43 protein-coding genes, 1 tRNA gene and 2 pseudogenes are annotated in these 57,671 nt (G+C 60.1%); 13 read left to right on the forward strand and 33 right to left on the reverse strand.

Going from position 1 to position 57,671, the window contains the following annotated elements; translation table 11 throughout:
• Positions 1-188: 188 nt before the first annotated feature.
• The 12 genes from FS767_RS12340 to FS767_RS12395 all read right to left on the reverse strand — a co-directional run bounded on the left by FS767_RS12340 (position 189) and on the right by FS767_RS12395 (position 10,084).
• Complete coding sequence (locus FS767_RS12340; protein ID WP_058637691.1) at positions 189-971, reverse strand: TatD family hydrolase; 783 nt, start codon at positions 969-971, stop codon at positions 189-191.
• A 27-nt stretch (positions 972-998) separates the two neighbouring features.
• Positions 999-1,985: a DNA polymerase III subunit delta' gene (locus tag FS767_RS12345; protein WP_144965888.1), complete on the reverse strand. Its 987-nt coding sequence runs from the start codon at positions 1,983-1,985 to the stop codon at positions 999-1,001.
• Entirely contained in the window at positions 1,978-2,610 is a 633-nt protein-coding gene (tmk, locus tag FS767_RS12350; protein ID WP_058637692.1) for a dTMP kinase, read from the reverse strand. Before tmk ends, FS767_RS12345 begins: the two co-directional genes overlap by 8 nt.
• 9 nt (positions 2,611-2,619) lie before the next feature.
• Positions 2,620-3,813: an endolytic transglycosylase MltG gene (gene mltG, locus FS767_RS12355; protein WP_256674269.1), complete on the reverse strand. Its 1,194-nt coding sequence runs from the start codon at positions 3,811-3,813 to the stop codon at positions 2,620-2,622.
• 4 nt (positions 3,814-3,817) lie between these two features.
• Positions 3,818-4,633, reverse strand: coding sequence for an aminodeoxychorismate lyase (gene pabC / locus FS767_RS12360; protein WP_144965890.1), 816 nt, complete (start codon positions 4,631-4,633; stop codon positions 3,818-3,820).
• Positions 4,633-5,877 carry a beta-ketoacyl-ACP synthase II gene (gene fabF / locus FS767_RS12365; RefSeq protein ID WP_023533084.1) on the reverse strand — a complete coding sequence of 415 codons (1,245 nt, stop codon included), beginning with the start codon at positions 5,875-5,877 and terminating at the stop codon, positions 4,633-4,635. Before fabF ends, pabC begins: the two co-directional genes overlap by 1 nt.
• Positions 5,878-6,064: 187 nt before the next feature.
• Positions 6,065-6,301 carry an acyl carrier protein gene (acpP, locus tag FS767_RS12370; protein ID WP_027914361.1) on the reverse strand — a complete coding sequence of 79 codons (237 nt, stop codon included), beginning with the start codon at positions 6,299-6,301 and terminating at the stop codon, positions 6,065-6,067.
• A gap of 203 nt (positions 6,302-6,504) precedes the next feature.
• Positions 6,505-7,245 carry a 3-oxoacyl-ACP reductase FabG gene (gene fabG, locus FS767_RS12375; RefSeq protein ID WP_058605744.1) on the reverse strand — a complete coding sequence of 247 codons (741 nt, stop codon included), beginning with the start codon at positions 7,243-7,245 and terminating at the stop codon, positions 6,505-6,507.
• A gap of 15 nt (positions 7,246-7,260) precedes the next feature.
• Positions 7,261-8,199, reverse strand: a complete 939-nt coding sequence (gene fabD / locus FS767_RS12380) for an ACP S-malonyltransferase (protein WP_144965892.1) — start codon at positions 8,197-8,199, stop codon at positions 7,261-7,263.
• Positions 8,200-8,346: 147 nt separating this feature from the next.
• Positions 8,347-9,357, reverse strand: coding sequence for a phosphate acyltransferase PlsX (gene plsX, locus FS767_RS12385; protein WP_144965894.1), 1,011 nt, complete (start codon positions 9,355-9,357; stop codon positions 8,347-8,349).
• 3 nt (positions 9,358-9,360) lie between these two features.
• A complete protein-coding gene (rpmF, locus tag FS767_RS12390; RefSeq protein WP_008096416.1) occupies positions 9,361-9,543 on the reverse strand; it encodes a 50S ribosomal protein L32 in 183 nt (60 codons plus the stop codon).
• 13 nt (positions 9,544-9,556) lie between these two features.
• Positions 9,557-10,084 (reverse strand): YceD family protein, encoded by a 528-nt coding sequence (locus FS767_RS12395; RefSeq protein ID WP_033728387.1) that lies wholly within the window; start codon positions 10,082-10,084, stop codon positions 9,557-9,559.
• Between the two features lie 95 nt (positions 10,085-10,179).
• Here FS767_RS12395 and FS767_RS12400 point away from each other — a divergent pair, with 95 nt between their 5' ends.
• Complete coding sequence (locus FS767_RS12400) at positions 10,180-10,758, forward strand: nucleoside triphosphate pyrophosphatase (RefSeq protein WP_144965896.1); 579 nt, start codon at positions 10,180-10,182, stop codon at positions 10,756-10,758.
• A gap of 43 nt (positions 10,759-10,801) precedes the next feature.
• Here FS767_RS12400 and FS767_RS12405 read toward each other — a convergent pair whose 3' ends face one another.
• From FS767_RS12405 to rluC, 3 genes are read right to left on the reverse strand one after another with little or no spacing between them, the layout of a single operon-like run.
• Positions 10,802-11,791 carry a S49 family peptidase gene (locus FS767_RS12405; protein WP_144965898.1) on the reverse strand — a complete coding sequence of 330 codons (990 nt, stop codon included), beginning with the start codon at positions 11,789-11,791 and terminating at the stop codon, positions 10,802-10,804.
• A 6-nt stretch (positions 11,792-11,797) separates the two neighbouring features.
• A complete protein-coding gene (locus FS767_RS12410) occupies positions 11,798-12,472 on the reverse strand; it encodes an HAD family hydrolase (protein ID WP_144965900.1) in 675 nt (224 codons plus the stop codon).
• The gene (rluC, locus tag FS767_RS12415; RefSeq protein WP_058605749.1) at positions 12,462-13,418 is read right to left on the reverse strand and encodes a 23S rRNA pseudouridine(955/2504/2580) synthase RluC; all 957 of its coding nucleotides are present in this window, start codon (positions 13,416-13,418) and stop codon (positions 12,462-12,464) included. The genes FS767_RS12410 and rluC overlap by 11 nt, the downstream gene beginning before the upstream one ends.
• Before the next feature lie 794 nt (positions 13,419-14,212).
• Between rluC and rne the strand changes: the two genes are divergently transcribed.
• Positions 14,213-17,530 carry a ribonuclease E gene (gene rne / locus FS767_RS12425; RefSeq protein WP_144965902.1) on the forward strand — a complete coding sequence of 1,106 codons (3,318 nt, stop codon included), beginning with the start codon at positions 14,213-14,215 and terminating at the stop codon, positions 17,528-17,530.
• Positions 17,531-17,643: 113 nt separating this feature from the next.
• Here the strand turns inward: rne and murB are convergent, their stop codons facing one another.
• The 8 genes from murB to FS767_RS12465 form a co-directional block, all read right to left on the reverse strand.
• A complete protein-coding gene (gene murB, locus FS767_RS12430) occupies positions 17,644-18,663 on the reverse strand; it encodes a UDP-N-acetylmuramate dehydrogenase (RefSeq protein WP_144965904.1) in 1,020 nt (339 codons plus the stop codon).
• Complete coding sequence (locus FS767_RS12435) at positions 18,660-19,124, reverse strand: low molecular weight protein-tyrosine-phosphatase (protein ID WP_144965906.1); 465 nt, start codon at positions 19,122-19,124, stop codon at positions 18,660-18,662. Before FS767_RS12435 ends, murB begins: the two co-directional genes overlap by 4 nt.
• A complete protein-coding gene (gene kdsB, locus FS767_RS12440) occupies positions 19,124-19,885 on the reverse strand; it encodes a 3-deoxy-manno-octulosonate cytidylyltransferase (protein ID WP_058637706.1) in 762 nt (253 codons plus the stop codon). Before kdsB ends, FS767_RS12435 begins: the two co-directional genes overlap by 1 nt.
• Positions 19,882-20,067 carry a Trm112 family protein gene (locus FS767_RS12445; protein ID WP_003247142.1) on the reverse strand — a complete coding sequence of 62 codons (186 nt, stop codon included), beginning with the start codon at positions 20,065-20,067 and terminating at the stop codon, positions 19,882-19,884. Before FS767_RS12445 ends, kdsB begins: the two co-directional genes overlap by 4 nt.
• A 43-nt stretch (positions 20,068-20,110) precedes the next feature.
• Positions 20,111-21,112 (reverse strand): tetraacyldisaccharide 4'-kinase, encoded by a 1,002-nt coding sequence (lpxK, locus tag FS767_RS12450; RefSeq protein WP_144965908.1) that lies wholly within the window; start codon positions 21,110-21,112, stop codon positions 20,111-20,113.
• Positions 21,112-21,546: a biopolymer transporter ExbD gene (locus tag FS767_RS12455; RefSeq protein WP_100851112.1), complete on the reverse strand. Its 435-nt coding sequence runs from the start codon at positions 21,544-21,546 to the stop codon at positions 21,112-21,114. Before FS767_RS12455 ends, lpxK begins: the two co-directional genes overlap by 1 nt.
• The gene (locus FS767_RS12460) at positions 21,543-22,178 is read right to left on the reverse strand and encodes a MotA/TolQ/ExbB proton channel family protein (protein WP_027919457.1); all 636 of its coding nucleotides are present in this window, start codon (positions 22,176-22,178) and stop codon (positions 21,543-21,545) included. Before FS767_RS12460 ends, FS767_RS12455 begins: the two co-directional genes overlap by 4 nt.
• Positions 22,179-22,239: 61 nt before the next feature.
• Positions 22,240-24,456 (reverse strand): DNA internalization-related competence protein ComEC/Rec2, encoded by a 2,217-nt coding sequence (locus FS767_RS12465; protein WP_144965910.1) that lies wholly within the window; start codon positions 24,454-24,456, stop codon positions 22,240-22,242.
• 142 nt (positions 24,457-24,598) lie between these two features.
• On the opposite strand from FS767_RS12465, the gene FS767_RS12470 reads away from it, so the two are divergent.
• Positions 24,599-25,231 carry a DUF2062 domain-containing protein gene (locus FS767_RS12470; protein WP_144965912.1) on the forward strand — a complete coding sequence of 211 codons (633 nt, stop codon included), beginning with the start codon at positions 24,599-24,601 and terminating at the stop codon, positions 25,229-25,231.
• Here FS767_RS12470 and FS767_RS12475 read toward each other — a convergent pair.
• From FS767_RS12475 to FS767_RS12485, 3 genes are all read right to left on the reverse strand, one after another.
• Complete coding sequence (locus FS767_RS12475) at positions 25,115-25,894, reverse strand: ABC transporter permease (RefSeq protein ID WP_023533108.1); 780 nt, start codon at positions 25,892-25,894, stop codon at positions 25,115-25,117. The genes FS767_RS12470 and FS767_RS12475 overlap by 117 nt on opposite strands.
• Positions 25,891-26,823 carry an ABC transporter ATP-binding protein gene (locus FS767_RS12480; protein WP_100851109.1) on the reverse strand — a complete coding sequence of 311 codons (933 nt, stop codon included), beginning with the start codon at positions 26,821-26,823 and terminating at the stop codon, positions 25,891-25,893. The genes FS767_RS12475 and FS767_RS12480 overlap by 4 nt, the downstream gene beginning before the upstream one ends.
• Positions 26,824-26,968: 145 nt before the next feature.
• Complete coding sequence (locus FS767_RS12485) at positions 26,969-27,592, reverse strand: glutathione S-transferase (protein WP_144965914.1); 624 nt, start codon at positions 27,590-27,592, stop codon at positions 26,969-26,971.
• Positions 27,593-27,766: 174 nt separating this feature from the next.
• Here FS767_RS12485 and FS767_RS12490 point away from each other — a divergent pair, with 174 nt between their 5' ends.
• Positions 27,767-30,214, forward strand: coding sequence for an acyl-CoA dehydrogenase (locus FS767_RS12490; RefSeq protein WP_144965916.1), 2,448 nt, complete (start codon positions 27,767-27,769; stop codon positions 30,212-30,214).
• An 80-nt stretch (positions 30,215-30,294) separates the two neighbouring features.
• The gene (locus tag FS767_RS12495) at positions 30,295-30,702 is read left to right on the forward strand and encodes a PA2817 family protein (RefSeq protein ID WP_144965918.1); all 408 of its coding nucleotides are present in this window, start codon (positions 30,295-30,297) and stop codon (positions 30,700-30,702) included.
• Between the two features lie 39 nt (positions 30,703-30,741).
• On the opposite strand, the gene FS767_RS12500 is transcribed toward FS767_RS12495, so the two are convergent.
• Positions 30,742-32,286, reverse strand: coding sequence for a hypothetical protein (locus FS767_RS12500; protein WP_144965920.1), 1,545 nt, complete (start codon positions 32,284-32,286; stop codon positions 30,742-30,744).
• Between the two features lie 399 nt (positions 32,287-32,685).
• Between FS767_RS12500 and FS767_RS12505 the strand changes: the two genes are divergently transcribed.
• From FS767_RS12505 to FS767_RS12515, 3 genes are all read left to right on the forward strand, one after another.
• Positions 32,686-33,225, forward strand: coding sequence for a fimbrial protein (locus tag FS767_RS12505; protein WP_144965922.1), 540 nt, complete (start codon positions 32,686-32,688; stop codon positions 33,223-33,225).
• A 65-nt stretch (positions 33,226-33,290) separates the two neighbouring features.
• Positions 33,291-34,016, forward strand: a complete 726-nt coding sequence (locus FS767_RS12510; RefSeq protein WP_144965924.1) for a molecular chaperone — start codon at positions 33,291-33,293, stop codon at positions 34,014-34,016.
• A gap of 32 nt (positions 34,017-34,048) precedes the next feature.
• Complete coding sequence (locus tag FS767_RS12515; protein WP_240928610.1) at positions 34,049-34,633, forward strand: fimbrial protein; 585 nt, start codon at positions 34,049-34,051, stop codon at positions 34,631-34,633.
• Between the two features lie 133 nt (positions 34,634-34,766).
• Here FS767_RS12515 and FS767_RS12520 read toward each other — a convergent pair whose 3' ends face one another.
• The 4 genes from FS767_RS12520 to FS767_RS12535 form a co-directional block, all read right to left on the reverse strand.
• Positions 34,767-38,615: an RHS repeat protein gene (locus FS767_RS12520; protein ID WP_178102735.1), complete on the reverse strand. Its 3,849-nt coding sequence runs from the start codon at positions 38,613-38,615 to the stop codon at positions 34,767-34,769.
• A 69-nt stretch (positions 38,616-38,684) separates the two neighbouring features.
• Positions 38,685-41,573, reverse strand: coding sequence for a hypothetical protein (locus tag FS767_RS12525; protein WP_144965928.1), 2,889 nt, complete (start codon positions 41,571-41,573; stop codon positions 38,685-38,687).
• Between the two features lies 1 nt (position 41,574).
• A complete protein-coding gene (locus tag FS767_RS12530) occupies positions 41,575-44,064 on the reverse strand; it encodes a hypothetical protein (protein ID WP_144965930.1) in 2,490 nt (829 codons plus the stop codon).
• Between the two features lie 83 nt (positions 44,065-44,147).
• The gene (locus tag FS767_RS12535) at positions 44,148-45,974 is read right to left on the reverse strand and encodes a hypothetical protein (RefSeq protein WP_144965932.1); all 1,827 of its coding nucleotides are present in this window, start codon (positions 45,972-45,974) and stop codon (positions 44,148-44,150) included.
• 315 nt (positions 45,975-46,289) lie between these two features.
• Here FS767_RS12535 and FS767_RS12540 point away from each other — a divergent pair, with 315 nt between their 5' ends.
• The 5 genes and pseudogenes from FS767_RS12540 to tssG all read left to right on the forward strand — a co-directional run.
• Positions 46,290-46,877 carry a hypothetical protein gene (locus FS767_RS12540; RefSeq protein WP_144965934.1) on the forward strand — a complete coding sequence of 196 codons (588 nt, stop codon included), beginning with the start codon at positions 46,290-46,292 and terminating at the stop codon, positions 46,875-46,877.
• Positions 46,878-46,879: 2 nt separating this feature from the next.
• Positions 46,880-51,997: an RHS repeat-associated core domain-containing protein gene (locus FS767_RS12545; protein WP_144965936.1), complete on the forward strand. Its 5,118-nt coding sequence runs from the start codon at positions 46,880-46,882 to the stop codon at positions 51,995-51,997.
• Positions 51,998-52,284: 287 nt separating this feature from the next.
• Complete coding sequence (locus FS767_RS12550) at positions 52,285-54,738, forward strand: fimbria/pilus outer membrane usher protein (protein ID WP_144965938.1); 2,454 nt, start codon at positions 52,285-52,287, stop codon at positions 54,736-54,738.
• A gap of 45 nt (positions 54,739-54,783) precedes the next feature.
• Positions 54,784-55,863, forward strand: a complete 1,080-nt coding sequence (locus FS767_RS12555; RefSeq protein WP_144965940.1) for a fimbrial protein — start codon at positions 54,784-54,786, stop codon at positions 55,861-55,863.
• Positions 55,864-56,310: 447 nt separating this feature from the next.
• Positions 56,311-56,955 (forward strand): annotated as a pseudogene (gene tssG / locus FS767_RS12560) (type VI secretion system baseplate subunit TssG); the annotation flags it as partial.
• On the opposite strand, the pseudogene FS767_RS12565 reads toward tssG, so the two are convergent.
• Both FS767_RS12565 and FS767_RS12570 read right to left on the reverse strand, forming a co-directional pair.
• Positions 56,879-57,314 (reverse strand): annotated as a pseudogene (locus FS767_RS12565) (hypothetical protein); the annotation flags it as partial. The pseudogenes tssG and FS767_RS12565 sit on opposite strands and share 77 nt — an antisense overlap.
• A gap of 211 nt (positions 57,315-57,525) precedes the next feature.
• Positions 57,526-57,601, reverse strand: a tRNA-Gly gene (locus tag FS767_RS12570).
• Positions 57,602-57,671: the final 70 nt, after the last annotated feature.

Here is a 57,671-nt window from a genome sequence, read left to right on the forward strand (position 1 = left end):
GGCATCCATGCCTGTCACCTCCCTCCGCAAGCCCTGCGCTCGGCCTCCTGAAGTCGCGATCTGCGGCGCCTGAGCTACCGTGCACTTAGAAGCAAAAGCCACTGCAACTGCAACTGCAACTGCAACTGCAACTGCAACTGCAACTGCAACTGCAACTGCAACTGCGACGTTAACTTAGGGTACGCGCCCTAGCGAACCCTTGCCAACGGAAATAACCGCTTAAAGTTTGTAGTGGTCTGCTCAGCCAACTGCTCATAACTGACACACCGCAATGAGGCCACATATTCAGCCACTTCCCGCACATATTGGGGCAGGTTGGGTTTACCCCGATAAGGAATAGGCGCCAGATATGGCGAGTCGGTTTCCACCAATAGCCGATCCGCCGGCACCTGCCGCGCCACATCTCGCAACGCCTCGGCATTACGGAATGTGACGATCCCCGAAAGCGAAATGTAATACCCAAGATCCAAAGCCGCCTTGGCCATTTCCCAGTCTTCGGTAAAGCAGTGCAGAACGCCTGCCTGGGACAAGTTCGCCTCACGCAACAGCGCCAAGGTATCGGCACGGGCCGCTCGGGTATGCACGATCACCGGTTTTCCCGTCTGCCGCGAAGCTTCCAGGTGCAAGCGAAATGAGGCCTGCTGCAACTCGGCAGCTTCCGGCTCGTAATGGTAATCCAGGCCAGTTTCACCGATCGCCACCACATGGGGATGAGCCAATTCGGTCAACAGCCAGTCCAAGGCAGGCGCCGCACCCGGCGCCAGGTCCAGCGGGTGAACGCCTACCGAGCAATCCACATCGCTGTATTGCTCGGTCAAGGCTTTGACTGCGCCTGCATTTTCGGCACTGACACCGATGCACAGGAAGTGCCCGACACCACGAGCGCGCGCCGCCTGCAAGGCAGCATCGAGCGAACCCCCATGGGCGCTGAGGTCAAGGCGATCAAGATGGCAATGGGAATCTACAAGCATGGGTACACACACGGATAAGAATTAAAGTCAGCGCCCAGTTGGCAATTGTAGCCAATGGGCCAGCAACGATTCGATCAGCAAAGCACGATTCAGGTTTGCCTTGCCCAGCACTTTCTGACGCTGCTCAAGGATCCAGGCCTGGACCTCGAGGACTTTGGCCGGACGGCTCTTTTGCGCAAGGTATTGCACCACCTTGCGCATATCGGCCATGCCAAGCTCATCGTCGTTCTCGGTCAACTGGTAGCGCAGGATCAACTGGGCCCAGTCGAAAAACCAATCGAACACTATCAACAACGGCACGGCTGTCCATGCGTCGGCCAACTGGCTGGGCGATTGCTGCTGCTTGAGCAGCTTCTTTACGCCTTCGGTCACCAGGGCACGCTGTTCATGCACGCCTTGCTGATGAAGACTCAGGGCCAACAGCGGCGAACCGGCAGACAAGGTCAACAGATCGTCGCGCCGGGCCTGATCGGTCTCCGGCAAGGCGCTGGCCAACCAGGCATGGCTCTGGGCCTTGGTCGGCAGAGGACAGGTAACCTGCTGGCACCGGCTCTTGATGGTAGGCAGCAAGCGGCTGGGTTGATGGGTCACCAGCAGCAGCACCGTGTCGCCGGAAGGCTCCTCAAGGCTTTTGAGAAGCGCATTGGACGCGTTGACGTTCATGGATTCGACAGGCTCGATCATGACCACCTTGCGCCCACCCAACTGCGCGGTCTGAGCGACGAAGGCAACCAGTTCGCGGACTTGGTCCACCTTGATCGGCTTGTCCAGCTCTTCAGGTTCAAGCATGAAGTTGTCGGGGTGACTACCGGCCTTGAGCAGGTGGCAGGACTTGCACTGGCCGCAAGCCAGGGTGCCATTAGGGCGCTGGCACAGCAGCCGCGCCATCAGGCGCTCGGCCAGATCACGCTTACCTATCCCCTTCGGGCCGTGCAGCAGATAGGCATGGGCATGCTGGGCGCGGCCAGCCAGTTGCTCCCACAGTGTCTGCTGCCAAGGGTAGGCATCAGCCACGGCAGCGCTCCACGATACCTGGCAGCAGCCTGTCCAACGCTTGCTGGACGTCCGCCAGCGGCTGCGATGCATCCAGCAGCGTGTAGCGTTGTGGCGCCGCGGCTGCGCGATCCAGATAGGCGCGGCGGACCGCTTCGAAAAACGCCTGCCCTTCCTGCTCGAACCGGTCCAGCCGCCCTCGCGCTGCAGCGCGGGCCAGGCCTACTTCGACGGGCAGATCGAACACCAGGGTCAGGTCAGGACGAAGGTCGTCCTGCACGAACTGCTCAAGCGTCGCGATACGCTCGACGGGCAAGCTGCGCCCGCCTCCTTGATAGGCGTAAGTAGCGTCTGTGAACCGGTCACACAGCACCACCGCCCCACCCGCCAACGCCGGGCGGATCACTTGTGCAAGGTGTTGAGCGCGCGCAGCGAACACCAACAAAAGCTCAGTATCGGCGTGCATGACTTCATCGCTCGGCGACAACAACAGCTCACGAATCTTTTCAGCCAGTGGCGTGCCACCTGGCTCGCGGGTCAGCACCACGTCCAGCCCTTGCTCGCGCAGCCGGGCAGCCAGGTATTCCCGGTTAGTGCTTTTGCCCGCGCCTTCGGGGCCTTCCAATGTAATAAACAAGCCGCTCACAAACAGTCCTTATTGGGGGGCGTCGAGCGCCGACGGTTCGGTCGTCCGATCGCTATCTACCTTGCCCTGTCCAGGCGCAGCGGCTGGAGCAGATGGATCATCCGATGCTCCCGCCCCAGGCACTTGAGATGAACCAGACGGCGCTGCATCGTCCGAGGGAGTCGGCTGCGCGGTGCCAGGGCTTGAACGGTAATCGGCCCGACGCTTGAGCTGAAACTCACGCACAGCAGAGTTGTGGTCGTCCAGGTCATCGGAAAAAACGTGGCTACCATCACCGCGCGCAACGAAATAAAGGCTAGTGCCATCTGCCGGGTTCAACGCCGCATGGATGGCCTCACGCCCGACCATTGCAATAGGCGTTGGTGGCAGCCCCGTCATGGTGTAGGTGTTGTAAGGCGTTGGCTGGCGCAAATCAGCGCGTGTGATGCGGCCGTTGTAGTGCTCGCCCATGCCATAGATGACCGTCGGATCGGTCTGCAGCATCATGCCCAGGCGCAGGCGGCGGACGAATACGCCAGCGATTTGCCCGCGCTCTTGTGGAATACCGGTTTCCTTTTCCACCAGCGAGGCCATGATCAGTGCCTGGTAGGGGTCGCGGTACGGCAGGTCGCGGGCGCGCTCGGCCCATTCACGCGCCAGCACCTCTTCCAGGCGCATGTAGGCTTGCTGCAGAAGCTCCACATCGCTCATGCCGCGCACGAAGCGATAGGTGTCCGGGAAGAAGCGGCCCTCCGGGAAAACGCCAGCGTGACCCAGCTTTTCCATGACTTGGGCATCGGAAAGGCCATCGAGGGTCTGCTTGATCTTTTCGTGCTTGGCCACGGCCGCGCGCACTTGGCGAAACGTCCAGCCTTCGACCAGGGTCAGGTTGTATTGCACTACGTCCGCCCGCTGCCAGGCGTCGAAAAGCTGTTTCACGGTCATGCCGGGCGTCAGGCGATACTCGCCCGTGTGCAGTGGCACGCCGGCCATGTTGAAGCGCCAGTACAACCTGAGCCAAAGCGCGTCGTCTAACAGCCCCTCTTGTTGCATGCGGTAGAACATGCGATTGGGCGTAGCGCCATTGGGCACATCCAGCAGGCGCTCCTGTACCACATGCACAGGCTGATCCAGCACCGAATGGACCTTCCAGGCCGACCAGCCAAGGGCCAGGCCCATGACGATCAGGCACATTTCCAGCAGCAGCAGGAATTTACGTCTCACGAATTCAGGTTTCCAGTAACGTACGGGCAACGGCCTGCAACGTACGGGTGAGCGGGCCAGGCCGCCAGTTTAGCGCGCCTGCGGCGCGGACGGGCCAGATGCCGTAGACACTATTGCAAACGAATGCTTCATCAGCTTGTGCGAGCTCATCGAACGCCAGGTCACGCACTTGCACCGGGATGTTCATCATCTTAGCCCGCGCCAGCAGTGCGGCGCGCATCACGCCTGCCACCCCGCAACGATCAAGCCTGGCAGTAAGAAGCGTGCCTTGCTTAACCAGAAACAGATTGCTGTAGACACCTTCGATCAGCCTGCCCTGCCCGTCACGCATCAGGCCTTCGGCATGTTCGCCGTCCTGCCATTCGGAACGTGCCAGCACCTGCTCGAGGCGGTTGAGGTGTTTGAGCCCTGCCAGCAAAGGTTGTTCCCCAAGCCGGGTCTGGCACATGAACAGGCGCACGCCCACGTCGGCGTAATCGGCTGGGTAGCTGGGCAACGGACTGGCTTGCAGGATGCGCCGCGCCGCGACACCGGCCGCGGGTGCATATCCGCGCTGGCTGTCGCCGCGGGTCAGGATCAGCTTGGCCACGCCCTCACCCAGCTGAGCGGCATAGCGCCTTACCTCATCGGCCACCAGGGCCACGTCAGTGGCGATGGACAGGCGCTGACAGCCCAGTGCCAGACGCGCCATGTGCTCATCCAGCAGCAAGGGCCGCCCATGGCGTACAGCGAACGTCTCGAACAGACCATCCCCGTAGGCCAACCCGCGATTGTGCAGGTTGATCGCAGCCGCAGGCGTGCCATCGACCCAGCTTTGCATCACTCGGCGAACCGGCGGAACACCAGGGAGCCGTTGGTGCCACCAAAGCCGAACGAATTGGACAGCACGACATCGATTGGCATGCTGCGGGCCTGGTGCGGCACGAAGTCCAGGTCACAGCCTTCGTCCGGCTCATCCAGGTTTATGGTCGGCGGCGCCATCTGGCTGTTGATCGCCAATACGCTGAAGATCGCCTCCACCGCACCGGCAGCCCCCAGCAGGTGCCCGGTCATCGACTTGGTGGAGCTGACGGCCAGCTTATAGGCATGCTCGCCGAACACGCGCTTGATGGCTGCCACTTCGGCCAGGTCTCCAGCCGGTGTCGAGGTGCCGTGGGCGTTGATGTAGCTGACCTCCTGAGGCTGCACGCCGGCATCGCGCAGGGCATTGACCATGCAGCGGGCTGCACCTTCACCCGATTCGGGCGGCGACGTCATGTGATAGGCATCGCCGCTCATGCCAAACCCTACGAGCTCGGCATAGATCGTTGCACCCCGCGCCTTGGCGTGCTCAAGCTCTTCGAGCACCAATGCACCGGCCCCGTCGGACAGGACGAAGCCGTCACGGCCTTTGTCCCAGGGACGACTGGCCCGCGCAGGCTCATCGTTGCGGGTAGAAAGCGCGCGGGATGCGCCAAACCCACCCATGCCCAGCCCACAGGCGGCCATTTCAGCGCCGCCGGCGATCATGACATCGGCCTCACCGTGCGCAATATTGCGCGCAGCCATGCCGATGCAATGGGTACCGGTAGTACAGGCGGTGGCGATGGCGTAGTTCGGCCCTTGCAGACCCAGGTGGATCGACAAGAAGCCGGAGATCATGTTGATGATCGAGCCAGGGACGAAGAACGGCGAGATACGCCGAGGGCCTGCGTCGTGCAATGTACGGCTGGTCTCCTCGATATTGGTCAGGCCACCGATGCCCGAGCCCATGGCCACGCCGATGCGCTCACGGTTGGCGTCGGTCACTTCCAGGCCAGCGTTGCGCACTGCCTGAAAACCGGCTGCCAAGCCATACTGAATGAACAGATCCAGCTTGCGAGCCTCTTTGGCCGACAAGTATTGCTCAACCTCGAAGCCCTTCACCGAGCCACCAAAACGGGTGGAGTAGGCAGAAAGATCCGTATGCTCGATCGGACCGATGCCACTGCGGCCAGCCAGAATGCCCTGCCACGTGCTCGGTACATCCGTACCCAGTGGCGATAGCATGCCCATACCGGTGACCACGACGCGTCTACGCGACACAGTACTCTCCTTTTCTAATGACAGAGTTTCTTGCCATTGCATCCAGTTGGACGGAATGAAATGGCAAAAAGCTCTTGATGCGGGGCTTGGCAGCCGACACGGCGACAGCCGAAGCTTGCAAAGAAAAAACCGCACGCCAGTCAAGGCAGTGCGGTTTTTCCCGACAAGAAGCGTCGACTACAGCGTCTTAGGCCTGGTGGCTGTTGACGTAGTCGATGGCAGCTTGAACGGTAGTGATCTTCTCGGCTTCTTCGTCAGGAATCTCGGTCTCGAATTCCTCTTCCAGAGCCATCACCAGCTCAACGGTGTCAAGCGAATCGGCACCCAGGTCATCGACGAAGGACTTCTCGTTAGTCACTTCTTCTTCCTTGACGCCCAGTTGCTCGGCGACGATTTTCTTGACGCGTTCTTCGATGGTGCTCATACCTAGTTTTCACTCCTAATGGATATATGTCAGGCAGCTGGCCGGTGGCTAATTTTATAGAAGAACGTTCGCTTTTCAAGCTCAACGCGCCTCCAGCCTAGTCCCACGACCAGCCGCCTGGAATCTGATTGCAGCTTTATAACGGATTTTAGGCTCGCAGTATGACTCTTTTTTTACGAAATCCGTCACATTGACCGGCGATATTACATGTACATCCCGCCGTTGACGGGCACGGTTGCGCCCGTCACGTACGCTGCACCGTCAGAGGCCAGGAACGAAACCACCTTGGCGATTTCATCTGCCTGACCCAGGCGGCCCAGCGGAATCTGGGTCTGCAGGGCTTCGCGCTGCGCTTCTGGCAGCTCGCGGGTCATGTCGGTATCGATGAAGCCCGGCGTGACCGAGTTGACGGTGATACCGCGCGAGCCCACTTCACGCGCCAGGGCGCGACTGAAGCCTTCGAGACCGGCCTTGGCCGCAGCATAATTGGCCTGGCCAGCGTTACCCATGGCGCCGACCACCGAGCCGATGCTGATGATACGGCCCCAGCGCGCCTTGGTCATGCCGCGCAGCACGCCCTTGGACAGACGGTAGAGGCTGTTGAGGTTGGTATCGATGACATCGAACCACTCGTCGTCCTTCATGCGCAGCATCAGGTTGTCACGCGTGATACCCGCATTGTTCACCAAAATGGTCGGCGCACCGAACTGCTCGCCAATGGCCGACAGTACCGAATCAACCGATTCGGCGCTGGTCACGTTCAGCTCCATGCCGGTACCGGCAATGCCATGCTCCTTCAGGGTCGCGGCGATACGCTCGGCACCGGAGGCCGAGGTCGCAGTACCGATGACGGTGGCGCCTTGGCGACCCAGTTCCAGGGCGATGGCCTGGCCAATGCCACGGCTGGCGCCAGTGACCAGTGCAACTTTACCTTGCAGGCTCATGCAAGCTTCTCCAAATCAGGCCAGTGCCGCACGCGTGGCGGCAATGGCGTCAGGGGTGTTGAGGTTGTAGGTGGTTACGCCATCGGCGCAGCGCTTGTTGAGGCCAGCCAGGACCTTGCCCGGACCGCACTCAACCAGGTTGACCGCACCGTTGGCAGCCAGCGCCTGGACGCATTCGACCCAGCGCACGGGCTGATACAACTGCGCCAGCAGATCACGCTTGAGCGCCTCCAGATCGGGCGCGATGGCGGCTGTCACGTTCTGCACAACCGGAATCTGTGGCGCCTGCCAATCGATGGCATTGACCGCGGCGGCAAATCGTTCGGCCGCAGGCTTCATCAGCGCGCAGTGCGACGGTACGCTGACTGCCAGCGGCAAGGCGCGCTTGGCGCCCTTTGCCTTGCACAGCTCCATGGCCCGGTCCACTGCGGCCTTGTTACCGGCAATCACCACCTGGCCCGGCGAATTGAAATTGACCGCGCTGACGACCTCGTCTTCAGCCGCTTCGGTGCAGATCTGCACCACGACGGCGTCGTCCAGCCCCAGGATTGCGGCCATGGCACCGTGCCCGGCAGGCACGGCTTCCTGCATCAGTTGGCCGCGGCGCTCGACCAGGCGAACGGCGTCCTTGAGGCTGATGCTGCCCGCTGCGACCAAGGCACTGTACTCGCCCAGGCTATGACCCGAGACGAATGCAGGCTTGGCGCCGCCCTCCTCGAGCCACAGGCGCCACAGCGCAATGGAGGCTGTCAGAATGGCTGGCTGGGTCTTATCAGTCTGATCGAGTTGCTCTTGCGGACCTTCCTGAACCAGTTTCCAGAGGTCGTAACCCAGCGCCTCGGAAGCTTCCTTGAAGGTCTCGATGATCACCGGCTTCTCGGCGCCGAGTTCTGCGAGCATACCCAGCGACTGGGAACCTTGACCTGGAAAGACGAATGCGAGAGATGCAGACATTGAACAAGCCCTTATGATCTTGTCGTCGGATAGAGGCGCCTGGCGCATGCCAGGCGCGGAATCTGAACATTTGGATGAAGACCGAAACCCTGCGGTCACATTTAAGCATTTCGTCGGCAAGACCGCTAAGCGCGGGCTCGCATCACATTACTTGAGTAAATCCTCCAGGCGACCATGAAGGCGCCTGGGCAAGTTCTCCTGAATTTCGATCAGGGCCCGCTGGATCGCACTCTGAAACCCCTCAACGCCTGCCGCACCGTGGCTTTTGACGACGATGCCCTGCAACCCCAGAAAGCTGGCACCGTTGTGCCGCGCGGGGGCCAGATCGGCCTGCACGCGCTTGAGCAGCGGCATGGCCACAGCGCCCGCCAGACGCGACAACAGGCCGCGCCTGAAGGTCTGCTCGATACGCTGCGCAACCATGGTGGCCAACCCTTCGCTGGACTTGAGCAGGATATTGCCAACGAAGCCGTCGCATACCACCACGTCCGCGGCCCCTTTGTACAAGCCGTCACCTTCGATGAAGCCGACGTAATTGAGGCCGCGAGCCCCTTGCAACAGGTTCGCAGCCAGCCTGACCTGCTGGTTACCCTTTATGTCTTCGGTACCCACGTTCAGCAGAGCCACACGTGGGCGCTGCACGCCCAGCGCCTGCGCCGCCACCGACCCCATGACCGCAAACTGGTAAAGCTGCTCGGCCGTGCAGTCGACATTGGCGCCAAGGTCAAGCAACTGGCAGTAGCCGGTGCATGTCGGGATGGCAGCCACCATGGCTGGACGATCGATGCCTGGCAACGTCTTGAGCACGGCGCGAGATAGCGCCATCAGGGCCCCGGTATTACCGGCGCTGACACAGGCCTGTGCCTTGCCGTCACGCACCAATTCCAAGGCAACACGCATGGATGAATCGGGTTTGCCGCGCAATGCCTGTGAAGGCCGCTCGTCCATACCGATCACTTCTGCGGCATCGAGAATCTGCAGGCGCGCGCGATCGGCAGCTGAAAAGCCGCTGACAAGTTCTTCCAGGAGGGAGGATTGACCGACGAGGGTCAGGTGAAGCGAGGGGGTAGCCGACAGGCAGGCGATGCTAGCCTGGACAATGCTGCGGGGACCGAAGTCCCCGCCCATTGCGTCGATCGCGATGATCTGAGCGGACAAGGATTACTCGTCAGCGCCCTTATCGATCACTTTGCGACCACGGTATACGCCTTCTGGCGAAACGTGGTGGCGCAGGTGCACTTCGCCGGTGGACTTCTCTACCGACAGCGCGTTTTCCGACAGGGCATCGTGCGAACGACGCATGTCACGGGCAGAGCGGGATTTTTTGTTCTGCTGAACAGCCATAATTGATTAACTCCTAAACGTTTGGGTCACGCTTTAACTGCGCCAAAACACTGAACGGGTTGGACCGCGATACCTCGTCCTTGCTCGAGTCGGGCTCGTCTGCGCCCGCCGGCTGCTGGCATTCTTCCGGATGATGAGCAGGCACGATGGGCAAGGCGAGCAACAGCTCTTCCTCGATCAGCGCCTGCAGATCCAATGGATCTTCGCCCAGTTCCAGCACGTCATAGCCTTTCGGCAACGACTGGGTATTCGCACCCTCCTTCACCACGGCGTAGGTACACTCGCTGTGGATCGGCAGGGTGACCAGCTCAAGACAACGCTGGCAAACCATCTTGACCTCGACATCCAGCTCGCTGTGGATAACCACGGTGTGCTGTTCGTCTCGTTCAAAATCGAACTTCGCCTGCACCGTACCGACATCGTCGGAAAGCGGGTCGCAGAGTCTTTCCAAATCAGCGAGTGGTAGCGAACCGCTAAGGGTTACGCCACGATCAGCCAATTTGCGCGGGTCAACGTGAGGTGGAATCGGGTCATTCAACATAGGCGCAGCATTCTAGGGATGCCCCCCGCCCCTGTCAAAGGAATTTGGTGGCATCGTGCGTGATAGGATGGGTTCAACCGAATCAGGAGCTTACCATGCTTGCACTGTTACTGGCTTCCAGTTCCCTTTATCGTCGCGAGCTGCTCGCGCGCTTGCAGCTTCCGTTCACCTGGGCAAGCCCTGACATAGACGAAACGCGCCAGCCAGCAGAGCCTGCAATCGACCTGGTCCGGCGCCTGGCCATGCAAAAAGCCCAAGCCCTTGCAGGCAGCCACCCAAACCACTTGATCATCGGCTCGGACCAGGTCGCAGTGCTAGGCGAGCACATTCTGGGCAAACCCCACACGGTCGAGCGAGCCTGCGAACAGTTGCTCGCCTGCAGTGGCCACCAGGTGACGTTTCTTACCGCAGTGGCGCTGCTCAACAGCGCCACCGGGCAGTGCCAGGTGGACTGCGTACCGTTTACCGTGAAGTTGCGGGTGCTGGACCGTGAACGCATCGAACGCTACGTGGCAGCGGAAATGCCCCTCGATTGCGCGGGTAGCTTCAAGGCCGAGGGGCTTGGGGTGAGCCTGTTCGAAAGCACCGAGGGACGCGATGCGACCAGCCTGGTGGGGCTCCCACTGATACGGCTCGTCGACATGCTGGCCCTGGAAGGGGTGCGCGTCCCGTAGCCAGGCTAGGGGGCGTGCACCGCCCCCACAAAGGCGACTGGCCTTAGCGCAGTTGCGGGCCCTGGAAACCCATCCACATGGCCAGGCGCTCTGCCACGCTGGCACCCATGCGCTTGGAGAAACGGTCAAATGGCGATTCCTGCACGGTGAAATCAACCAGATCCTTTTCGCCCACCACCTCACGCGCCACATAGCTGGCGCTGCCCAGGCCATCGATCAGACCAAGCGCCTTGGCCTGCTCGCCGGACCAGACCAGGCCGCTGAACAGCTCCGGGTGATCCTTGTCCTTGAGTCGCTCGCCCCGCCCTTGCTTGACCATGGCGATGAACTGGTTGTGGGTGGTGTCCAGCACACCCTGCCAGAATTGAGTCTCTTCAGGCTTCTGCGGCGAGAACGGATCGAGAAATGCCTTGTGCTCACCGGACGTATAGAGCCGGCGCTCCACGCCGAGCTTGTCCATGGCACCTACGAAACCGTAGCCCGCAGCCGTCACGCCAATCGACCCGACCAGACTGGCCTTGTCGGCATAGATCTCATCGGCCGCACTGGCGATGTAATAGGCTCCTGACGCACCCAGGTCGGTGATGACGGCGTACAGCTTGATGCCAGGATGCTCGGCACGCAGGCGGCGAATCTCGTCATACACGTAGCCTGCCTGCACAGGGCTGCCGCCCGGGCTGTTGATGCGCAGGACCACGGCCTTGGTCTTGGCATCCTTGAAGGCATCGCGCAGGCCCTTGACGATATTGTCGGCACTGGCGGCCTCCTGGTCAGCGATGACCCCTCGCACTTCCACAAGGGCCGTATGACTGGCACCGCGCGAGGCAGCCTTGTCCATGTCGGTCCAGGGCAGGAACAGCGCCAGGATGCCAAAGAGGTAGATGAACGTCAGCAGCTTGAAAAAGATGCCCCAGCGCCGCGACCGGCGCTGCTCCTGGATACCCGCCAGCAAGGTCTTTTCCAGCAGCTTCCAACTTTTGCGCTCCTCGCGCTCCTCGGGCTCGGCCTCGGGGGCCTTCCATTCGCCTGCCATGCTCACCTACCTCGAAAATGAACCTGTGGAACCGGACAGCCACTGACGCAGCTGGCCAAAGTGATCGATGCAAACCTGTGGCCCGAACTCAGCCAGCGCCTGGAGCGACATCGCGCCATAACCAACGGCTACGCAGTGCATCCCTGCGTTGCTGGCCATCTGCAGATCGAACGCAGAATCTCCGACCATCAGCGCACGACCCGGTTCGACACCACAATGATCAAGTATTTGTTCGAGCATCAAGGGGTGCGGCTTGCCGCGCGTTTCATCCGCCGCACGCGTGATATCGAAAAACCGTTCAAGGCCATTGGCCTTGAGTACCCTGTCAAGGCCGCGGCGCGCCTTGCCGGTAGCCACCGCCATTCGATAGCCCTCGGCGCGAAACGCGGCCAGCGAATCGGCGACGCCGTCGAACAGCGGCGAAGGCTGCTGATCGAGTGCCGTGTAGACATCGGCATAATGCTGACGAAACCGCTCCACCTGCTCATGCGTCAGGTGCGGATAAAGGGTGTGGATCGCCTCAGCCAGCGACAGCCCGATGATCCCCTTGATGGCCTGTTCCTGACTGGGCGCTTGGCCGGCACGCCTGGCAGCGACCTGCATGGCCTCGACGATGCGCCCGACGGAGTCGGCCAGGGTACCGTCCCAGTCGAAGATCAGCAGCGTGTAGTCACGGCGCACTCAAACGCTCCACGGTCTTGGCCCACATTTCATCCACGGGCGCCTCCAGCTTGAGCTCCCCACCGTCCGGAAGCGGCACCGTCAGTGCGTAGGCGTGCAGGAAAAGCCGCTTGCCGCCCAGGTCGCGGATTTCGCGACTGAAATCCTCGTCGCCATACTTGCTGTCCCCCGCGATCATGTGCCCGGCATGCAGGGCATGCACACGAATCTGGTGAGTACGGCCCGTGATCGGGCGCGCCTCCACGAGGGTGGCGAAGTCGCCGAAGCGGCGCAGCACACGGAACAGGGTCAGCGCTTCCTTGCCTTCGTCGTTGACTTCGACCATACGCTCGCCTGAGCGCAGGTTGCTCTTGAGCAGCGGTGCATTGACTTGCTTCTTCGCGGTTGGCCAGTGACCGCGCACCAGGGCCATGTAGCGCTTGTCCACGCCATCCCCGCGCAGCGCAGCATGCAGGTGGCGCAGCATGCTGCGCTTCTTGGCGATCATCAGCAGGCCCGAGGTGTCCCGGTCCAGGCGATGCACCAGCTCCAGCTCCTTGGCATCGGGGCGCAACTGACGCAGCGCCTCGATCACGCCGAAGCTCAGCCCGCTACCGCCATGCACGGCGATCCCGGCAGGCTTGTTCATCACGATCAACGCCTTGTCTTCGTGAACGATGGCAGCTTCGAGCCGCTGCAGCAGCCCCTGGGCCACCGGGGCTGGCTCGTCGCGCTCAGGCAGCCGTACGGGCGGCACCCGCACGATGTCGCCCGCCTGGATCTTGTACTCGGGCTTGACCCGACCTTTGTTCACCCGCACCTCGCCCTTGCGCAGGATGCGATAGACCAAGGTCTTGGGCACACCCTTGAGGGCCGTGATGAGAAAGTTGTCGATACGCTGGCCGGCAAGTTCCGGCGCGACTTCAATCAGCTGGACGCCGGAAGTCGGAGAGGTATTGGTTGTCATGGCGCAATCATACAATTTTTATGGAATTGAAGCACTTAATCATTGCTGCTATAGTCGCGAACGCCGCCATAAGCGGCAGGCCAGTGGAATCAGGCTGTGCGCCAGTCACTGACCTTCGCAATTCTCCAGGACGCGAGGCCGTCCTACGGGGGTTCGCCAGTTTACCGAATTGCCTGGAATCGCCACCAGCGCCGTGTAGAGAAGACCGAAAATAAACGACAAGTGCGGTGTCCAGCCTGCTTACACGCTTCTTTTCGCAGTACCTCTGCCCGCCCGTCGCTTCCACGCAACCCATGGCGAATGCCTCGGAAATACCTGCCTTGGACATGAATGGCGCCAGCGCAGAATCGCGCTGGCGAAAAATGCAACCCGTTGCGGATTCAGCGCGCGGCAGCACCCGAATTATCAGGGATACGTGCAGGGTGGAGATGCACAGCCCTCGGACCGTGTAGCACCGCGTCCGGCCACCAGCCCCATCGTACGGCTGGCGAGCGGATAAGGTCCTGAACAGATGCCCCTGGGCGTCCACGGCTGAAGGTTGATTCCTCCTCCTGACTGAGTGCACCAGGCCCGCTTGGTTGATTCGGATAACAATTCGAAGCCTCCGGGGCCTTGTTGGCACCGCAGCAAAACAGGACGCGTCGTCGCGACAACGGCAGGCTGGGCAACCGGCTGGTGCCGAACGTCGCTCGACACGGGGGTGGTTAGCCACCCTTTGCGCACCTTGGCACCGACCATGAGACGTCGTGTGTGCCGAACGCCGTTTCCGGCAGCCCGGAAACCGACGGTACAACATGAAAAGAATGCTGATTAACGCCACTCAACCCGAAGAGTTGCGCGTAGCCCTGGTGGACGGCCAACGCCTCTACGACCTGGATATCGAATCCGGTGCACGTGAGCAGAAAAAGGCCAACATCTACAAAGGCAAGATCACTCGCATCGAACCCAGCCTCGAAGCCGCCTTCGTCGACTTCGGCTCCGAACGTCACGGCTTCCTGCCGCTGAAAGAAATCTCCCGCGAATACTTCAAGAAGGCCCCTGAAGGCCGCGTCAACATCAAGGAAGTGCTCAGCGAAGGCCAGGAAGTCATTGTCCAGGTCGAGAAGGAAGAGCGTGGCAACAAAGGCGCGGCCCTCACCACCTTCATCAGCCTGGCCGGCCGCTACCTGGTGCTGATGCCCAACAACCCGCGCGCCGGTGGCATTTCCCGTCGCATCGAAGGTGAAGAGCGCAACGAGTTGCGCGAAGCGCTCAATGGCCTGACCGTACCAGGCGACATGGGCCTGATCGTTCGCACCGCTGGCCTTGGCCGCAGCAGCGAAGAGATGCAGTGGGACCTGGACTACCTGCTGCAGCTGTGGACCGCCATCAAGGAAGCCTCGCTGGACCGCGCCGCGCCGTTCCTGATCTACCAGGAAAGCAACGTCATCATCCGCGCCATCCGCGACTACCTGCGCCAGGACATCGGCGAAGTGCTGATCGACAGCATTGATGCCCAGGAAGAAGCCCTGACCTTCATTCGCCAGGTCATGCCGCAATACGCCAGCAAGGTCAAGCTGTACGAAGACAGCGTCCCGCTGTTCAACCGCTTCCAGATCGAAAGCCAGATCGAGACCGCTTTCCAGCGCGTGGTCGAGCTGCCATCGGGCGGTTCGATCGTGATCGATCCGACCGAAGCGCTGGTGTCCATCGACATCAACTCGGCGCGCGCCACGAAGGGCAGCGACATCGAGGAAACCGCCCTGCAGACCAACCTGGAAGCGGCCGAGGAAATCGCCCGTCAGCTGCGTCTGCGCGACATCGGCGGCCTGATCGTCATCGACTTCATCGACATGACCCCTGCCAAGAACCAGCGCGCCGTGGAAGAGCGTGTGCGTGAATGCCTCGAGGCCGACCGCGCCCGCGTGCAGGTTGGCCGCATCTCGCGCTTCGGCCTGCTGGAAATGTCCCGTCAACGCCTGCGTCCGTCGCTGGGCGAAAGCAGCGGCATCGTCTGCCCGCGCTGCTCGGGCACCGGCATCATCCGTGACGTGGAATCGCTGTCGCTGGCTATCCTGCGCCTGATCGAAGAAGAGGCGCTGAAGGATCGCACTGCCGAAGTCCGTGCCCAGGTGCCGATCCCGGTGGCCGCCTTCCTGCTCAACGAGAAGCGCAATTCCATCACCAAGATCGAGCTGCGCACCCGTGCGCGCATCATCATCCTGCCGAACGATCACCTGGAAACCCCACACTTCGAAGTCCAGCGCTTGCGCGACGACAATCCCGAGGTGTTGAACAACCAGTCCAGCTACGAAATCGCTGCCAGCGAGACCGAAGAAGCGCCACAGCCAACCGCCACCCGCACCCTGGTTCGCCAGGAAGCCGCCGTGAAAACCGCCCCGGCCCGTGCGAATGCACCCGTGCCAGCCAGCGAGGAGCCACAGCCTGCGCCAGCCGCCGCCCCTGCCCCAAGCGCCCCGGAGCCAAGCCTGTTCAAGGGCCTGGTGAAGTCGCTGGTGAGCCTGTTCGCTGGTAAGGAAGAACCTGCCGCCGCCCCTGTCGCCCCTGCTGCTGAAAAGCCGACTACCGAACGCAGCCCGCGTAACGAGGAACGCCGTAACGGACGCCAGCAGAGCCGTAACCGCAACGGTCGCCGCGATGAAGAGCGCAAGCCGCGTGAAGAACGTGCCGAACGTACGCCGCGCGAGGATCGCCAGCCACGCGAGGAGCGTGCTGCGCGTGAAGAACGCGCCCCACGAGAAGAACGCGCACCGCGCGAAGAGCGTGCACCACGCCAGTCTCGCGAAGACCGTCGCGGCAACCGTGGCGAAGAGCGCGTGCGTGAACTGCGCGAGCCGTTGGACGCTACACCGCCAGTAGAACGCGAGGAGCGTCAGCCCCGTGAAGAGCGTGTAGCTCGCGAAGAACGTACCCCACGCGAAGAGCGTGCGCCTCGCGAAGAACGTGCTCCACGTGAAGACCGCGCACCTCGCGAGGAACGTGCTCCACGTGAAGACCGCGCGCCTCGAGAAGAACGCGCTCCACGTGAAGACCGCGCGCCTCGCGAAGAGCGTGCTCCACGTGAAGACCGAGCGCCTCGCGAAGAGCGTGCCGCCCGGGAAGAACGCGCCCCGCGCCAACCTCGTGAAGAACGTCAACCACGCGCGGCCGAGGAAGCTGCCGAACACGCTGCCGAAATGGCCGAAGAGCAACTGCCGAACGAAGAGCAGCTACAGGACGAGCAGGACGGCAACGATGGCGAGCGTCCGCGCCGCCGGTCGCGTGGCCAGCGTCGCCGCAGCAACCGTCGCGAGCGCCAGCGCAACGCCAACGGTGAGCTGATCGACGGCGAAGATGAAGGCAGCGAGGAGCAGCCTCAACAGCGCCAAGCCACCGAGCTGGGCGCAGAGCTGGCCGCAGGTATTGCGGTGACCGCTGCGGTTGCAACCAGCAACATCAGCACCGACGCCGAAGCCCAGGCCAATCAGCAGGCCGAGCGCGCGACTGCCGAAGTCGCCGCTGTTGCCCCAACCGACAGCAGCGAAATCCCTCAACCGGCCGAGCAAGCTGAAACTGTAGTTCCAGCAGAAGCGGTCGCCGTGGCCCCAGTGGTCGAGCAACCGATCAGCGAGCCAGCGCCATTTGTCGAGGCCTCGGCCGTGCCAGTGGTCGAAGTCGCCCCGCAGCCGGTAATCGAACAGGCGCCCGTTGCTGAGCCAGCCGCGACCACCGAAACCGCAGTCGTTGAAGCCCCGGCAGACGTTCAGGCACCCGAAGCGCTAATCACCGAAGTGCCTGCAGAAGCCCCGGCCATCGAAGCCGGCGAAATCGAGCAGGCACCCTCTGTGATCGAGGTCGCCCCGGTTGCCGAACAGCCTGCCCCGGCGGTAGAGGCCCAGCCAGAGGTTTTGGCCGCGCCTGAAACGGTCGCACCTGAGCCTGAGCCAGCCCCCGCTGCCGCGGCAGAGCCTGCCACCGTCATGCTGTCCAACGGCCGCGCACCAAACGATCCACGTGAAGTCCGTCGCCGCAAGCGTGAGGCCGAGGCTGCCGCCAAAGCCGCTCAGGCTGGCGCTGCTACCGACGAGCCAACGCCAGGCACCCCCGACGAGCCAAAAACCCACCAGGGTTGATAGGCAAGGCTGAATGAAAAAGCCCCGCCAGTGCGAACTGGCGGGGCTTTTTCTTGGTCGGGCGTTTACCGTGGTCGGCGGACACGGCGCCTAGGAAGTTGCCGTAGGGAGCATCAATAAAGATTGGGCTCCATCTCAAGCTCAACCCCGAACCGCTCATGAATGTCGACCTGGATCCGCCGCGCCAGGGCGTGCATTTGCGCCCCGCTCGCCTGGCCATAGTTGACCAGCACCAGCGATTGCAGGCGATGCACCCCGGCATCGCCTTCTCGATAGCCTTTCCAGCCCGCCTGTTCGATCAGCCAGCCCGCTGCCAGCTTCACCTGGCCATCGGCCTGAGGGTAAGCAATGACACCTGGATGTTGCGTACGGATACGCTCAACCACCTGCGCCGCAACCACGGGGTTCTTGAAAAAGCTCCCGGCATTACCCAGCTCGGCCGGATCAGGCAATTTCTCACGACGAATGCTGCAGATGGCATCGCTGATGGCCTGCGCAGTGAGCGCGGTGGTGCCCTGCTCGGCCAGGCGCTGACGCACCGGGCCGTAGTCCAAGCGCGCCTGCAAGGTGCGACTCAAGGCGAAGCGCACACGCAGGATCAGCCAGCGACCAGGGTTACGCTTGAACACGCTGTCACGGTAGCCGAACGCGCAGTCGGCCAAGGCGAAGTCACGGACGTCACCCGTCTTGCGGTCCAGCGCGGTCAGGCCGGCGAAGACATCCTTGATCTCCACGCCATAAGCGCCCACGTTCTGCATGGGGGCAGCACCCACTGTGCCGGGAATCAGGCTGAGGTTCTCCAACCCGCAAAAGCCCTGTGCGAGCGTCCACTGCACGAACGGGTGCCAGGCCTCACCCGCCTCGGCCTCGACCACAACGCGCTCACCATCGTCACTGACCACGTGGCGGCCCTGGCTTGAGACGTGCAGCACCAGGGCATCGACATCGCGGGTCAGCAGTAGGTTGCTGCCCCCGCCGATCACCAGCACCGGTACACCCTGCTGCTGCGCAGCGTCCAGCGCCTGACGCACCTGCAGGTCGTCTTTGGCTTGGCTGAAGTAGCGCGCTTTCACGTCGATGCCAAACGTGTTGTACGGCTTGAGCGAGACCTGCTCCTGCCATTGCCCGGTCATAACCGCCCCTTGATTTCCACGACTAGCGCTTGGCAGGCGGTTTCAATCAGGTCGAGCACCTGCTCGAAACCATCGGCACCGCCATAGTACGGGTCTGGAACTTCATCGAGCGCAGAATCGTAGCGGCGCAAAAACAGGTCGAGCTCGCCTACCGCCGTGTCCGGGCGCAGGGCACGCAAATCGCGCAGGTTGCTCTGATCCATCGCCAGTACCAGGTCGAACTCGGCAAAGTGCCCCACTTTGACCTGCTGGGCGCGCTGTTTCGACAGGTCATAGCCACGTGCCAGTGCGGCCTTGAGGGTGCGCCCGTCGGGCGCCTTGCCAACGTGCCAGTCGCCCGTGCCGGCCGAGGCCACCTGCACCTGGTCGGCAAGCCCGGCGACCTGCAGTTGATGACGCAGCACGCCTTCAGCAGTCGGCGAGCGGCAGATGTTGCCCAGGCAAACGAACAGAACGCGCATCAGGCCTCCAGCAAGCGCCGTACGCGCTCCAGGTCTTCAGGGGTGTCCACGCCCACGGCAGGTGCCTCGATGGCATCCTCCACATGGATCCGCACGCCGTGCCACAACGCACGCAGCTGCTCCAGCGCTTCGGTCTGCTCCAGCCAGCATGGGCCCCAACCGACGAAATCATGGAGGAAACCAACCCGGTAGGCGTACATGCCAATATGGCGGCGGTAAGGCACACCGGGCGGCAGCTCCTGGCCTTTGGCAAACGCATCGCGCGCCCACGGCAGCGGCGCACGGCTAAAGCTCAGGGCCAGGCCGTTCTTGTCGCTCACTACCTTGACTGCGTTGGGGTTGAACACCGCTTGCGGCTCATGGATGGGCTCGGCCAAAGTCGCGATACCGGCGTGCGGATTAGCCGCCAGGTTGGCGGCCACTTGGTCGATGATCACCGGCGGGATCAGCGGCTCGTCACCTTGCACGTTGACCACGATGGCCTCGCTGGGCAGGCCGAGCTGCACGGCCACTTCGGCCAGACGGTCGGTGCCGGACTCATGGTCCACGCGAGTCATCAGCACTTCAGCGCCAAATGCCTGGCAAGCCTCAAAGATACTGGCATCGTCGGTTGCGATGACAACGCGACTGGCGGCACTCCTGCGCGCCTGTTCCCATACGTGTTGCACCATTGGCTTACCGGCGATGGGCAGCAGGGGCTTGCCTGGCAGGCGTGTGGAGCGCAGGCGGGCTGGAATGACGACGGTGAAGTCCAGGTTCATTTGTCCAGGCGCTCATCATCGGTCAGGGTACGTGCCTCGCTTTCCAGCATCACCGGGATACCGTCGCGAATGGGATAGGCAAGGCCGGCGCCCTTGCTGATCAGCTCGGTCTTGTCGGCGCTGAGCTTGAGCGGGCCCTTGGTGATCGGGCAGGCCAGGATATCGAGCAGTTTGGTGTCCATTGAAGGCTTCCTCTAGGCCAGAAGGCCGAAATTGAAAACGGGATCAGGGCTTGGGTAGCAAACGTTGCAACTGCAGGTCGAACCAAGTGCCAAATGCCGGCGTGGGTTGTGCTTCAACAGCCAGGTACCACCAGTCCTCGGCGGCAAAAGAGCGGCACTTCACCGCATCCTTCTCGGTCATGATGAGCGGCAGTGGCGGTGTGAAGGCAAGGTTTCGGGCATTGAATTGCGCGTGGTCGGCAAAGGGATGCGGCAGCGGCTGCCAGCCTAGGCCCTGCAAGGTATTGAAAAAACGCTGCGGGTTACCAATGCCGGCCACCGCATGCAGGCGCTGGCCTGCAGGAAAATGGTCGAGTGCACGGCGCTCGCCCGTGCGCAGGTTGACCAACGCACTGGGCTGCAGGCGAAAACCAAAGCCCTCGGCACTGTCTAGTGCTGCACCATTGAACAATACTGCGTCGGCCGCATTCAGACGCTCGACAGGCTCGCGCAAGGGGCCGGCCGGTAGGCATCGGCGATTGCCCAGGCCGCGGGCTGCGTCGATTAATACCAATTCTAGGTCTCGCGCCAGGCGGTAGTGCTGCATGCCGTCGTCACACAGGATCAAGTCCAGGGGTTCGCTGACCAGCAGGGCCTGCACCGCACGTGCGCGGTCCGGATCGATCATCAGCGGCACACCGGTACGTTGCACGATCAACAGCGGCTCGTCGCCTGCCTGTTCGGCCGCCTGATCGGCCGTCACCCGCCAAGGCAACTGCGGCGGCTTGGCGCCATAGCCACGGCTGACCACTCCCACCCTCAACCCCCGCTGGCGGCAGTGCTCGATCAGCCAGAGAATCATAGGGGTCTTGCCGGTACCGCCGACGGTGATGTTTCCCACCACGATGACGGGCACCGGAGCGCGATAGCTGGCGCGTTCGTCATTGAGAAAACGCCTGCGCTTGCGTTTGACCACCCAGCGGTACAGCGCTTCCAGCGGACGCAGCAATGCCAGTGCCGGGTGGCCGGTGTACCAGGCAGCAAGCAGGCGATCGGCTAGTGTCATCAGGGTGTGCTCTGGGCCGCCTCGACGGTGGTCATGCGCAATTGGCTGAAGCCGAGCTTGCCGGCAGCATCCATTGCGGTGACCACAGCCTGGTGCGGGGTCTTGCCGTCGGCACTGATGGCCAGGGGCAGCTTGTTGTCGCCACCTGATTCACGCTCGATGGCCTCGCTGAGGGTGGCCAGGTCGCTCTTGGGCAACAGGTGGTTGTTGACCGAGTACACGCCTTCGGCACTGATGGTGATTTCTACCAGCTTGCCCTCATCGCCCGGTGCACGCTCGGCGCTGGCCGCTTCGGGCAACTCGACGCGCAGCTGGGTTTCGCGGGTGAACGTGGTGGTAACCACGAAGAACAGCAACAGCACGAACACCACGTCGATCAACGACGCCAGGTTGATGTCGATGTTCTCGCGCTGGCGATTGCGCCGAAACTTCACGCCTTGCCTCCAGCCACTTCCACCTCGCGGTCACCCTGAATCACTTCCACCAGCTTGATCGCCTCCTGCTCCATACCGACCACCAGCTCGTCGATACGGCGCAGCAGAAAGCGGTGGAAGAACACCGCCGGGATACCCACCATCAGCCCGGCCGCCGTGGTTACCAGCGCCTTAGAAATGCCACCCGCCAGCACCGCGGCGTTGGCGGTCATCTGCGACCCCATGAACGCGCTGAAGATGTCGATCATGCCCAGCACGGTGCCCAGCAGGCCCAGCAGCGGCGCCATGGCGGCGATGGTGCCAAGCGTACTGATGTAGCGCTCAAGCTCGTGGATAACGCGTGAGGCGGCTTCCTCGATGCACTCTTTCATGATTTCGCGACCATGACGCGAGTTGGCCAGCCCCGCCGCGAGGATTTCGCCCAAGGGCGAGTCGGCACGCAGGGCCTTGAGCTTGTCACTGGTGAGTTGCTTGTCCTTGATCCACATCCACACCTGGCCCAGCAGGTGGGGCGGGCTGACGCGACTGGCGCGCAGGGTCCACAGGCGTTCGACGACGATAGCCATGGCGGCGATGGAACTCAGAATGATCGGCAGCATCATCCAACCGCCGGACTTGACCAATTCCCACACAGTAGAAGCCCTCTGGAAAAGGTCGCCACTTTACCATAGGCGCGGCAGGCGCTCATCAGCATTAACCACCCCTGGCGTCGCGCCAGAAGCGGCGCTGGCTGCGCATACCCTCGACCTCGCCTTGCGCACCGAGCACCAGACGCAACGCCCCCTCCACCGCCGTGTCGTGCAGGGTCATGCCATGCCTGCGATAGCGTTCGACCACCTGTGCATGGGGATGCCCGAAGCTGTTATTGCGCCCGCGGGAGATCAGCACCCCACGCGGGGCCGCGGCTCGGATGAAGGCTTCGGTCGACGAACTGCGGCTACCGTGGTGCGGCGACTGGAGCCAGTCAATGCGTGGTGAATCCACGGCAGCCAGCCACGCACGTTCGGCCCCCGCCTCCATGTCACCGGCCAGGAGCAGCCGCTCGCCCGACGCCTCGACCAGCAACACGCAGGAGCGGTCATTGCTGGTGCGCGCATCCGTCCAGCGCCACAGGGAAAAGCGAACCCCGTCCCACTCCCAGGACTCGCCACTGACGCAAGGCTGTAACTGAACCTCTTCCAGCGGCTCACCGCCAATCGCCCGTCTGACCGGCAGCCCGCGCTGGATCGCACCTGCACCGCCGGCGTGATCGGCATGGGCGTGACTGACCAGCAGCACATCCAGGCTGTCGACCCCCAACTTGCGCAAGGTGGGCAACACGACCCGCTCACCCAGATCGCTTTCGCCCCTGGCCGGCCCGGCGTCATACAGCAGACTGTGCTGCCGAGTGCGCAGCAACACCGCCAAGCCTTGGCCCACGTCCAGCTGCCAGACCTCGACCTGGCCGTGCGAGACCGGCTCCCTAGGCACCCAGAGCGCCAAAAGCATCACCGCGCCCAACCCACGCAGCGGCACACCCCGTGGCAGCAACAGCAGCAGTGCACCCAGGCATACCAGCAGCCAGGCCCACAACGGCGGTGCCGGAGGCACCCATGCCGGGCGCTGCTGGGCGACCAGTGCTAGCGCGCGAAACAAGACATCCAGCAGGCCGCCTGCCAGCCACAGCAATGCCTCACCTGCGTCGCCCAGCGGCAGCAACAAAGTGCCCAACAGCGCCAGCGGTAATACCGCCAGGCTCACCCACGGCACCGCCAGCAGGTTGGCCAACGGGGCACTCAGGCTCACCGGCAAGCCTACAGCCAGCAGCACCGGGAGCAGCCCGACGGCGATGACCCACTGCGCTCGCGTCCATGCCTGCCAGGGTCGCCAGGCCCCTAGCCGAGCACTGAAGCTGTAGATGAGCGTGGCCACGGCGCCGAATGACAGCCAGAAGCCTGGAAGCAGCGCCGCCAACGGCTCGAACAGCAATACGGCAACCAAGGCAAGTAACAAGGGGTGGAATGCGCCAAGATGACGAAAGCGCAGGCGCCACAGCAGCACCACGGCCAGCATCAGACAGGCGCGCTGTACTGGCACCCCTGCCCCGGCCAGCCAGCCGTAGGCCAGCGCCGCGCTCATGGCCAGCACACAGGCCCAAGGCAGCCACGGCAGCCGGGTCGGCCACAGCCCCCAGCGGGCTAACCACGCGACCACGGCATAGAGCAGACCCGCCACCAGGCCGATGTGCTGGCCTGAAATCACCAGCAGGTGCACGGTGCCGGTGGCCTGAAGCGCCTGCCAGTCTTCGCGCGCCAGGCCGGTCCCATCACCAAGCACCAACGCCACCAATGCGGCTTGCCGACCATGGGCCTCGACCGCCAGCAGACGCTCGCGCAGGCCATCGCGCCACCCGACTGCCGCGGGCGTCAGTAACTGCCCGGCTTTCACCGCTCCGCTGGCGCCGACCCGACGTGCCAGCAGCTGTGCCTCCCGGTCGGGCCCGTGGGGGTTCAGAAGGCCGGTCGGACGCTGCAGGGTGACGGCCAGGCGCCACTGCTCGCCGGCACGCAGCGGTGGCCCGTCGAACCAGCTCAATTGCAGGCGTTGCGGCAAATCGGCACGCCGGGAATACGCGCCCTCAAGCTCGAAGCGCACGCCTTGCGCAGTGCGCGCCGGCAGACCGGCCACCCTCCCTTCCAGCCATAAGGTGCGACCATCGAGCCCTGGCGCCAGACGATCATCCACGGCCTGCTTGGCTGACCAACAGGCCCAGCAGAAGCCCAGCAGGAACAAACCCAATAACCAACCCCGGGTGAACAGACTGACGACGGCGCCCGCTGCAAGCATTAGCAGCCATCCGACCGATGGCAATTGAGGTACCAGGCAAAGACTGAGCAGACCAAGGGCGAGCGCCAACATCCCTGTGCGCATTAGGTAGAGCTCCAGAAGCTGAATCAACCTCTGAGGCATAGCCCACTTGCCGGCACTGCTTGCTCAACAATTGTCACAAACTCTGAACGAGGCTGAACGCGAATCAGGGCATACTGCCCCGGTCAACGCCCCGGGAGCCCCCATGCCGCGCCGACTATTCAAACGCTTCATGCCGGACCCGAGCAGTATTCGGGAACACAAGTCCTTACGCTTTTTCGGCAAGTTGCTGCATGACCCGAACCTGTGGCACCTGAACCGTCATTCAGTAGCGCGAGCCATGGGCGTGGGCCTGTTCGCCGCATTGATCCCGATGCCTGCACAGATGCTGCTGGCCGCTGCGTTGGCCATCCCGCTACGGGGTAACCTGCCGATTGCCGTCAGCCTGGTGTGGCTGACCAACCCGCTGACCATGCCGCCGGTGTTCTTCGTTACCTACATGGTCGGTGCCTGGCTGATGCAGGTACCGCCACGCGCGCTGCCCGACGCGTTGACCTTCCAGTGGATCACTGACCAACTGTCGACGGTCTGGCAACCCTTTCTGCTGGGTTCAATCGTGTGCGCCGTACTGCTGGGTATGCTCGGCTACTTCAGCACCCTGCTGTACTGGCGCTGGTGGGTGAGCCGGCAATGGCGTCGTCGCCAATGCCGATGCAAGGTTTCAGGCACGCATGCCCCGGCCGCTGACCAGCAGCCGCACGCACAGCAGGTAGAGCACGGCAGTGGCCACCAACATGAACGTGATCGCCGTGCCGATGCTGATGTCCGACACCCCTAAAATGCCGTAGCGGAACGAATTGACCATGTGCAGCACAGGGTTGGCCAGCGATACGGTCTGCCAGAACGGTGGCAACAGGGTGATCGAGTAGAACACGCCGCCCAGGTAGGTCAGCGGAGTCAGCACGAACGTCGGGATGATCGAAATGTCGTCGAAATTGCGAGCGAACACCGCGTTGACGAACCCCAGCAAGGAGAAGATGGTCGCCGTCAACAGTACTACTACCACAGTCACACCCAGGTGATGCACCTGCAGGTCGGTGAAGAACATCGACAGAATGGTGACGATCACCCCTACCGCCAAGCCACGCAGCACGCCACCGAGTACATAACCCACCAGGATGGTGTGCGGCGATACCGGCGAGACCATTAGCTCTTCGATCGAGCGCTGGAACTTGCTACCGAAGAAGCTCGATACCACGTTGCCATAGGAGTTGGTGATCACCGACATCATGATCAGCCCCGGCACGATGTACTGCATGTAGGTGAACCCGCCCATGTCGCCAATCTGCCGGCCAATCAGGTTCCCGAAAATGACGAAATACAGAACCATGGTGATTGCCGGTGGCAACAGGGTCTGCGGCCAGATGCGCAGGAAGCGCCGCACCTCGCGATAGACGATGGTGTTCAGGGCCACCCAGTTGGTGCGCAGTTCCACGCTCATACGGCCACCTTCGACAGGTTTTTTTCCACCAGGGCCACGAACAGCTCCTCGAGTCGGTTGGTCTTGTTGCGCAGGCTTTGCACTTCGATGTTTTGCAGGGCCAACTGGCCGAACAGGGCGGTGATGCCGATGTCTTTCTCTACCTGTACTTCCAGGGTGTGCGGGGTCAGCAGCCGGCACGGGTAACCCTGCAACACCGGCGCCGTGGCCAAGCCCTGCTTGATGTCGAGGACGAAGGTTTCGACATGCAGCTTGCCCAGCAGTTGGCGCATGCTGGTGTTCTCGACGATGGTGCCGTGGTCGATGATGCCGATGTTACGGCACAGCTGCTCAGCCTCCTCCAGGTAATGGGTGGTGAGGATGATGGTGATACCTTTCTGGTTCAGCTCGGTGAGGAAGCTCCACATCGAACGGCGCAGCTCGATGTCCACGCCGGCGGTGGGTTCGTCGAGAATCAGCAAACGCGGCTCGTGGATCAGCGCACGGGCAATCATCAGCCGGCGCTTCATGCCGCCGGACAGCGAACGCGATGGCACGTCGCGCTTGTCCCACAGGCCCAGTTGGGTCAAGTACTGCTCGGCACGCGCCTTGGCGATCTTTGGCGGGATGCCATAGTAGCCAGCCTGGGTCACGACGATGTCGAAGCACTTCTCGAACTGGTTGAAATTGAACTCCTGTGGCACCACGCCCAGGCAACGCTTCAGCGCCGAGGGCTCGCGGTCGAGGTCGTGGCCGAACACATTGACCGTGCCGCTGGTTTTGTTCACCAGGGTGGATAGGATGCCGATGGTGGTGGATTTGCCGGCGCCGTTGGGGCCGAGCAAGGCGAAGAAGTCACCTTCGGCGACATCCAGGTCGATGCCTTTGAGGGCCTGAAAGCCGTTGCCGTAGGTTTTGGTCAGCTGTCGAATGGACAGGGCAGAACTCATAGCGGGTCACTTACCGAAAAATAAGGTGCAGGACACGCCAGACAAGGTCACTGGCGCAGTGAGTGCGGCCAATGGTGCAAGGCGCGGCCGCACAAGTACAGTCATGTGTATTGATAGTGACTATCGAAACAGCCGTAGTGTTCGATCAGGTTAGCGCCGTCATCACCGCTGCCTGATAGGCCGGGCGGGCCTTCAGGCGTTCGTACCAGGCCTCCAGGTGGTGCATGGCCGGGCGCTCGATGGGCATTTCGAACCAGGCATAGACGAAACAACCCAGTGGGATGTCGCCCATGCCGATCTGGTCACCGGAAAGATAGGGCTGTGTGGCCAAGGCTTCGTCGGCAATGGCCAGCAACTGGGCGCACTGCTTGTGCGCAGCGTTGATCGTCACCCAGTCGCGCTGGTCTTCGGGGGTGCGCAGCAGGCCCCAGAACAGCGGGCGGAACGGCGCTGCGAAGGATGAGGTGGCCCAGTCCATCCATTTGTCGGCCAAAGCGCGTTGGCGCGGGTCTTCCAGGTACCAACCTTGCTCGGTGCCATATTCGGCGCACAGGTAGCGGACGATGGTGTTGGACTCCCACAGGATCAGGTCACCGTCTTCAAGCATGGGTACCAGGCCATTGGGGTTGCGGGCGCGGTAGTACGGCTCGTTGACCACGCCGAAGGCGCCGCCGGCGTCGATCGATTCGAAGTCCAGGTCCAGTTCGTGGGCGATCCACAGCGCCTTGCGCACATTGCTCGAATTCTTGCGGCCCCAGATCTTCAGCATGGCAACTTCCTTATGAGTGCGGAGGTTGCACAGTCTACTCCAGAGTTTTGTTGCCTGTACCGGACTGAAACTCCCACCGCCACACCGTGTCACTGTTTTGACCCTGCCTTTCCCGGCGTTGCGTCTAAGCTGTCCGGAACGGCTCAAGCCCCCTGGTTCCAAGGAGGACCGATTATGTTGCTGTTGTGGCTGGTAGTGATGGTGATAGGCGCGGCGTACCTCACGCACAGGCGCCTGGCACCCTTGCAGATTCTCGGCATCATGGCCGCCTATGTGCTGCTGATGGGCATTTTCAGCAGCGCTCCCGGCTGGCTGCTAGCACTGATGTGGCTCGTGCTGGCACTGAAAGGCGCCTTGGTAGCGCTGCCCAACTGGCGCCGCAAGGTGTTCACCGGCCCGGTTTTCAACTGGTTCCAGCGCACCCTGCCGCCCATGTCGCAAACCGAGCGCGAAGCCATCGACGCCGGTACTGTATGGTGGGACGGCGAACTGTTCAGCGGCCGCCCCGACTGGCGCACCTTGCTGGCCTACCCGGCACCCAAGCTGACCGACGAAGAGCAGGCCTTCATTGATGGCCCTACCGAACAACTGTGCGCCATGGTCAGCGACTGGCAGATCGGCCAGGACATGGACCTACCACCCGCGGCCTGGGCGCATATCAAACAAAATGGCTTCTTTGCCCTGATCATCCCCAAGCAGTACGGTGGCAAGGGTTTTTCCGCTTACGCACACTCCCAGGTGGCGATGAAGCTGGCCACCCGCAGCGGCGATCTGGCCTCTACGGTGATGGTGCCCAACTCCCTCGGCCCAGCTGAACTGCTGCTGCATTACGGAACCGACGAACAACGCGACCACTACCTGCCACGGCTCGCCCGTGGCGACGACATCCCTTGCTTCGCACTCACCGGCCCTCTGGCCGGCTCAGACGCCGGCGCCATGCCCGACACCGGCGTGGTGTGCAAGGGCCAGTGGCAGGGCGAGGAAGTCATCGGCCTGCGCCTGAACTGGGAAAAACGCTATATCACCCTAGGCCCGGTTGCCACGCTGCTGGGCCTTGCATTCAAGGCCTACGACCCGGATCACCTGCTGGGCGAGGAGGAAGAACTGGGCATCAGCCTGGCGCTGATCCCTACCGACACCCCCGGCGTGGACATCGGCAAACGTCACCTGCCGCTGGGCGCCGCCTTCATGAATGGCCCCAATAGCGGCAAGGACGTGTTCGTGCCACTGAGCTTCCTTATCGGTGGCCAGGCCATGCTCGGCAAAGGCTGGATGATGTTGATGAACTGCCTGTCGGTGGGCCGTTCCATCTCCCTGCCCGCCGTGGGCACCGGCGCCGCCAAGTACACCAGCCTGGTCACCGGCCAGTACGCCAACATCCGCGAGCAATTCAACGTGCCGCTGGCCGCATTCGAAGGTATCCAGGAATCGCTGGCACGCATCGGCGGCAACGCCTGGCTGATGGACAGCGCGCGCCTGCTGACGGCCAAAGCGGTAGACCTGGGCGAGAAGCCCTCGGTGCTGTCGGCGATCCTCAAGTACCACCTGACCGAGCGCGGCTGCGAATGCATCCAGCACGCCATGGATGTGCACGGCGGTAAGGGCATCATCATGGGCCCGAACAACTACCTGGGGCGTAACTGGCAAGGGGCACCGATCTTCATCACGGTCGAGGGCGCCAACATCCTCTCACGCAACCTGATGATCTTCGGTCAGGGCGCCATTCGCTGCCACCCGTTCGTACTCAAGGAAATGGCTCTGGCCCACCGTGAGGACCGCGACCAGGCGCTAAGAGAGTTCGATGACCTGTTGATGAAGCACATCATGTTCGCCGCTGGCAATGCGGCTAGCACACTGGTGTTCAATCTGGGACTGGGCCGCCTGGAAAGCGTACCAGGCGATACCCTCAGCCAAGGCTACTTCCGCGCCCTGAACCGCCAGGCCTCAGCCTTTGCATTGCTGGCGGACCTGTCGATGATGCTGCTGGGCGGTGCCCTCAAGCGCCGCGAGCGCCTGAGTGCGCGGCTAGGCGATGTACTGAGTTATCTGTACTTGTCCAGTGCGGCGCTCAAGCGTTATCACGACCTGGGCTCGCCCGAGCAGATGCAGCCATTGCTACGCTGGGCCATGGAAGAAAGCATGGGGCAGGCGGAACAGGCCCTGGATAGGTTACTCGACAACTTCCCCAACCGCTTTGTCGGCTGTGCACTGAGGGCCCTCGTGTTCCCCTTAGGCCGTCGTCATACCGGGCCGAGCGATGAACTGGATGCAGAGGTAGCGGCGCTGATTGGGCGTAACAAGGGTGACCCAGCGCTGGAGGAGCTGCTCGCGGGCTGCTTCCGGCCACAGGCGGACGGTGACCCAGTGGCGGCACTGCAACGGGCTTGCGACTTGCTTGATGAGGCAGTGCCACTGCACAAGGCGCTGCACCTGGGGATCAAGGACGGCAAGGTACGGCCGGCACCTGGGCAGTCGGTGATTGATGCGGCCATCGAAAGCGGTGTGCTGCAGCCTGACGAAGGGCAACGGCTGCACGCAGCGGAACAGGCACGCCGGGCAGTGATCGATGTGGATGCCTTCGACAAGGAGCAATTGCTGCCAGTACCTGGCAAGGTGCGTTGATTGATGGGGGGGCGCTCTGCCTCCCCATCCCCAACCGGCGTATACTCCGCCTCCGTTTCAATCACCCCGAGGACCGCCCCATGGCCAATTCCCACCTGGATTACAACCTGCAACTGCTTAACCACCTGCGTACCATTCTGGTGGCTTTGGGCGAAGCCGAGCAGGTACCCGAGGAAAGCCACGCCCTGTTCCTCGAACGCTTCGACGAACTACTGACCCTACTGCCGCAAAACCCGCTGACAAGTCAATACCTGGGGCAAGACCTGATCTGCCAGGTGATCCAGCGTTACCCGCAGATCGCTCATCTTGTACCCAGGGATCTACTGTGGTTTTTTGGCGGCGACTGCTTGCATTTCATGCCCGATGACGAACTGGACCTGTATCAACGTCTTGAAGAGCGCCGCTACGAAGCCGAGCAGAACGATGAACCGTTCGACTGGAACCAGGAAAAACAGGTGCTGAGCCTGCTGCCCGGCCCCCTCCACTGACTCCACCCGCTTGGGGCGATGCGTCTCGGGCAGCCCAGGTCACGCTTGCTGTAGCCGCAACGCGTCGTACGCAGACAGCAATGGCAATGGAATGATCGTCACCGCGAAGCGCCACTCAACAACATTGCGCGTATCCAGCGCCATCACCACCGTGACACCACTCGGCGCTGTCGACGAAGGCGTGAACACACCTTGCGCCGATACCACACCGTTGCCTGCAAGGATGTGCCACTCAACATCCTCGGCCGGCACTGCGGTTTCTTCCATGTCGAGGTTGAAATACCAGCAGTTCAGTTGCAACGCATTGCCTGCAAGGGTAAATCGGATGAAATGCGTCGGATACACGAATGTCGTGACGAAAGATACCGGGTCACACAACCCATCTCCCGCCGCCGTCAGCACATCGGTACGTGCTGGCACCCGGGGAAAACTAGCCCTGGTAACGGCTGGGATCAAGGTTTCTCCCGGTAAACTGAAGACGACACCGGGTGGCTTGAGGGCAGGTACGTAGAAGTGATCATTACCCTCTTTGACAAGGGTACCGCCTGCATCACCCGTCACACTCCATTTGACCCCAGGCATTGGTAGATAGAAGAAACCAAGCCGCTCCTTTGCATCCCCTGCATGGAAAACTTGTGAGTACGGTGAAATATTGTACGTCAAGGCTGGGATAGCCGACTCAGCGGGCTTCAACGACTTCTTGTTGACACGCCTGTAGCCGAATAGCGACCCCCCGGCATCCACTACGCCAACCAATTCCGTCGACCCCAGTGGGGTCACCAAATCGCCAACGAATGCGCTGTCCACAGGTGCTCTACCTGCCCCCACCTCTGGAAAATTTTCTTTTGGAAAATAGCCAAATAAGGCTGCATCTGCTGCTGGCGCGAGCGCGATGGGTTGCTGCATCCCGCTTACCAAACTTTCATAGGCAATGGGCCGCTGCTGAAAAATGAAATGCCGGGTGAGCCGGTTTTCGTCTAGAATCATATATATATAAAGATCTTGCAGCTTCGCACTTTCAGGGCGCGGCATGATCGCAATGTCAATTTTCTTCCTCTGATTATAATATTCAATATACTCGGGAGTCGGCGCAGTCTCGACAGTTGAGTCCTTTTGGTCGTAGAAGCCATAGTCGGCCCCACCCGTCCATTCGACACTCAGCACACTTTGACCTTGCGCCCGGTACCGGAGGTAGCACTCATACATTGGTAACTTGACGGAGAATCTCACGCCGCCGGGGTTGATCTTCGTCAAGCGCAGGATCTGTTCCGCGCCCAAGTTGGAGAGTCTCTTCGTAAACATGAGGTATTCATGGGTTGAATGAAGAATCAACTTGTTACTGAAGTTACCGTCTGACAGAATTTCGATTTTGGAAAACTGCCTCAGCAATGTCTCTGCCCCCTCGCGCCCCATTAAAGCAGGCGGCCGAGTCATTACAAACGACTCAATCAGAAAATCACTATTAGCGCCTGATAGCCACAGCGTATTCATCCACAATACATGCGTGTACATTGTGCACACCGCCTCCGTATCTATAGACGGTGAGCCGACGCCAGTCGCTTCATCATTTTTGGTTTTTTTCACCTCAAAGTCCCCGGCTGTAGTGTGAGCGCCAATTACCCCACCCCAAAAAAATCGAGTCAACTGGCATTTTTATCAGTCGCCAGACAAAGTTGAGTCTCACAGTACGAATGTGCTGCCCGGCATGCATAGCCTTTACGGTTTGGCAACTGGTATTTCTATCAGTTGACGCAACCGCACGGCCCTTCCACGCTCTATGAAACAGACCATGGAAACAGCACCACCTTCCATCGAACAACTGCCGTAAAACCGGGAGAGAAGATCAGCGCAAGCCAATCGGACTTCAGATTTTTCCTACATACGAACCACAAGCAAACTCGCACGCTGTGCACCGTCGCATCTAGCGATGCTTGGGCAGCCTTAGCCAATATCCACCTGACACACTCTAACCTGGAGCTCCTAATGAAAAAAACTCTCCTGGCCTTAACACTTGGCCTCGCCAGCCACGCTGCATTAGCCAACACTGGCTCGATCAACTTCTACGGCCAGGTGCATGCCGGGACGTGTCCGATCGAAATCATCGACCCGTCGACAGGTCTGCCGGTAGCCCGCGTCAACATGGGCAACGTCAGTGTTTCGCAGTTCACCGCCGTCGGCGATGAAGCGGCATCTCGCGCCTTCGGCATGCGTGTCACCCCAGGCGCTGGTTGCGTCGTTGCCCCTGGTAGCAATGCCACTGTCACCTTTACTGCCGCCTACGGCGGCGCCGGCACAGGTGGTACGTTGTATGCGTTGGAACCAGGCGGAGCCACCAACCTGGCCTTGATCATCAAGGACAATGCCGGCACCCCCGTGAATAACGGCCTGGCCTCCAAGGATTACCCACTGGATGACACGAACCCTACCACCATGATCTTCTCTGCGGCCTATAAATCCATAGGTACCGCCGTGACGGCAGGTACGGCTAACACCGATGTGCAATTTCTTGTCGATATTCCATGAGAACGCGCCTCAGGCGAGCTGATACCGCCTGAGGCTACCTCATATCATTCAGAAGGTATCGTCAGATGAAGATTCACCCGCGCCGCCTGGCATTGGGTATTTACTTGGCAGCCACCCTGCAGACTGCTCAGGCAGCGCTGACCGTCAATACCACGCGAGTCGTGTTCGACAGCGACAAACGCAGCACCTCGGTGGTGATAGCCAACCCCAGCCCTCGCCCCTACGCGGTGCAAAGCTGGGTCAACACCGCCAAGGACGATACCGACACACCCGTTCCGCTGGCGACCTCTCCCGGTTTGTTCCGTCTGGACCCAAGCAAGGAGCAGATGGTGCAGATCAACCACCTGCCCAACGCGCTGCCTAATGACAGGGAAACACTGTTTTACCTCAATGTTCAGGAAATCCCCGAGGTCACCCCTGATAATGTAAACGTCCTCAATATCGCACTGCGTACGCGCCTCAAGCTCTTCTATCGCCCCAGCCAATTGACTGACCGGCCCGCCGAGCGCATCGGCGAGCTAAAATGGTCCGTACGTCAAGGCCCTGGACGTGTCCAGTTGGTAGTAGATAACCCGACACCCTTCCATTACACGTTCGGCCGCCTGGAAGTCAGCGCTGCAGGTGCGACAGAGGCTATACAGGCCATGGCCATGGCGCCACCGTTTGGCCAGCAGGTCTATGACCTTGCCCGGATCAAATCGCTCAGAGGCTTGCAGTTGACCTTTACCACCATCAATGACTACGGGGTCGCTACTCCGGTGATGCAGAAGGCGCTGTCCAGCCGCCCCTGAGCACTCCCACCCGACACCTGCAAGCGAGCCCTATGGGCTCGTTTGCCATTGTGACTCAAGAAATCAAGGAGCTTTCCATGAAGCCTCTAGTCATTGCCTTTGCGCTCGCCATGGCCAGTCAACAGGCGTTTGCGAACAGCGGCTCGATCAACTTCTTCGGCCAGGTGAGCAGCGGGACCTGTGCGATTGAAATCATCGACCCTTCGACAGGTCTACCTGCTTCCAGAATCTACATGGGCACTGTGCACACAGCCCAGTTCAAGCAAGCAGATGATGAGGCCGCCAACCGCGCCTTCGGCTTGCGCCTTACACCGGGCGGTGGCTGTATACTGCTGCCAGGGGCCAATGCCCGCGTGACCTTTACCGGGAACTACGGCGGCGCTGGCGCCAGCGGTACACTGTATGCTCTGGAACCAGGTGGTGCTACGGGTTTGGCGTTGATCATCAAGGACAACACAGGCACACCAGTAGACAACGGAATAGCCTCCAAACAGTACCCCCTGTATGACACCAAACCCACCGACATGCTGTTTTCTGCTGCCTACAAAGCGATCGATAGGCAGGTAACCGCCGGCTTTGCCAACAGTGATGTGCAGTTCAGGGTGGACATACCGTAAGCGTTACTGGGGCCAATTTGCACCCCTTCGCGGCGGTTTGACGCGAAGGGGTGCAAAATGGCCCCAATTTGCTTGAGTATTCGCTTAACCGAGGGGCACTAGCCCCTCGGCCCGATCTTCACTTCATCTGCCTTCATACCGCCTGGCCTGACAACCTGTCCAAAGGATCGTAACTGTAACCACTGCCGTCATAGCTGCTCAGGCGGCCCAGGGCGTCGTACTTCAGCGTCTTGCCCTTGTCATCGAGGCTCATATTGCCGTCCTTGTCGTACTGCAATGAGAAGTCTGCATAGTCGGAATGGGTATTCTGCACGCCACTCAATTGCGCAGGGTCTTCATTGTCGAATAGATAGGTAGCCTCGTTACTGCCCTTGCTGCCGTTCTCTTCCTCGAATTCGGTCAGCACCCAGGTGATGTTGTCGAGCGCATCAAATTCGAAATACTGCTGACGAATAGTCTTCCCAGCCGGGTCGGTCGGGCTATGGGAAACCAGCCCATCGCAACTGTATTCCTCCAGCCGACCACGCAGGTCGTACTTGAATGTTTCCTCACGCAAGACAGTGCCATTATCACTCAAGCGTTTTGACGTGATCTGGTCGAGCACGCTGTATTCCTGCGCCAGCTCCTGTACTCCCTGCACCAAAAGCCCGGCCTCTGCAACCAGCGCCTGCACACGTTCATTGGCGAACGTAAAGCCTTCGATCGGCGCTTCAGCCACGCTACTGAGGAACACAAACCGACGCAGGCATTCGCGCCCTTGGTGATCGTACTCCAGCTCGGTGGCTAGTCCTTGAGTGCCATCCAGGGTGAGTATGCATTGGGAATTGCTCAGCCCGTCATAGAAGAACCAACTGCTTGTGCTACCCAGTGCAGTATGCTCCAACAGGCCGCTGGGGTAATAATCGTAGGTCTGCGTCTGGCCGAGAACATCCTTATAGAACAACTGGCGCCCCAACAGGCTGGTGCCGTACTCCATGGTCCAGGTTTCGTCGCCGATCACGCGGGTTTCCTGCTTGATTTCGCCGGTACTGAAATAGACGCGGCTCAATTCCTCTCCCTCCTCCTTGCAGTGGGTAAGCCGGGCGTTGAGCGGGTCGAATGTATAGTCGGCCTGCTTACCCGGAATGCGCCGTAGTTGAGGCTCCTCACCCAGTTGAGGAAGGTATTGATACTCGATGACATTGCCAGCGGCTGTCCGCACCTTGCTCGGTTTGATCTGGCCAGGCTCATAGTGCATGTGCCGCGCCCGTCCGCCGGTAACAGAGGTGATCATACGGTTCAGACCGTCGAAAACCTGCTCCCCCAGCACGACACCCCTGACACTGATACTGATCGGCAAGTCTTCACTGCTGTGCACGGCATAGTCGCGATGCACCACCGACCTGTCCGCCAGTGTCTGGTCGACCAGGCGGCCGAAAGCGTCATAGCCGGAGCGGGTAACGGCTTTACGCGCATCGATCTCCCGTACATTGCGCCCCAAGCCGTCATAGAAGTACTCATGCGTGGCGTACATTTTATCCGCCAGGTCAAAGCGCTGCACTTGGGCAGGCTGCTCGAACAGGTTCAACCAGGTGATGGTCTTGCCCAGGCTCAGCTTGCCATCTGCAGACTCGCTCCACTCGGTTTGGGTGGGCAGGTTGCCCTTGGGGTCGGTCCCGTAAGGGTTGGACCCGATCGGGTCATGCTCCTGGAACCGCTTGACCCCGTCCGGCCCTGTCTCGCAACGCTGTACGCCCCAATCGTCGTAGGCATACTGGGTCGCCAACGGCATTTGCTGTTCGCCTTTCCAGTCGTATTCAATTGCCTCGGTCAACTGGCCAAGTTCATCGTAGGTAAACGAGTTGCGTGGGCGAAAGACTTGACGCAGGCGGACATCTTCTGCGTCGACGTCAGCATCGTGCCGCTCTTCGCGGACCACTCGCCCCAGGCCATCAATGTATGAGTTGATGGCAACTCCCTTGACGTCTATTCGGGTTTGCACGGCCTGACCACCCGGTGCGCTCACAAGCCCGTACGTGTAGATGCGAGATGCCGTATACGCACCGTCATTGGGTGACACCGTCTCACGAACCACACGGCGTAACGCATCGTAGGCGTACTCGATTTCAACATCGTTGTCATCGCGATTGAGCAACGGCTCGCCAATGAGCATCGAATGCTTCAGCGTGATCACCTTGCAAACATGGCGCGGCTCGCCAGTTTCCTGGTCGATACTCCCATGATCAAAGCCGGTCACCTGCTGCTCGGTTACCAGCACAGGGTGCCCATTGAGATCGTCCAAGCTGTACGTAAAACCGGTCGTGGTACTTTTACCGCCCATGATCAGGGTTTCCAGCGATGAACGCCCATGGCGCAGCAAGTCGGCAGGGTCATCGACCGGGCTCACGGTGGTCACTTTCAACGCTGCCTGCTCTACCTCGCCAACGACTTCACACAGGCTTTCCTGCTTGAGGACCAGCCAATCGGACGCCGACTGTTTGATCGAGGCACCCGGATAAGCTACCCGAGCGAGCGCCTTGTACTGGAAGCTTTTTCGCAGTACCGGCGCAGGCTCGTCGCCAACCGCAGCGGGATGTTCCGTCACGCTCTTCTGGTTGCGTACGAAGCCGTCCGGGTCGTCTTCGGCAGGGTAATACGCGATCACGGTGCGCTGCCCGGAGGGCAGGATCTGCTCGACCAAATTGCCATGCAGGTCATATACGGTCCTGGTGGGAGGCTCTTGGCGAAACCTGGAAGCATCCCCCAGCAGTGACCACGCCTGGGTTTGCTCCAGCGGTAACTGGAAGTTGCGCGGCTGATTGTCGAACTCAGTCGTTACATCGCCGTGATACGTCGTGCTGTTGACAAGTTGGTTCTTGCCTTGCACCACGACCTCACCCACCTGCAAGTGAAAACGGTTGTACGTGCGATGGGTGGTGCGCAATACCTGGTCCTTGCCATCCGCACCTTTACCCCATTGAGACGCCGTGCTGCCATACAGGTAGGTGGAGCGGGCGCGATAGAGGTTGTCCTCACCATCGTCACGCCAGCTGACACCACTGCCGTTACCGACGAAGTTGTTCGGCGCCTGAATGCTGTCTTGCAGGACGGTGTAGGTGTAGCTGGTTTTCATCGACGGCTGGCCGCCGCCAGGGTTGACCGTATGCGAGGTCACCCGCGGTATCGCCGCACGGGTTCCACCGCCTGGCAGTAGATGGCCTGTATCACCGCCCTCACCGTAGCGGATATCTTCCACACTACCGTAAGGTGTCGAAACCTTGGCCAGGCAGGTCAGACCAAAAGACGTGGTGTATTCGAACCGCCAGTTGCCACCCACTTCGGCCGGCAAGTCGACCTGACGCAACCGCTCATTGACCAGGCTGAGCTTGTATTCGGCGACTGGCTTGCCGCCATTGGCCCCAGGGTGCAGCTTGAGTGTTACCGTGCTGCCATAGCTGATTTCCAGCAACGCCTGACCCGTGCCGTCGACAATGCGCTCCAGCCTTTGGTTGGCGGTGTAGCTCAACAGAATACGGTGGCCCGAAGCGGCGCGAACCTCAGACGGCAGTGCCACAAGATTATCCCCTGTACCGTACTCGCTCAGCACTTCTTCCATATAGGACTTGTGCACCACACGGTATTGTTTCTTGCCCCCTTCACTGTCATCGAAAAAACGAAAGCTTTCGAGTTTTCTTTCCTTAATGCCCGGCTCTGCACCAGACCCGGTCACCTTGAAACTTTCTCCGGTGTGAAGCCGCAACATGCGCGTAGCCGGCACGTATTGAGTAAGGTCGACATACCACCCCCGGCCAAAGCCGACATTACTGTCGCTGAATGGATTGAACACCAGGCGAATGGGCAGCTCTGGACCGACCTGATAATTACCAACAAGGGCTGGCAAGTTGATACTTACCGCATACTGGCCAGTACGTGGGTCGACGTTATTTTGCACAAAGCTGGACGCATTCAGTGCATTGGAGTGAAGTACGGTTTCAATAGCCATCTTGTTTATCATCCAAAAAAGAATGGTGGGCTCACCTCGGCACACCCGTGCACCCAGGTGAGCCGCTGCTCAGCGAATTGAAAGTTTCAGGACATCGCGGTGGGTGATGCCCTGCCTCTCTTCGTCAGCCGTGACAGCAAAAGAAAATGTCAGGGGATGTTCGTTACCTTCCATATCCAGCAGAGTGAACTCCAAGTTTTTTTCAAGCGCCTGGCGATAACCCGACTCCTCGCTTTTACTCGAGAGAACAAACCCCGCATCCCGCTGCAGGATGATCATCAATTGCCCGGCACCGGGCTTGGTGCCTTGCACCTCCGTTGGCAGTGCATACGTTCGATGCTTGGCCATGCGGTAAAGAAGTCCGTCGAACAGCAAATCGTCCTTCACTCGGCCATCAACCGACTGGAAGGAGAACCCAGTGAAGCTGACGAAATCATCGTCCTGGACTGGTAACGGCGACGTCCCGGGCTTCCACGACCACCGTACAGCCGATTTTCGTTCGGTATCCTTGATGAACAGGCGAGCGAACTTGATCACTCGGCCCTCTCTGAGGACGTGCTCAAGCAACCAGTTGTCGGTACTGGTATCGACATAAGCGAATTCATCGCCCTCGGACGGTGACGCATCCCCCGCCACACGCGTGCGCTTGAAGGAATACAGTTCCTGCGTGAAGGACGGGGTGACCAGCCCGCGCAATTCGAGCTTACCTTTCTCGCCGGTGGCTGCAGACGTGACCGTCTTGCCCGTCAAGGTGTTCTGTATCGACGCAATCACCTTGATCACCCCCGCCTTACGGGAGTGCAGGTAGAATCGGCGGGTTCTGGCCGCCAAGGGCGCGCTCCCCCCAGCGGGCGCTGTTGCTTGCCGGTTGATGTTGTTCGCCTCTCTGTTTACCGCCCAGTCCTCCTCTTCTTCATCCGCCTTGCCAACGGCCAAGGCTTCTTCATCCGGCGCCAGGAAAGGTAGCTCGTTGTTGCTGTCCTCATTCAAGAACTTCAACGTTGCCAAATCGGCGTCGGAGATCTCGACCGGTTGATCGTTGTGATCGTTACTCGCAGCAACGGTTACCTCAACTTCTATCTGCTGCCAACCATTGGCGAAGCACTGCGGCGCGCTGATGGCTTTAAGTTCAAAGGTGCTAAGGCTCTCCCATGACAACAGGCCAGCGGTTTCCTGCCGACTTTCGCTGAACTCGACGATGGCGTAGCCGGTGCGCTCAACGCCATCGAACGCAGTCACCACCGCAATGGGTGATCGGGGTTTTTCCGGAGGCGTGTAAACGTTGCCAACGAACACTCCTTCGCCATTCACAGCCCACGTTATATCGCGGCGAAGGTCTAGCTCAGGCTCGTCAGGCATTACCGTGAAGGGTATGGATTGAACCGAAAGCCCTTGCACCACGTGGAACGGCACCACATTCAGGCCCGCATGCCACCTGATCACCACCACCGAAGCTTCAGCACTGTCCCCGTTCTGCCGGTTGGTGCAACGGATTCGCTGCACCTTGAACAAATCGCGGTCGCTGCCAGGCGGGTCGGGCGTGAAAATGGCCCGGCCGCCCCCCTTGTCTTCGAGTTTCCCTATAGGTTCGGCAAGCGTCTGAACTCGCTGCTCCCCCTCCGACAGCAGTACTGCCTCCACTAGGCTCCATTGCAGGCTACCGGCATCGACACTAGAGGCGCGCAGCTCGATCGGCTCTTCACCTTGCACCCAAGTGGCAACGCGCGGTACGACCTGCACCGCTCGGGCGGTTTCCATGACCAAGGCATGACTGCGCATTGCGTCACCGCCTTCAGCCGAAGTGGCAGTCACCAGCACCATCTGCTGGTCCTCGACGAAACTGCCTGCAGGACGCGGACTGTAGCTGGCACCATTGAATGTGCCGACCGCCGCAGGGCGTTTCAGGTTGGTGGCCGACCACTGCACCGGGCCAGGCGCGCCATCAACAGTGAAGGCGATGGTGCGCCCGGATACCACGCTCGCCAAAGCAGGCTCTACCGTTGCGGCGTTCTGCGCTTTTGTCCACTGTCCGGGCACCACAAGGTCGACGCCTGGTTGCGGTGTACCAGTAACGAAGTCGTAACCGTTGGGCAGGCTGAAGGTACTCAGCACGTCCTTCACCCCGCCCGCCCCAAGCTCTGTGATATCCGGAACAAGGATCAGAGTACCCGGCAAATTGGTAGCACCCTCTGCGATCGGATACGGGATTTCGGTACCCGGGGATGGCTGCTCCCCTGGGCGCAGGTCGATCCCCAGTTTCATGAAGACCAGCGCCGCCCCGTCCCCGTACCGAGGGCTACCTTCACTTTTTCCCCAAGGTGCGAGCATGGTGCGCACCATGAACTGATCCGGGCTCAGTGGATGGTAGTCGTCCATGACGAAACGGCCCAGGGAATAGGTGAGCTGGTAAGCCCGCATATAGCTGATCGATTCCTGCAAGCGGCGGCCCATCATGACCCCGGCATACTCGGTTGGCCCCAAATTGGTGGAAAACTCGACCGCATTGGCAAGGTTTAACTCCAGCGAGGTGAACCGGCTCGTCTTCGGCCGGCTAACCTGCAGGGCCAGCGGTGCTTCGACCCGATAGCCCATGGCTTCGGTGACGGTGAAGCTTTCCACGACGCGCTTAGGCCTGCCAGGAAGATGCAGAGTTCGCATGTACTCCCCGGCAATGATGTTCATCCGCAGCGTCAAGTCCGAGCTGAACCCTGTTGCATTCTGGAAGCCGACCTGGGGCGCGCCAAGCACCATCCCTTGCACCGAAACGCTGATGCGCTCGCCCTCGTCAAGGTAGGCCTCCAGATGGATAGGGTCCATCGCACCAAAGTTAGCAAGCGCATCGAGATACTGCTCACGCAGCACAAGGTCAAGGAGGCTGCGGTCCAAGGCGAGCATCCCACCCCAGCCTAAGCGTGCCGATGTTTCCTGTTTTTCATGCGAAGTAGCCTTAGGATCCATCTCAAACCTCCTTGATGGTTGGGCTGAGAATCTCGGCGTAATTGCGCACCGGTACGAAGGGCAGTGGCAAAATCGCATAGTCGTGGGTATCGGGAGAGTCGTTGACGTAGAAGGCCGATACAACGACGTACTTGTCGTCAGAACCGGGTGCGGGCTTATAGGTTTGGGTTTCGCTGTCAATGGTCCCACTACCGCGCAGCACGTGCCACTCGATTGGCTCAGGTACCTTGACCTTTTCCATGTCCATATCGAGCCTATAGAAAGGCAGCGCCACGGAGCCATCGGCATTGACTGCTGGCTCTAGCCAGTAGTTGGCGCTCTTGGCCCCAACGACCAGCATGTCGATGGTCGCGGGCGTGCCACCTGCAGCCGGCGCAACGGTGACCTCGTCCAGGCGCAGCACTCTGTAATGGTTCGGCTGGGTTGATTCACGCTTAGGCAATGTGGTTGGCGCGGTGTACCTTTGACCCCCTGGGTTAAGCGGGTCGGTATCCTCAACGACATCACCCAGCTCTGGCTGATTCCAATCCAGCTCGGCATTATCGGGAGTGCCTGCCGACAATGCATAGCTTTTGCCCAGGTTTACCACCGCCACCCAAGGGTTCACCGAGACATGGCTAGGTACAATGCTGACCAGCGCGCGGCTGACCTGCTCCCCGCTGGTGGCCTTCACAATTACTCGGCGCTGGCCTTCTGTAACCAAGGCGTCATCGGATGGCGCCGTATATCGCCCCACCGACGGTGTAGCGAACTTCCCAGTTTCTCCAGTTTCGCCAGGGAGATTTTCCACTGTCCAGGTGATACCGCTTGTGGACGAGGCGCTGAAATCAATAAACCCACCGCTTGCCACGATCGGTTCCAGAGGCGTTATGGACATCGCGGTGCGCTTGGGCGCCAAGTTACCGAGCAGGGTCAAGTCGTTCGGCACCGCCACGTCGCGCGGGTCAACGACATTATCGCCTCGGAATAGCAATTGGTTCAGACGCAACGCATCAATTTCGAACGTCATGGACTGGAGGTCCTCAAGTTTTGTCTCGATAGCCTTAATCAGTTCAGTCTTCAGTCGCGATTTTAGACCTTCGGATCTTGCTCTGGCCTGGCGGGCAGCGTTCCCAGAACCGAATAGGTCTTGAATAGAAATCTCTATACTCGATTCAAAGTTGCTCAGCGAAAACTTAAGCGTGGCTTGATTAGCCTTCCTCGAAACATCAAACTTACAATCTGCACGAATCTCTATCTGCGCATCGACCTGCAGATATTCGGTTCTGCTGCCCCAATCGGAGGTCTGAATAAAATATCTAAAAAAACCCACTGGCATAGCGGAGGACCAGCTTATCTTCAGCATCCTCTTATCGAAAACGACTTCGCTGCCTTTCTCAAACAGGTGGATGGTGGCTTTATCCATTCTCAAAGACCATTGATACGGGTGCGGACCATTATCAGAGTCGGCATCAGAGAGATCGAATTCGGCATAGGCGTCACCGCTCGGGGCGTTGGCCACCAATTTGTAGCGTTTTTCATCCACTTCGTAGAGGTCGTCTTCCAACGCCTTCAGGTCAAACCTTCCTTTCATCCAGTCAAACTGGTCAAAGCCCAGCTTCACGACATGCTGCGCAACCAGCTTGTGCGACAACACTAAATTACTGGTGTACGGGTTAGCCGAATCAGGCAGCATGTACAACAACTCTTTATCCTCTGGAGGATAAGCCCCTGATCCATTACCGCGCATGGCAACGAACACCACCACTGCACCGTCCCCCTGATTCGCACTACCCAACACTTTCGCACCGGGTTCTGCATGAGTCCCTAACATAAAGTTGCCGGGATTGAGCAGCGAAGTATCGTCAACGGCCAGCTCGCTGAGCGGGAACTGCAGCCTTTCTTTCTTTTCCTTCGCCCAGGTTTTAAACAGCTCTTTGAAATACAAGCCCAATCGAATGCGCTCAGGCCCAGTGCCGCCACCACTGAACAGATGGTCATAACCTTCATTTATATCAAGTAAAACTTTACCGCTTTCATCAACGGTACCGGCTACGGCGTTTAACGTAATGTTCATATCCAGCACAGCGTGCGCAGCGGCGTTATAGAGGATCAGTGCTTGCACGCTCCTGACCGGCTTGCCATCCAGAAATGTTTCGATCACTTCAAGATGCTTCCCCCCGATCAGACGCATTTGCAACTTAGATTTCGGGCTTTTCAAGTTTGCATTTTCGAACGACAGCCTCGCCTTGTCGAGACGCAGCCCGAGCAAGACATGGTCGATACCATTCCCGGAGTCGACGCTGCCATCGGGTAAAGGGGGAAAGAACAACTCCGGAATATGCGCCCGATCAATGTACTCCTGCGAAAGCAGCGCGTTTGTAGCGCCCCTGGAAAACACTAACAGCGCATCCCAACCCCATGTCTTAGGGCCCGCATCCATTGCTTTATAAAATGCTTCAAGTGATTGATTTTCTACCGTTTGAGCCACTGCAGCATTATCAATTTTCATCGCTTAAATCTCCACGTCCCATGCATTGATTGGTGCGACGCCAACCCGACTGTCAGACGGATTTAGGCCAACACCGGCTTCGTTTACTTTGACTTTCTAGGAATGATTAACAGCGGCAGAAGTTTATGCCAACTGTCGCCCTTGTCGAAGCTAACATTTCCGCTGATGGTGTACTGTTTGCCTTCGTCCAAGCCGTTATAAACTGCAACACTCAGCCATTGCTGTATCCGGTTGTTAGCGAATTCGGCAGGTGTGACCGGCACTCGGTCCCGTAATATGGCGCCGTCTTGAATGGCCAGTGTGAACGGTTGGTCTGGCGCAGCGAACGGCCAAAGTAACGCGCCGGACACTTCGAGCATTGCACCGTTCGCAACAAGCTTGGACCGCCAAAGTTCGCCGTTGGTCTGGGCTTGCAGGCACTTGATATTGTTATCGAAAGTCAGCGGCTGAACACGCAAGTCCACAGCTTGGGACGCCGCCGAGCGCCCCCCCTCGTCATCGACGATGTGGTAGAACACTTTAAAACGCCTGCTGTTATCCGCGCCGGTCTGGTGCATGTTCGCAGCCACCACGCTGGGGTCAATCTTGAAGCGTGGGCCGCCTTGCTCCACCGGCGTGGTGGTAATCTGCTTGCCGTTATGCTCATAACCGTCCCAATGAACCTCGAAGTGTTCGCCGGGGCGCAAAGACACATCAGGCACCGTGACGTAAGCCCCTAAAATCGCACTGTCCGCCAATAGCACTTGCTTGCCACTGCCATCTTCGCTAGCGCGCTCGATGCCTGGCGCAGCAAGGTTGCGTGCCGTTTCGAACTCGACATTCAGGCAGTGCGAAGTCAGCGCATGGCCCGCACGCGCAATTTGGTAGAACACTTGGTGATCACCCGGCACAAGCAACGCCGCGTCAACTCGAAACACGGTTTCATCGCTTTGCAGGCTGCTGGCATCCATACGCGCGAACTGCACCTCAGGCTCGGTCTTGAGAGGTGTTTTCCAGTGCAGAAGCAAGTAGTCCCCCGCTTGCAAATCGGGGTTTACCGGCACACGCACAGTTACCCCGCCGGGAAACTTGCCAGGGTCAAGCGGCGCCCCCGTAAAACCATCGAGCTTAGCCTCAGGCAACAGGTCAACGGGGCTCGAAGCCCTTGCTACTGCCATTTCCTGCACAGGGGAAGCAACTTCTTCGCCGTTACCGGCCAGCGTGATGGTGTACTGAAACGCTACCTTGCCCTCCTGCACGCGAATAAAATGCGACTTGGCCACCTGCCATTGCAAAGGTTCGCCCACATTGGCCTCGGTCACCTCAAACAACTCGCTCGCCGGTGGCGTTACCTCGTCGCCTGCCGCATTGAACTTGCGCACCACCAGTTCGATGCGGTCGCCGGCCTGCATGGCCCGGTAACTTGGCGCCAGCAAACGCACACCTTCTGTTTCAAGGTCTGCTGCGACAATCACACGGTCATGCGACTCTCGCGCCTGCGCAACCGCCAGGGCTTCGGCAACATCGCCACGGTCGCGCAAACCCAAGTAACAAAAGATGCGCTGTGAATCCGGGGTGCTCTCTGCCGCGTTATCAACCTTGTATGATAAAAATGCCCACCCACCATCAAAGGGTTCAACAAAACGATTAGAAACGTCGGCCACCATCGTTTTTGTAGTGTCGTAGTCCACGGGCACTTCACATTGCGCACCCAGTTCATCAAAAGGCGTGCCGTCTGCGGCGAGGCCTCGCCAGACCGGGTAGATATTCTGACCGAACTTTAAGTCCGCATCCTTGATCACAAACTCCAACGGCTGGCCATTTAGTTTATTGAGATCAATTTCACCCAACGCATTTTGCGCGGGAATTTCAGGTGCGGGGTTACGCAGGGACTGTTGTCCTCTATTTTCCACTGGGCGTTGAGGCACCATGAACAGGCTCCAGGCGTGTTGAGATGCCCCTAGTTTTCAGACTACTGCCCATGGCTGGCTACTGGCAGAAATAACAGGTAGCACGCCCGCTCAAGGCACGCTTGCACCTGATAAATCTACCAGGTGACAACCCTTCAAAAACCTGCATGCCCTTCGATACCCACGCAGGCAACCTTTAACGCACCTGTTAATTCTGATAGGTGTCACACTCCGACAAGTTCAATAAGCTCCGAACACACAGCCTTATTCACCCAACGACGTAAATACGTTTCTTCTAACTGTTCAAGTCACCTGAACGAACAGGGAGCCCAAAAAATGAAGTTATTAAACCGCAGGCGCCTCGCCATTCCATCGGCCATGAAACAGTTGATGTTGGCCGCACCTGTGCTTGTGTATGGCACAGCCGCCTTGGGTGCTGGCATCGCAGATTCACCCCAGGCCGACCCAACGCCTATGCTCGCCCTGTACCAGACAGTGGATAACAACACCGAGCCTGCTTGCGGGCTGAAACTGACGGCAATACCCGGCGGCTTACCCCAGAAACTGCTCCCAAAAAAAGAGTGCGCGGAAGTAGACGGTAGCGTCATAGCGCCGCATGCCATCCGCATTCGGAACGTACCGATCAAATCGACGCTTCTGCTGACTAATAACGAGCGTTGTGAAAAGGTCAACAGCGCCTGGGTTGAACTCGATACAAGCCGAGCCAACGCTTCGCTGGAAAAAATGGGCATCGACAAATTATGGACCATCGCCGGTAGCCCCGAGAAACCGGGCTACCTGACCAACAACGGCATCGATAGCAATGCGCCAAGCCGTGGCTTCAGGGTGACCGGCAAAGGTGACCCAATCAAGCAAGGAGAGCTCGCCTGTGTCGTAGTCACCTTTGCGCCGAGGAGTAATTGAACATGGCCAGTTCTCCGGGTGCTCACAGCAACGCCACCAACTTCCAGAGCTTTGTACAAAACCAGATCGACCAGCGCACGGGCCAATACAACCTGGCGATCGACTTGCAAATGCCGGCCGGCAATGACCTGACCGGCCCCAACCTGCCCTTGCGCCTGTCGTACAGCCCGTTCAACACACAAGACTCGGGTTTTGGCACCGGCTGGCAGTTAGCATTGACCCGATACGACCCCGCAACCCAGATGCTTACCTTGCACACGGGGGAAAGCTACAAGGTCACAGGCAGTGGTCCGCAACCGGCTATGCGTGAAAAGAAAATTCATAGCTTTCACTTTTACGACGACGGCGAAAATGGCTCGTACCGGGTGGAGCACAAGTCTGGCCTTGTGGAAATACTGACCCTGCACGATGTGCTCAACCCTATTGCGCTGCCCAGCAAAGTCAGGGCGCCCTCCGGCCACGGGATAACCCTCAGCTACGTCCCTGAAAACCGCCGGCTGGAAAAAATCGTTGATGACTATGGCACACAGCTGCTGGCGTTGAAGTACACCGATGGCAGGGTAACCATTGATGCTCACCCTGGGGCCGGTGCTGAAGGCCTTCCGTTCATGCGCTACATGCTGGAACTTAAAAACCGAGTACTGGTTGAGGTAAAACTGCCTCCTGAAGTGGGCGGCAACTGGCGCTTCGGCTACACCACCGCCCGCGGTCTAGCCTGCCTTGCCAAAGTATCCGCACCCTCGGGCACCGTGGAGGAAATCCGCTACGGTGAGAATGACGACCCTGGCCATCTGCTGCCCGGGACAAACCCTCAAAGGGCTTGGCCACGGGTGACCAGCCATGAAGTCAAGCCCCGCGCCGATCAGCCACCGATGAGGACGACCTACACCTACAAGCACTTCGACGAGGAAAACAACATCGAAGTGGCACACAGCTTTGTCGGCAGCAACAGCGGTATCAGCTGGCGTGACGACGGCGAAGACAACCTGTACCGCGCACAATCCTCCTACCGCTACAGCGTCACCGCCCATTACTGGAAAGCAGGCAAGGTCGCACGCAAGCAGACACAGACGTTCAACCGCTACCACCTGATGACCAGGCAAACGCTCGAACAGGATGGCCATATCGAAGAAACCGAAACTGTTTTCCATGAACTCCCCGGCATCGGCTTCGACGATCAGCCGCGCTACTTCCAATTGCCCAAGACCATCACCAAACGCTGGAAGCTGCGTGATGACGCCAGCAAGTTGCACCTGGAAACCGCGATCACCCAGTACGACGATTACGGCAACGTCACCGAGGAGCAAGCCCCCACCGGTGTACGCACCACCTACGAGTACTATGACAAGGAAGGCGAAAAAGACGGAGACACCTGGGCCTGTCCGCCTGACCCGCAGGGCTTTGTGCGCAATTTGAAATGCAAGACGGTTTACCCCGTGCCCAATATGCCCAACGACGCCCCCGTGCAACGTACGCGGCTAACCTACAAAGCCTTCTCGGCGCTAGCCAGCCTTGGCCAGGCGAGCCAATGGCTTGCGCCTTGTGAAGAACAAGTGCTGCAAGTGTTCAATCCCAACCAGCCCGGTGAGCGCGAACAGCTGCTGCTGAAGGTGGAACGGGGCTACCTGAACCTGCCTGACAATGCCTTCCTGCACGGCCGCCCCGACTACCAGGTAACCACCCGCTATGGTGACGACAGTACCGACACGGTGCGCCGGGCCATTGAAAGCCGCAGTTCACGTATCGAATGGGGGTACCGCAAGGTCGTCGACGACGTCCATGGCCTGGAGTACTGGACCGATGAAACCATGCTCGGCTTCGATCTGGTGCAAAAGACCACCAGCATGGCCGTATCTAGCCTGCATGGTCAGAACGTTTACGAAGAAGATGACACCGGCAACAGCATTCGCCGCCGCTACGACGCCCTGGCCCGCGTGGTGGAGGAAACCCTAGCGCCGGGCCAGGGCATGGAGGAGTCCAAGCAGCGCTATCAGTACGGCCTGGTGAACCATCCCGAAGAAGGCGCTGCCGGGCTGGCCACGCAGTCGGTCACCAACAGCACCGGCGTGATCACCGTGCTCACCTTCGATGGCTGCAGCCGCATGGTGACCGAAGAACGCGAAGCGGAAGTTGCACAAGGCCCAGACACCGCAGCGGGCGATGAGAAACCACGCAAGCGTAAGCTGGTAGCACAGCGCAACTACGATGAACTGGGCCAGTTGAAAGACGAAACCTCCTTCGACTACTTCGACGACAAGACCCTGACGCTGCAAACCACCTTCGAATACGATGCATGGGGCAAGCTGTGCAAGACCACCTTGCCCCACGGCGTTACCCAGCACAGCGAATTCTCCCCGTTCGGCGAAGCAGGCGACATCGTCACCCAATGGGTCGAAACACCGGGCAACCCTGGTGTGCGTCAGCAGCAGCAGGTTGCCGAAAGCAATCGCTTCGACAAACCGGCAGCTCAATACCGCTTGGACGACGCAGGCAATATCGTTGGCCGCCGGGATTTCAGCTACGACGGCCTTGGCCGCTGCACCCTTGAAGAACACACCTTCAAACGGTACGACAAGCCGGTCAGCCGGATCAGCAAATACACCTACGACACCGAAGGCCGGGTGACCCGTAGCGAACGGCCCGACCAGTCGGCCGTACTCAGCCGCTTCGCGCTGCACAGTGCCGCCCCGTTGGCCGAACAGCTGCTGGTCGAGCGGCGTAAAGACCTTGAACCCACCCTTGCCTGGCAACGGGATTACGATGGCCTGGAGCGCTTGAAGTCCCTGATGGCCGGCAAACAAAAGGAAACCTATACCTACAAGCGCAACACCTCGCTGGTAGAAACCCGCACAACAGCGCAGCGCACCTTTACCTACCACTACCGCCCTACGCGCTCTGCCCAACCCAGCCAGATCGACGTCAACACAGGTAAGAGCGCTACGTTCGATTACGATGCCAGGACCTCGTCCATCAGCTCGGCCAGCGACGCCCAAGGCACGCATAGCTATACCTACACCGATCAAGGCTACCTGCTGAGAACCCAATGGGAGGGCGAGGGCGCCATTGGCCACCATTGCCACTACCGCAGTTCGTTGCAGGGCTTGCAGTTAGGCTATCGGGAAAGCGACGGCGTTCAGGTGGACCACACCTACAACGACCTGGGCCAACTTGAAAAGACCTGCCAGGGCGACCTGGTTGCCCGGTTCGAGTATGACGCTCTCGGACGGGTGTGGAAAACCACCACCCAAGACCTGAGCAACACCCAGGTATTGGTGTGCCTGCAGACTTACGATGAACTGGGTAGGGAAATAAATCGCGAGCAAACCCTCACACGGCACGATGGCACCACCCTCAGCCAAAGCATCGCCCTGACATGGCAGGAAGATGACCAGCTACGTAGCCGCACACTTACCCGTGACGGCAAGCAACTCTTACTGGAAACCTTTGACTACGATACGCTCGACCGCTTGGAGCAGCACAACTGTCAAGGCACTGCCTTGCCACAAAACGGGGCTGGGCGGTTTATCAAGAATCAGTTTTTCGTCTACGACGAACTGAACAACCTGACCGAGTGCTATACCGATTTTGCCGATGGCACATCGGACGAGGCTTTCTACACCTACGACGGTTTCATCCTGAAACTGGCAGAGCACTCGCTGCAGCCAGATTACCCAGCCAGCCAGGCCTTCGAGCACGATGCCGAGGGCAACTTGCTGAACGATGAGCAGGGCAACAAGCTGGTATATGACGACCGCGGTCGCCTGCAGGAAGTACAACGTTCCAGCGATGGGCTACCCCTCTACCGCTACCGCTATGACGGCCACAACGACCTGATAGGTGTGCGCCATGAGCAAGCCGCGGAAGTGACGCGCCGTTACAAGGGCTACCGGTTATCCAGTACACGCGACGCCGACTTGCTCACCGAGTACCTGTACGCAGGCGAGCGCCCCCTGGGGCTGCAACGCCCTGCCAGCACAGCAGACAACCGCTTGTTCATGACCGACGCGGCGAACAGCGTGATTGGTGAATGCAGCAAAGATGAACTGCACGCTAATACTTACAGCGCCTATGGCGACTCACCGGACAACGACCCATTGGTGGGCCTGCTTGGCTTCAACGGCGAAGTCCGCGAGCGCGCCCTGGGCTGGTCGCTGCTGGGGCGCGGCTACCGCGCCTATAACCCAGGGCTGATGCGCTTCCACAGCCCGGATTCGGCGTCACCAGAAAATGCCGGTATCAACCCGTATGTGTACTGCGGCGGCAACCCAGTCAACTGGTACGACCCAAGCGGCCATTACGGCATGCGTAATAGCACCGAGCACCCGTACGTGCCCCCCGTTGCACAACCCAAGCCCAAGGCCGACTGGCGCTCCTGGCTTGGTGTAGGGCTGGGTGCTGTTTTCGCTGTGGTCAGTTTCATGCTGTTGCCGCCGGTGGGCTTAACCATGGCGTTCTCGCTCGGCGCAGCCAGCCTGGCACTTGACGTGGCTGCCACAGTTGTTTCTGCGGTAGGGCTGGCGACAATGAACGAAACGGCTAATAACTGGGCATTCGGGCTGGGGGTTGCCAGTGCACTGAGTACGTTGGGGGTCATAGGTTACAGCAGGTTGGCGGCGAAGAGAGCGGGCAAGGTCGCCAGTATTGGCACCCAAACGGACAGCGCTTCTTCGCTGAGCGTACCGCGGGTGACCGCCAGAGAAGGTGTTTTCTCCGGGTCTAAATTCGGCACTGCGCCCGGACGACTCTGGCGCAATATGGCAACGCCATTCAACAACAATATTTCAACCCAAACAGTGACAACTGGTTTAGGCGTTGACGCAGGCACGCAGATGGCCCCTACAACATTCGCTGAGGCGGCCACTTCCATGACGCCACAACACTCGATTCGCAGCACGGCGTCTACAGCGTCCACGGCGTCCACGGCGTCTACTGCATCTGGTAATTCAATTGGCTCCTACCAGTTAGAAAATCTGTTTACCGAACCCGCTCGAGTCGTACCTGCGGCGCCCACTCGAGATTGGAGTGGAAGTGCGATCGGCGCAATAAAAGAAGGGACACTCCACTGGCCAAGCCGAAACAGATACAGCTACGTTCCTCCTAAAAATCTGAAGTTCAACTAGAGGGATACGCCCCAACAATCAAATCGTAAAACACGCATAAGGACAACCCATAAACGGGTTGCCCTCATGCCTATGAAAACAGAGGGCAACGTGTGGGATTTTCTGACTTTATATCAGCTTTTTCCTACACGACCTTATCGTATGTTGCCGTAGCCTTGTCGCCCTTCCACCACCCGCGACGAATCGTCAAAGTCAATGTGCGGCATACATCAGCGGTGCCTAATATGTTCAAACTGACTCAGCATCGGCAAAAACTTACGCTTTCTTACTTGTCCTTGAGTCTACCCATGGCAGGTTACGTGCTGTCTTTTGTACTTGCTGATCCGGCCCAAGCAGAAGAACGCCCCCTGCAGTTCAACCCCAACTTCATGCGCCAAACCCCAGGCCAGTCCAGCGACGCCAGCGTGGCCGCCCTGCGCACGCTGGCCAATCAAGCGTCGTTGGCGCCAGGCCGCTACCAGGTTGAAGTCATGGTCAACCTGGCCCCGGCAGGCAAGCACGAAATCGACTTCCGTGCACGCAGCGACGGCAAGGGCCTGGAGCCCTGCCTCAGCGCCAACCTGCTGCGCGAGCTGGGCCTGCGCGAACAGGGCCTGGCCGAGCCCTTGCCCAGTGACGAGCGCTGCGTGGACCTACCCGCGCTGGTACCCGATACCACCTACGACCTGGACCCCGGCCAACTGCAGTTGGCACTGTCCATTCCGCAGATCGCCCTGCGCCGAGATGTGGCCGGCAGCGTCGCACCAGAGCGCTGGGACAGCGGCATCAATGCCGCATTCGTCAGCTATCAGGCCTCCGCACAGCATTTCAGCGGCCGCGCCGGCACGTCCAACAGCAGCCAGGACCTGAACCTCAACGGTGGCATCAACCTGGGCGGCTGGCGCCTGCGCAGCAGTCAAAGCTGGCGCGACGACGGCGAAAGGCAGGACTGGGTGCACTTCAACACCTACGCCCAGCATGACCTGCCCGGCCAATGGGGCACACTGACCCTGGGTGAAACCTTCAGCAGTGGCGACGTATTTCGCAGCCTGCCCATCAAAGGGGTACAACTGGCCACCGACATGGGCATGCTGCCCGACGTGATGCAAAGCTACGCACCCGTGATCCGTGGCGTAGCCCAGACCCGCGCCAAACTGGAGGTGCTGCAGAACGGCTACCCGATCTACACCACTTACGTTGCCCCTGGCCCATACGAAATCAATGACCTGGGCATTGGTGGCAGCAGCGGTGACCTTGAAATCGTCCTCACCGAGGCCGACGGCCAGGTGCGCCGCTTCATCCAGCCTTACTCCACGCTCAGCAACCTGCTGCGTGAAGGGGTGTGGCGCTACAACCTGGTGGCCGGGCGCTATGATGGCGCCGACGGCATCGACAACCCGGCATTGTGGCAAGCCACCCTGGCCCGCGGCGGCAAGTGGGGCACCACACTGTATGGCGGGCTGCTGGGCAGCGAGTACTACGATGCTGCCAACCTTGGCATCGCTCGCGACTTCGGCCCCCTTGGCGCAGTATCGCTGGATGTGACCCAGGCCCGTACCGACCTGGGCGAACAAGGCGGCCAGGTGCAGGGGCAGAGTTACTCCGTACGCTACGGTAAAGCCTTTCAGACCGGCACCAGCCTGCGCTTCGCCGGCTACCGCTACTCCACTGAGGGTTATCGCGAATTCGACGAAGCCGTGCAGCAGCGCAACGCCTCCAGCCGCTACCAGGGCAACCGTCGCAGCCGCGTTGAGGGCTCGATCTACCAAACGTTCAACAACCGCAACTCACTGAGCCTGACCCTGTCCCAGGACGATTACTGGCACACCAACCGCCAGCGTCGCCAATACCAGTTCCAGTTCAATACCCAATACCGTCGCGTCAGCATCAATCTGTATGCCTCGCAGTCGCTGAGCGACACCAGCGGCAGTGACCGCATCGTTGGCCTGGGGGTCACCATTCCGCTGGGCTGGGGCACCTCAACCACCGCAAGTTTCGATGTACAGGAAAGCAACGGCCACTTCAGCGAACGCGCCACCTTGAACGGCGGTTCGCAGGACAACCGCCTAAGCTACCTGGCATCGCTGGCCAACGACCAACAACAGAACAAGACGGCCTCGGTCTCGGTGGGCTACCAGACACAGAAAGTGAACCTGGGTGCCGGCTATACCGAAGCGGATGATTTCCGTAGCCTCTCGGTCAACGCCAGTGGTGCGGTGCTGGCGCACGCGGGCGGCGTCGTGCTGGGGCAATACCTGGGGGAGACCACTGCCTTGGTGCACGTGCCGGACGTGCCCGGTGTTGGCGTCGATAACGTGCCTGGTGGCAGCACCGACAGCAATGGTTACATCCTGGCCCCGCACATGCGCCCCTATCGGGTCAACCAAGTAACCCTGCAAACCGATCAGCTCGGCCCTGATGTGGAAATCGAAAACGGTGCCACCCAGGTTGTACCCCGCCGAGGCGCTGTCGCCCTGGCAACCTTCAAAGCGCGCCAGGTTACCCGCCTGATCCTCACCCTACAGCATAACGACGGCCGCCCACTGCCCTTCGGCGCCCAGGTTAATGACCAGCAAGGCCAGCACCTGGCAATAGTGGGCCAGGCCGGTCAGGCGCTGGTTGCAACCGGTGTCGAGGCCCAAACCCTGGAAGTGCGCTGGGGCGACCGTGCCGAGCAGCGCTGCCTGCTGAAGATCGACCCAACAACCATGCCACAAGAGCAAGGCTACCACTTGCAAACCTTGCGCTGCCCTATCCCATGATTCAGTCCGTGCGACGAAGCCGCATGCTTGCAACAGGAACCGACCATGCCCTCTTTATCACGTTATTTCATCGGCATCGCTGCGGCGGCGACGATGATGGCAATGTCGAACCAGGCCCATGCGCTGGGCTGCGAATGGCCAACGGTCACAGGCCCCATGCAGTTCACCCATACGCTGACTGGTGTAAAGTGGGTGGCACGCGAGGCACCCGTGGGTAGCAAGATCTACTCAACCACCACTACCGGCGTAGTGGGCCCCGGCTTTGGATTGGCATGCGACAACAACGGCACGCTAACCCTCACGGCCAATATGGGTACGCCATTACCTATCGCCCCCGGCACCTTCCCCCCTGTCGACGGGAAAGATGTGACGGGCAAAGTGCTGCAAACCAACATTCCGGGCGTAGGCTTGTACCTGGAACTGGGCAGTTTCCTCAATGGTCCGGCCACTAACGCGTTCCTTGCCGACGACGGGGGCGTCGGTGCCATTCCTTATGTGGGTGTAAACCAGCAGAACATGCAGCCCACCTCAATGCTGATGAGGAACCTCACCATCAAATACATGGCCCTGATCAAGACTGGCCCCATTCCAGCTGGCGTCAGCTCGTTCAACCAAGAGGTTGTCAGGGGTGTAGTCAGCGATGTCGGAGATGCCGTAAGGCTTACCCTGGTCGGGCAAGTCCAGCAGGCCCAGTGCACAGTAAAGGCCGACGCAGTCAGTGCAAACCCGGTACAACTTGGCACTCACGACATCGCCGACCTCACAGGCCCGGGCAGCACCACCGCCCCGGTGGACTTCTTTATCGCGCTCAGCGACTGCGAGGATGATCCGGCCGGCAGCGTTGCCCGCGCCTTCATGCGCCTGGACGGCGTAGACGGTTCCGTCTCGATAGACCGCAGCATTGGATTGTTCAGCCTGACCACAGACTCGACCGCCAGCGGCCTCGGCATCCAGGTACTGCGCAGCGACAATACCCCACTGCAACTGGAAGAGTTCGTGGATATGGTGGCCCTTGCCCCTGGCACGGTGCGCCTTGATCTTCGCGCACGGTATTACCAGACTGAAGCGACGGTTACCCCTGGCGAGGCCAAAGGTGCACTGACCTTCACCATCGAGTACCGCTAAAAGGCAGGCCATGGTGTGAATTGCCATGGCCGGGCCATTTTCCAGAATAAAACGCACGTTGGGCAGGATGAACTTCACGCTCTCACACAGCAATTCGATAAACGTTTCGTAGATCGAACCCAATGCTGGACTTATCATCGTCGCCTTCTGGCGATCCACGCGCAGTTGCTTTATTGAGTGAACGACATAGTTCAATGACTGCACAAACTGTTTCTGCGTGTTTGGTCAGGGTCGCTAGCCGCTGAGCCCGCCGTAACCGAGCATTTAACTCGGAACTCTGCATTGCCCCACCGCATCGCTCAGAATTAGCAGCAGCAATCAACACGACTGGACATCCCACGCGCCAGACTTATTTTGCACAGGAAAATGCTGTGGCCTGCGCGACAGAGCGATAACCAACTTTCTGAAATATCTGCTTACACTTCGCGCCTCGACTGGGAGCCCTTCCTGCATGGCACCGATTCGCCGCTGCCCAGCTATTACCTTGACGAAGTGGCCTATGAGCATGCGCAGAGCATCGGTGTACGCCCGGCCTACTTCAATTTCTTCAACCATCGCCTGCATACCCTGTTGCATCAGGGCTGGCGCAAGTACCGCTACTACCGGCGCTTCCAACCAGGCGCCACTGACGGCTTCTCTCGTTACATCTTCGCCATGATCGGTCTGGATGACGCCGCCCTGCGCGGCGCCACACCGCTGCCCTGGAGCCGGTTGCTGAGCTTCGTGGGGATGACTGCCAGCCGCAGCCGATCACCGGGCATGGTGGCAGGCATGACCGCGCACTGCTTCGATCTTTTGGACGTGACGATCCGTGAGTTCGAGAAACGCGTCGTGCAGATACTACAGTCTCAGCGAAATGGCTTGGGTTCGCGCAATTGCACGCTCGACGACAACTTCCTGGTGGGCGGCAGCACCGTGTCACGCAACAGCAAGTTCACCATCGTGATCGCGGGGCTGGACCAACAGCAGTTTCGCGAGTTCCTGCCCAGCGGTGACAACTACCACCGACTGGCCCGACTGGTGGAGTTTCTAGTTCGCGATGTTGGGGCCTATGACTTGGAGTTGCGCATGCGCGCTCCAGCCCTGGCGCCTTGACCAAGACGAAGCGAAACAGCTGTTTGAACCAGGTCCTGACCTTTTCGGCCACGGCGTAGGCTCGACGCCGCTCGATTCTGGCCAATACATCAAGCGAATCGTGCCGCTTGATGGAATAGATCGAAGACTTAACCCAACGCCGACAGCACGTCGTTGTCGAAAACACGCTCGATCTGCTCCAGCGTGCTCTGCCGGCCCTTCTTGAGCACACGACCGCGGAAGTGCCACGACTTGCCCCCACCCCCACTCACGCCAAGTGAGAGGCCATCGCTATCGCCGAGGGTGTAGTCCTTGCCAGTGGCCTTGGCCTGGCGGACGGTTGCATCTGAGAGTGCCGTGCACGAGCTCCTCAACATGAAACTCAGGGCTAGATGCACGTGACGCTCGACGCTCCGCTCCAGCAACAAACCGCCACGGTGGGAGTCCGGACTTCATGGACTAATTTCTGGACTAAAAAAAGTCCGAATGCCCACGAATCGGAGTGACTTTGGCTGGAACGAAAAAAGACGCCGAAGCGTCTGATTTCAACGACTTACAGACTTCCATGGAACTCTGTAAATCTATATTTGGAGCGGGAAACGAGACTCGAACTCGCGACCCCGACCTTGGCAAGGTCGTGCTCTACCAACTGAGCTATTCCCGCAATTTGAAGCTTTACCGCTAATCGGCGTGAAGCGCCTTTACAGCCTTCACCACCATTGCACCGTGCGAAC

Source organism: Pseudomonas sp. DE0010, assembly GCF_007680745.1.
Lineage (GTDB): Bacteria > Pseudomonadota > Gammaproteobacteria > Pseudomonadales > Pseudomonadaceae > Aquipseudomonas > Aquipseudomonas parafulva_B.

Excerpts from the sequence above, each read along its gene's own strand:
- FS767_RS12340 (WP_058637691.1), bottom strand. The coding sequence starts at position 971 with ATGCTTGTAGATTCCCATTGCCATCTTGATCGCCTTGACCTCAGCGCC.
- pabC (WP_144965890.1), bottom strand. The coding sequence starts at position 4,633 with ATGCAAAGCTGGGTCGATGGCACGCCTGCGGCTGCGATCAACCTGCAC.
- acpP (WP_027914361.1), bottom strand. The coding sequence starts at position 6,301 with ATGAGCACCATCGAAGAACGCGTCAAGAAAATCGTCGCCGAGCAACTG.
- fabG (WP_058605744.1), bottom strand. The coding sequence starts at position 7,245 with ATGAGCCTGCAAGGTAAAGTTGCACTGGTCACTGGCGCCAGCCGTGGC.
- fabD (WP_144965892.1), bottom strand. The coding sequence starts at position 8,199 with ATGTCTGCATCTCTCGCATTCGTCTTTCCAGGTCAAGGTTCCCAGTCG.
- rpmF (WP_008096416.1), bottom strand. The coding sequence starts at position 9,543 with ATGGCTGTTCAGCAGAACAAAAAATCCCGCTCTGCCCGTGACATGCGT.
- FS767_RS12395 (WP_033728387.1), bottom strand. The coding sequence starts at position 10,084 with ATGTTGAATGACCCGATTCCACCTCACGTTGACCCGCGCAAATTGGCT.
- FS767_RS12400 (WP_144965896.1), top strand. The coding sequence starts at position 10,180 with ATGCTTGCACTGTTACTGGCTTCCAGTTCCCTTTATCGTCGCGAGCTG.
- FS767_RS12405 (WP_144965898.1), bottom strand. The coding sequence starts at position 11,791 with ATGGCAGGCGAATGGAAGGCCCCCGAGGCCGAGCCCGAGGAGCGCGAG.
- rluC (WP_058605749.1), bottom strand. The coding sequence starts at position 13,418 with ATGACAACCAATACCTCTCCGACTTCCGGCGTCCAGCTGATTGAAGTC.
- rne (WP_144965902.1), top strand. The coding sequence starts at position 14,213 with ATGAAAAGAATGCTGATTAACGCCACTCAACCCGAAGAGTTGCGCGTA.
- murB (WP_144965904.1), bottom strand. The coding sequence starts at position 18,663 with ATGACCGGGCAATGGCAGGAGCAGGTCTCGCTCAAGCCGTACAACACG.
- FS767_RS12435 (WP_144965906.1), bottom strand. The coding sequence starts at position 19,124 with ATGCGCGTTCTGTTCGTTTGCCTGGGCAACATCTGCCGCTCGCCGACT.
- kdsB (WP_058637706.1), bottom strand. The coding sequence starts at position 19,885 with ATGAACCTGGACTTCACCGTCGTCATTCCAGCCCGCCTGCGCTCCACA.
- FS767_RS12445 (WP_003247142.1), bottom strand. The coding sequence starts at position 20,067 with ATGGACACCAAACTGCTCGATATCCTGGCCTGCCCGATCACCAAGGGC.
- lpxK (WP_144965908.1), bottom strand. The coding sequence starts at position 21,112 with ATGACACTAGCCGATCGCCTGCTTGCTGCCTGGTACACCGGCCACCCG.
- FS767_RS12465 (WP_144965910.1), bottom strand. The coding sequence starts at position 24,456 with ATGCGCACAGGGATGTTGGCGCTCGCCCTTGGTCTGCTCAGTCTTTGC.
- FS767_RS12470 (WP_144965912.1), top strand. The coding sequence starts at position 24,599 with ATGCCGCGCCGACTATTCAAACGCTTCATGCCGGACCCGAGCAGTATT.
- FS767_RS12475 (WP_023533108.1), bottom strand. The coding sequence starts at position 25,894 with ATGAGCGTGGAACTGCGCACCAACTGGGTGGCCCTGAACACCATCGTC.
- FS767_RS12480 (WP_100851109.1), bottom strand. The coding sequence starts at position 26,823 with ATGAGTTCTGCCCTGTCCATTCGACAGCTGACCAAAACCTACGGCAAC.
- FS767_RS12485 (WP_144965914.1), bottom strand. The coding sequence starts at position 27,592 with ATGCTGAAGATCTGGGGCCGCAAGAATTCGAGCAATGTGCGCAAGGCG.
- FS767_RS12490 (WP_144965916.1), top strand. The coding sequence starts at position 27,767 with ATGTTGCTGTTGTGGCTGGTAGTGATGGTGATAGGCGCGGCGTACCTC.
- FS767_RS12495 (WP_144965918.1), top strand. The coding sequence starts at position 30,295 with ATGGCCAATTCCCACCTGGATTACAACCTGCAACTGCTTAACCACCTG.
- FS767_RS12505 (WP_144965922.1), top strand. The coding sequence starts at position 32,686 with ATGAAAAAAACTCTCCTGGCCTTAACACTTGGCCTCGCCAGCCACGCT.
- FS767_RS12510 (WP_144965924.1), top strand. The coding sequence starts at position 33,291 with ATGAAGATTCACCCGCGCCGCCTGGCATTGGGTATTTACTTGGCAGCC.
- FS767_RS12515 (WP_240928610.1), top strand. The coding sequence starts at position 34,049 with ATGGGCTCGTTTGCCATTGTGACTCAAGAAATCAAGGAGCTTTCCATG.
- FS767_RS12520 (WP_178102735.1), bottom strand. The coding sequence starts at position 38,615 with ATGGCTATTGAAACCGTACTTCACTCCAATGCACTGAATGCGTCCAGC.
- FS767_RS12525 (WP_144965928.1), bottom strand. The coding sequence starts at position 41,573 with ATGGATCCTAAGGCTACTTCGCATGAAAAACAGGAAACATCGGCACGC.
- FS767_RS12530 (WP_144965930.1), bottom strand. The coding sequence starts at position 44,064 with ATGAAAATTGATAATGCTGCAGTGGCTCAAACGGTAGAAAATCAATCA.
- FS767_RS12535 (WP_144965932.1), bottom strand. The coding sequence starts at position 45,974 with ATGGTGCCTCAACGCCCAGTGGAAAATAGAGGACAACAGTCCCTGCGT.
- FS767_RS12540 (WP_144965934.1), top strand. The coding sequence starts at position 46,290 with ATGAAGTTATTAAACCGCAGGCGCCTCGCCATTCCATCGGCCATGAAA.
- FS767_RS12545 (WP_144965936.1), top strand. The coding sequence starts at position 46,880 with ATGGCCAGTTCTCCGGGTGCTCACAGCAACGCCACCAACTTCCAGAGC.
- FS767_RS12550 (WP_144965938.1), top strand. The coding sequence starts at position 52,285 with ATGGCAGGTTACGTGCTGTCTTTTGTACTTGCTGATCCGGCCCAAGCA.
- FS767_RS12555 (WP_144965940.1), top strand. The coding sequence starts at position 54,784 with ATGCCCTCTTTATCACGTTATTTCATCGGCATCGCTGCGGCGGCGACG.